The sequence below is a fragment of the Pseudomonas sp. F3-2 genome (assembly GCF_038804275.1).
In the GTDB taxonomy this organism is placed as follows: Bacteria; Pseudomonadota; Gammaproteobacteria; order Pseudomonadales; family Pseudomonadaceae; genus Aquipseudomonas.
In genome coordinates, this window is the sequence record NZ_CP152388.1 from 57,672 (window position 1) to 114,507 (window position 56,836).

A 56,836-nucleotide genomic window follows, 5' to 3' on the forward strand; every position below is an offset into this window, starting at 1 on the left:
AAATTCGAAGAGGACGGCGTGCTCAATGCCGAGACCGGCCGCGCCTTCCGCGAAGCGATCCTGGCCCGTGGCGGTTCACAGGCGCCGATGGTGCTGTTCGTCGACTTCCGCGGACGCGAGCCTTCGATTGACGCACTCTTGCGCCATTCCGGCTTGAGTGAGGAAGCGGCAGCATGACCGATACACCGCCAGTGATTACCAAAAAGCGCTTCATCGCCGGGGCTGTCTGCCCGGCGTGCAGCGAGCCTGACAAGTTGATGATGTGGAACGAAGACGATGTGCCTCATCGTGAATGCGTGCACTGCGGGTATTCGGACACGCTCAACGCTCAGGGGCAGTCGATTCCCAAGGAGCTGGGCACGCGCGTCAATAAGGCGCCGGTCAAACCGGCAGACCCCAAGGTGCAGGGCGTGCAGTTCTTCCCTAATCCGAAGCTGAAAAAGCCGATTGATCCGAGCTGAAGCGACGCCAGTAAACGCAAACGGGATACCGACAGGTATCCCGTTTTCGTCTGGGTTTCAGTTATTTCGCGCCGTTGATGTAGCCGAAAGAAATTTTACCTTCGATTTGCTTGGTGTAATTCGTGACTTTGACGTCTGCATTCGAGTAAGAGCTGTTAAACCCGGGGATGATCACGGGAGTGGTGATGTCGCGCAGAACCTGCACATTGGTTCTGCCCTCGTTGAAATCGCCACTCGGGTCGCCAGTGAGCGTAAACGATGTTCCAGCCTTGGCTTTGATGATTTTCGCCGACCGGATCTCGTCATTCGAACAACCGTATGGATTGCTCTGCATTTTTACTGTGTGGCTGGTGTTAAACGGAAGGACGCAGTCCAGGTTTTGCCCGGCATTGTTGCCTTCGTAAAACGCTATTGAGGCATCTGAGAAATCCTGAGGCGTATGGCCAATGACGACGCGCGACACCTTGCCGTTGAGACCGTTGTTGCGGATGTAGACAGCCTTGAAGTGGATGTTGCTGGCGTCCGACTCGAAGTCCGGGACGACCACGCGCTCTCGCAATCCGATGTCGCGTTGCACGTCGATGGTGATGTGATCGTCTTGGGTGCTGCCGTTGCCGTTATCAAATAGCTGGATGCGGGTACCTTTGGCCACGCCCGACAAGGAAATCGACCGTGCCTCATCATTTTCACAGCCATTGGCATCAAGGTTTACCACGCCGGCACGAACGGGTATCACGCAGACCAGGTCTTGAGATCTGGCCGCGCTCGGGCCTTCATGCAAATAAATCCCGCCATTGCTGAGCGCCTGGGTATAGCGATTGACTTCGCCACTCCGGTAATTATTGATACCGACATAGTTGGGTGTGACACCGCAGTTGTCTTCACGACGCTTGAGGTAGGTGAGGTTGTTGTCATAACTGGCCGAGTCGAAGATCGTGGAAGTGCCGGGGTGGAATTGATTCATCAGGAACAAAGGCTCCCATTGCTTACCTGTTGAGGCCGCCACCTTCGGCGTGTTCAACGGCAGCGCGTCCCAGCGTGTCGGACAGGACCAGTCATGGGCGCTTTCGATACTGCTGGCGATGTTGCCCAACGTGTCCCACCTGTTCTGAACAATCCAGTCCTGGTCGAACAGCACGGTGATTTTTTTGCCGTCGACCCAGTAATCGCCAGCAATCTGGCGATTGTCGGCCAACATAATGAGGCGATTATTCGTGGCTGCCATTTCATTGAGTGTCGGCCAACGTTCAGCCGGAAAGTTGGACGGATCGAAGGAAACGTCTGCCAACTCAGGAAGCGTGTTGAACACTTCTTGAACGTGCTCGCGTTGAACGTATGACTCCAGGAATAACGTCACGATTTCACTTGGATTGGCTTTCAGAAACGGCAGAAACTCATTTTTCAGCTGAGCTGAAAACGGTCCGTAACAGGCTAACGTTTTATGACAAATTCTGACTCGATATGCAGCGCGTGAATCAAAAGCGTCGACGTAAAGATCAAGCATGAAGCCTCTCACGCCATCGTTTAACTGCGTGGGTATCTCCTTGAGGTTCTGATTGATCTTTTCATATGCGTTGTGGGTAGTGACCCAACTGTACTCGTTGAACGGTTTGTCTTTCGGGTCCATAGGTAGTGCTTGTGCAGTGTGCGTGGCAACGGCGAAGACCGCCGCCAGCGGGAAGAATAAATAACGTAGGTTCACTGTCGAAATCCTTTTCGAGCGAGAGAGGGTTCAAATCATGAGTAATAACGGCCGATCATCGGCACGGTTCTAAGTAGTAGTGATGTTTAGCGTTTGCGCCATCTTGTGGCAGGTCAGGACTGTTGCAAAATAAGAATCTTGCCGACACCGCCAGTAATGAATTCGCCGGTCACAACCGCCGCAGAATCGTTTGCACTCCGACCCCATCGGTCTTCTGAAACCAGCCCTTTATTGCGCAGCTGGCAAATGCGCTGGTGCTGCACGCGCCGCTGTCGAGGGCTGCTTTCAGTGCGCCCACGTCAACCCGGTTGATGTAGTCGATGCCGTGTTTCAGGTTATCAGCGTCGCCATAACCGCCGTGTTCCATCTCATCCAGTGCGGCTTGTTTGGTCCAGCCCTGAATCACGATTCGATACATGGCGGCCACCAGCCCGGTTCGATCCAGCCCGTGTTTGCAGTGGATGAGGACTGGTCCGTGCTGCTGCGCCGTCTGTATCGCGCGCAGGCTTTGCAGCATGTCGGCATCGTCGACGTGCACGGTTTGCAGAGGGATCTGCACTTGCCGCACGGAGGGGTCGGTCAGCCATGCGCTGTCACTGTCTTTGATGAAGTTCACCACAATGTGTATGCCCAGCTTTTCGAGCAACGGCTGCGCAGCCACGTCAGGCTGACGGCTGCGGTACAGCGTGGGCGTGATCCGGTAGAGGTTGTAATGCGGGTCGATCGGCTGAGCCCATTGATCGGGACGTGGCGTCGGAAGGGAAGCGGAGTCCGCGGCCGATGCGAGACTGGCCAGCGAGACGCCGAGCAGTAATGCAATGACCTTCGGCAGAACAGGAGAGACGAGCAAGCGTTTTCGCATCGGAGGCACCGTGCAGGGCGGCAGGTTTGGATGCGGCGAGTCTGTGCTGCGCGAGGTCAACATCGTGTAATACACGCGTCAAAGCTTTGTTGGGCCGTTGATCGGCGCTGGGGATTATTTCTGCCATGCACATGGAGGCGAGCGTTGTTTCGGGATACTGTATAAATAGACAGTTATCGAGAGGCTCGCATGTCCATCTCAATGCCCCCACGCGGCCGCGGTACCGCAACGAATCCGCATAACCGCTTTGCGCCAAATCGCTCGGTCGCCGAGGACGACGGTTGGTATCAGGAAGTGCCGGTCACCCAAGGCACGACGGTCACGCATGAAACCGCTAAAAGCATCATTGCGCGCAATTCCTCGCCCGATATTCCCTTCGACCGTTCGATCAATCCGTACAGAGGCTGCGAACATGGCTGCATTTATTGCTACGCCCGACCCAGCCATGCTTATTGGGACATGTCGCCGGGGCTGGACTTCGAGACCAGGCTGATCGCCAAGACGAACGCTGCGGCCTTGCTGGAGCAGCAACTGTCGAAACCGGGCTACAGCGTAGCGCCGATCACCTTGGGCGCGAACACGGATCCCTATCAGCCCATCGAGCGTGAATACAAGATCACTCGAGCCACGCTGGAAGTTCTGCTGCGCTTCCGGCACCCGGTAACCATCATCACAAAAGGCTCGCTGATCCTTCGCGACCTGGATCTGCTGGCGGAGCTGGCGAAGTTGAACCTGGTCTCGGTGTTCATCAGCCTGACATCGCTGGACGACGAGCTGAAACGCATCCTCGAACCGCGCGCCGCTGCGCCCAAGGCCCGCTTGCGGGCGATCCGGGTGCTGCGCGACGCGGGCATTCCGGTCGGCGTGCTGCTCGCGCCGATCATTCCGATGATTAACGACATGGAGCTCGAAAAACTCATGGCCGAGGCCAGACAGGCTGGAGCCCTGAGCGCCAGCTACGTCATGTTGAGGTTACCGCTGGAGGTCGCGCCGCTGTTCGAGGAGTGGCTGCAAGCGCATTATCCTCAGCGGGCTGAACACGTGATGAGTCTGGTCCGGCAGAGCCGTGGCGGTCAGGTCTACGACAGCCGATTTGGCTCGCGCATGCGCGGCGAAGGCGTGTTCGCAGAGTTGCTGGCGCAGCGGTACAGTATCGCGGTAAAGAAGCTGGGACTGAACCGCCGCGAGAGTTTCCGACTCGACTGCGAGGCCTTCTGCCCGCCGGGAGGACAGATGTCATTGCTGTGACCCGGCTGGCGTCTTAACTGTATTGCAGCTGGGCGATAGGCGCCTGGCTCGCATCGATTAAGATTTTCTTAAGCAGAACCCGCGGTCTAGAGCGATGCATTCAGTTTCAATTAAGTTTGGACCGTTAGGGTAACTGCAAGTGACCGGCTGGTCGCGTGCAAAGGGAATTGTCCGTAATGCCAGAAAAAAGTGGGTCATCCCCCGGGAAACACTGGAATATCCACTTCAATCCGACAGTGAGGATCAGACATGAGTAACCAGGATAAACCGCAGTCGGCTGCCTCGGCAGGCACCTCGACTACAGATTCCGCCGATGCAGCGCTGCAGCACATCGTTGATGGCTTCAAGCACTTCCGCCACGACGTCTTCCCTGAACAGGAAGAGCTCTTCAAGAAACTCGCTACTGCACAGCACCCCAAAGCGATGTTCATCACCTGCGCCGACTCGCGCATCGTGCCCGAACTCATTACTCAAAGCTCGCCGGGCGACCTGTTCGTCACACGTAACGTGGGCAACGTCGTGCCGCCTTACGGCCCCATGAACGGCGGCGTGTCGACCGCCATCGAATATGCCGTGCTGGCGCTGGGCGTGCACCACATCATCATCTGCGGCCACTCCGATTGTGGCGCGATGCGTGCGGTTCTCAATCCAGACACGCTGGAACGCATGCCGACGGTAAAAGCCTGGCTGCGTCATGCCGAGGTCGCCAAGACCGTGGTGCAGGACAACTGCAGTTGCACAGGCGAGCACGAAACCATGCACGTGCTGACCGAAGAGAACGTCATCGCCCAGCTGCGTCACCTGCAGACACACCCTTCTGTCGCGTCGAAAATCGCCAGTGGCCAGTTGTTCATCCATGGCTGGGTATACGACATCGAAACCAGTGAAATCCGGGCCTACGATGCCGAACAAGGAACATTCCTGCCCCTCGATGGCGAACACTCGATCCCGATGGCGACACCTCGAAAGCGCTATTGACGATCACTCGCTGATCACACCCAAGAGCCCGTGAATCCACTTCACAGCTGACGGTTCGAACCTCATTCAAGCTCGTAGCGGCCGCGCTTTGCGCGTGCCGTCGGGCGTTGTCACGTCTGAAGATTTACCGGAGAGTCGTCATGGCTTCTACAGATCTGAAAGCTTTGTTGCCACGGGAGCTGCTGGCTTCCGTGGTGGTGTTTCTGGTGGCGCTGCCACTGTGCATGGGTATTGCGATTGCGTCGGGCATGCCGCCAGCCAAAGGCTTGATCACCGGGATCATCGGTGGTCTGGTGGTGGGCTGGCTCGCCGGCTCGCCCTTGCAGGTCAGTGGTCCGGCCGCGGGTCTTGCGGTGCTGGTGTTCGAACTCGTTCGCGAGCACGGCATGGCAATGTTGGGCCCCATCCTCGTGCTGGCGGGCGTGCTGCAACTGCTCGCGGGTCGGCTGAAGCTCGGATGCTGGTTTCGCGTCACCGCGCCCGCTGTGGTGTACGGAATGCTGGCGGGTATCGGCGTGTTGATCGTGCTGTCCCAGGCCCATGTGATGTTCGACAGTGGCCCGAAACCTTCGGGGCTGGATAACCTGATCGCCTTCCCGCAGACGCTGTTCGGCGCCATTGGGCCGGGAAGCGGCATGCAGGCTGGTTTGCTGGGCCTGGGCACGATTGCCGTGATGTGGCTGTGGGAAAAGCGCCGGCCCCACGCGCTGCGTTTCGTGCCGGGCGCGTTGCTGGGCGTCGGGATCGCGACGGCGGTCAGCCTTGCGATGAGCTTGCAGGTCAAGCGCGTGGAAGTGCCCGCTAACCTTGCCGAAGCGATCGACTGGCTGCGTCCTGCCGATCTGCTGAACCTGGCGGATCCGGCAATTCTGATTGCAGCGATTGCAGTGGCATTCATCGCCAGCGCCGAAACGCTCTTGTCGGCGGCTGCTGTGGACCGCATGCACGACGGCCAGCGTTCGGACTTCGACAAAGAACTGAGCGCGCAAGGCGTTGGCAACATGCTGTGCGGTCTGGTGGGCGCTTTGCCAATGACGGGCGTCATTGTGCGCAGCTCCGCGAACGTCCAGGCCGGTGCGAAAACCCGTCTGTCTGCGATGTTCCACGGCTTGTGGTTGCTGGCCTTCGTACTGCTGTTGTCCAGCGTGCTGCAAAGCATTCCCGTCGCGAGCCTCGCCGGTGTGCTGGTCTTCACCGGTGTGAAGCTGGTAGACCTCAAAGCGTTGCGCGGTCTGGGGCGCTACGGGCGTATGCCGATGTTCATCTACGGTGCGACGGCGGCCGCCATCATCTTCACGGACCTGCTGACCGGCGTGTTGATCGGTTTCGGTCTGACGCTGGTGAAGCTGGCGTTGAATGCATCGCGCCTGAAGATCAATCTGGTGGACCTCCCGGCCGAGGGCGAGATGGAACTGCGTCTGACCGGTGCGGCCACGTTCCTCAAAGTCCCTGCTCTGACGCAGGCGCTGGCGTCAGTGCCTGCGGGCACTACGTTGCACGTGCCGCTGGGCAATCTCAGCTACATCGATCATTCGTGTCTGGAGCTGCTCGAGGAATGGGGGCGCGCCAATGCGGCTCAGGGGTCGCGACTGCTGCTTGAGCAGCGCCTGCTCAAGCGACGAGTAGAAGGGCGGATTCGCACGTCGATTGGTGGCGCGGCGCTGCATTGATGTCAGGGTGATCCGGGTCTTCCCCTCTTCTATGGGAGCGAGGCAGCAACCTCGCTTCCATGGGGGACCATTCGGCAGCATCAACTTTGCGCTGCGACTGACTCATCAATCCTTGGCGCATTCCATTTCAAGGCCAACGCCCAATTGGCGCGACAGACTCGGCCAGCGTTTCCAGGCCGCTTCGGTGTCCGGGCTGACGAGGCGTTCGCGATAGGCTTCGACCGACTCCAGCGAAAAGCTGTCTTCATCGAGCATTTCATCGATGGCGTGGTGCACCACTTCGTCCAGTTGATTGGCAAATGCCTCCCCGATCAATTGGTGAGCAATGACGCTGGCTACGGTAGTGTTAACCGGGATCAGAGGTTGTCCGAAGTGCACGATGTAAAGGTCGTTGACCTCTTCCACCAGACGATGCGCCAGATAGGCTTCATCCAGCAGGCCGTCCAGGCCTTCGTGACCGGCCATGATAGCTGGCGGCGCGCTGAAGAATTGTTCGGCGATCTTCAGCACCGGTTTGATCTGGTTCTCGATGCCGGCCTGCAGCGCAACTTCATGGGCAGCGTCGAGCAGGTCGGGCACTTGTTCGATGTAGGCGACGACAAAGCGCGCCAGTACGCCTCGGGCGTCGACGTCAGGAAGATGAATGGCAGGGTGCAGATGAGGAAGTTGCATTTCCAGCTGGCGCAATAACTGACCGGTTTGGGTCTCGTGTTCCTGTGCTCGTGTGATCTGCTCGCGCAATGCGGCGGTGTTCATGAATACTCCATGGGGCAAAAAACCAGGCCGTCATTATAGGGAAGTCATACGTTAGCTTGCTTATCAAACACGCTAAGACGTAATTGTCATAACAGTTTCACAGTTATGTGCATTGGCTATTAAAACGTCGGTTTCGGCGCTTTTGGCGTGATTTCCCCCAGTAAACCCGCACACGTATAGCTTGAATTCGCGAATTCTCCACCCCGTGCGCCCGATTGCGCCGTGTCTATACTCGGGTCAGTGAATGGCTTTCCGAGTGAACTCGGAACTGTGAAGCTGGCCTGGCCCCGGTCCCCTTGCAACTTGTCGACCGCTCCCTCGCCTGCATGTGACTGCTGGCAACGATAAGAAGAACAAGAGGGGAAATCGCAATGGTGCGACATCCACACGTCTGGATGGGGCTCCTGTTGTGGTCGGTATTCGGCCAGGCACACGCTGCCTGGACCACGAATATGGCGCCTGGAGCGACTGAGGTGAGCCATAAGGTCTTCGACCTGCACATGACCATTTTCTGGATATGTGTGGTGATCGGCATCGTCGTGTTTGGCGCGATGTTCTGGTCGATGATCGTTCATCGCCGCTCCACCGGCCAAGTGGCCGCCAAGTTTCACGAGAGCACCAGGATCGAGATTCTCTGGACCATCGTGCCGCTGCTGATTCTTGTGGTCATGGCGATCCCTGCCACCAAAACCCTCATTCAGATGTACGACAACACTGAGTCCGGACTGGATATCCAGATCACCGGTTATCAGTGGAAATGGCATTACAAATATCTGGGTCAGGACGTTGAGTTTTTCAGCAACCTGGCAACGCCTGCCGATCAGATCCACAACCAGGAAGCGAAAGGCGAGCACTACCTGCTTGAGGTCGACCAGCCCTTGGTGGTGCCCGTGGGCGTGAAAATCCGGTTTCTGGTCACCGCTGCCGACGTTATCCATTCCTGGTGGGTGCCGGCGTTCGCGGTCAAGCGCGATGCCATTCCCGGCTTCGTCAACGAGGCCTGGACCCGCATTGAAAAGCCCGGCATCTATCGCGGCCAGTGCTCGGAACTGTGCGGCAAGGATCACGGTTTCATGCCGATCGTGGTGGAGGCCAAGAGCCAGGCCGACTACGACACCTGGCTGGCCGGCCGCAAGGAAGAAGTCGCGAAGCTCAAAGAGCTGACCAGCAAGGACTGGACCCTGGCGGACCTCATGGCTCAGGGCGACAAGGTCTATCACACCACTTGCGTGGCCTGTCATCAGGCGCAAGGGCAAGGGCTGCCGCCGATGTTCCCGGCGCTCAAAGGCTCCAAAACTGCCCTCGGTCCTAAGGAAGAACACCTCAAGACCGTTTTCAACGGCCGCCCGGGCACAGCAATGGCGGCATTCGGCAAGCAGCTCTCGGAAGTGGACATCGCCGCAGTTGTGACCTACGAGCGCAATGCGTGGGGTAACAACACGGGCGATGTGGTCACGCCTAAAGACGTGCTGGCGCTCAAACAGGCGGCCGCGAAATGAACAGGCTCACCGAAATCATTGTAGGAGCGCGCTTGCCCGCGATGGCGTGGTGTCAGGCGACACATCTATCGCAGATACACCGCAATCGCGGGCAAGCGCGCTCCTACAGCACGTTCGCTATAGCCAGGTGCGAGGGCTTCGCAGGAGACAGGACATGAGTGCAGTAATTGACGACCATGGCCACGAAGGCCATGTCCACGGTCCGGCAAAGGGGCTGATGCGTTGGGTGCTGACCACCAACCATAAGGACATCGGCACACTTTACTTGTGGTTCAGCTTCTCGATGTTCCTGCTCGGCGGGTCATTCGCGATGGTGATTCGTGCCGAGCTGTTTCAGCCCGGATTACAGATCGTCGAACCTGCATTCTTTAATCAGATGACCACGATGCATGGGCTGGTGATGGTCTTCGGGGCGGTCATGCCCGCCTTCGTCGGGCTTGCCAACTGGATGATTCCGTTGATGGTCGGCGCGCCGGACATGGCGCTGCCACGCATGAACAATTTCAGTTTCTGGCTGCTGCCGGCGGCGTTCCTGTTGCTGGTTTCCACGCTCTTCACGCCGGGCGGCGGACCGAACTTTGGCTGGACGTTCTATGCGCCGCTTTCAACCACTTACGCACCGCAAAGCGTGACGTATTTCATCCTCGCCATCCACTTGATGGGCATCAGCTCGATCATGGGCGCGATCAACGTCATTGCCACCATTCTCAACCTGCGCGCGCCAGGCATGACCCTGATGAAAATGCCGCTGTTCGTCTGGACCTGGCTGATCACGGCGTTTCTGCTCATCGCGGTGATGCCGGTGCTGGCCGGCTGCGTGACGATGATGCTGATGGACATCCATTTCCACACCAGCTTTTTCAACGCAGCGGGCGGTGGTGATCCAGTGCTGTTCCAGCACGTATTCTGGTTTTTCGGCCATCCCGAGGTGTACATCATGATCCTGCCCGCGTTCGGCGCGGTCAGTTCGATCATTCCGGCGTTCTCGCGCAAGCCGCTGTTCGGTTACACCTCGATGGTCTACGCCACGGCGAGCATCGCCTTCCTGTCGTTCATCGTCTGGGCGCACCATATGTTTGTGGTGGGCATTCCGTTGGTGGGCGAGCTGTTCTTCATGTACGCCACCATGCTCATTGCCGTACCGACCGGGGTGAAGGTGTTCAACTGGGTCAGCACCATGTGGCAGGGCGAGCTGACGTTCGAGACGCCCATGCTGTTTGCCGTGGCGTTCGTGATCCTGTTCACCATCGGCGGCTTCTCCGGGCTGATGCTGGCCATTGCGCCGGCGGATTTTCAATACCAGGACACTTACTTCGTGGTGGCTCACTTCCACTACGTTCTGGTGCCCGGCGCGATCTTCGGCATCTTCGCTTCGGCCTACTACTGGCTGCCGAAATGGACGGGCCACATGTACGACGAAACCCTAGGCAAGCTGCATTTCTGGTTGTCGTTCGTCGGCATGAACATGGCTTTCTTCCCGATGCATTTTGTCGGGTTGGCCGGGATGCCGCGTCGGGTGCCGGACTACAACCTGCAATTTGCCGACTTCAACATGGTGTCCTCGATCGGTGCATTTACCTTTGGCGCCACGCAGATTTTCTTCCTGTTCATCGTGATCAAGACCATTCGCGGTGGTCCGCCTGCCCCGGCCAAACCCTGGGACGGTGCCGACGGCCTGGAGTGGACCGTGCCGTCGCCGGCGCCCTATCACACCTTCGTCACGCCACCGGAAGTGAAATGACATGAGCCATGCCTTGCAGCCGAACAAGCGACTGGTGATCCGCCTGCTGCTGCTGGCGGTCGCGATGTTCGCGTTCGGTTTCGCGCTGGTGCCGCTGTATGACGTGATGTGCAAGACACTGGGTATCAATGGCAAGACTGGCGAACGCTACACCCAGGCGCAGCAGATCGATGAGAGCCGACAGGTGCGCGTGCAGTTTGTGTCGACCAATTCCGCCGACATGGTCTGGGGGTTCTTCCCCAAGGCCGAGGAGATGAACGTGCATCCCGGTGCGGTCAGCGAAATGCTGTTCGTGGCCCAGAACCCCAGCGACAGGCCGATGACCGCGCAGGCAGTGCCGAGCATTTCGCCCAGCACCGCCGCCGTGTATTTCCACAAGACCGAATGTTTCTGCTTCACCCAGCAGATGCTGCAGCCGGGCGAGAGGATCGAAATGCCGGTGCGTTTCATTGTCGATCGCGATCTGCCCGCGGACGTGAAGCATCTGACGCTCGCTTACACGCTGTTCGATATCACCGCTCGCATGCCGCCCGTTCTTAAAACGGCGGCGGGCAATGGCGGCTAGGCCTCAGGCCAGGAGAGACAGACGATGGCAACCCACGAGCATTATTACGTCCCCGCGCAGAGCAAATGGCCGATCATCGCCACCATCGGCATGTTCACCACGATGTATGGGCTGGGCACCTGGTTCATCGACATGAAGGCCGCACGTGACTCCCACGGCCCTGTCATTTTCGCAATCGGCGGGCTGATCGTGGCATACATGATGTTCGGCTGGTTCAGCACCGTCATCAAAGAGAGTCGGTCCGGGCTTTATAGCGCTCAGATGGATCGCTCGTTCCGCTGGGGAATGGGGTGGTTCATTTTCTCGGAAGTGATGTTCTTCGTGGCCTTCTTCGGCGCGCTGTTTTATGTGCGTGTGATTGCAGGCCCCGCGTTGGGCGGTGAAGGGGCAAAAGGCATCGCACACATGCTCTGGCCGAACTTCCAGTACGCCTGGCCGCTGCTGCATACACCCGACCCGGCGATGTTCGCGCCGCCCAAGGAAGTCATCGATCCCTGGCATCTGCCGCTGATCAATACCGTTCTGCTGGTCAGCTCCAGTGTGACCGTGACCATCGCCCATCACGCGCTCAAAAAAGGCCATCGTGGCGCGCTGAGGCTGTGGCTGGCGGCAACCATCCTGTTGGGCGTGGCGTTTCTTGCGCTGCAAGCGATGGAATATCACGAAGCCTACACAGAACTCGGCCTGACGCTGGGTTCAGGCATCTACGGCGCAACGTTCTTCATGCTCACCGGCTTCCACGGCGCACACGTCACCATTGGCACGATCATTCTGTTCGTGATGTTGATGCGCATTCTGCGCGGGCATTTCGATGCCGAGCACCAGTTCGGATTCGAGGCCGCCAGTTGGTATTGGCATTTTGTCGACGTGGTGTGGGTGGGGTTATTCGTTTTCGTCTACGTGCTGTGAATGCCGGGTGACTGAGCCGACACGAAAGCCGCAGGCGTGAACGCGCCTCACCACGGCGTGTGATAGACCAGTTGCCCGCTGAAATACCCGTAGGCAATCAGCGCCAGCGTGATCGCTGCGCAGCACACGCGCACAGTCAGGGCTTTCACCAGGCGGGTCGATGAAGCGTCGTCCTTGACCAGAAAGAACAGGCCGCTGAACAGACTGACCACTGTGGCAACGAGCATCAGAACAATCGCGGCTTTGAGCATGGTGCGACTCCAGGAGCAAACGCTATGCAACGGAGTATAGGTGCAGCTCACCCATGGAAACCGGAGGCGTCATGAAACGCTTTCGCCCTGGGGTGTTGCCGACGCTGGTCGTTTTTGCGCTGTTGCCGCTGCTGGTCTGGCTGGGTTTCTGGCAGTTGGGCCGAGGTGAAGAGAAACGCCAGATGCTCGCCAGCTACGCCGAGCGCCGGGCGTCACCTCCGGTTGCTGTCGATCTGCTGCCCGGGGTGGCGGATCCGGCGTATCGGCGTGTGCAGCTTCGCGGCACATTCGATGCCGAACATACCGTCTTGCTGGACAACAGCACGCGCGATGGCAAGGCCGGGGTAGAGCTGATTCAGCCGTTCCATGATCAGGCGAGTGGGCTTTGGCTGATGGTCAATCGAGGGTGGTTGCCCTGGCCGGATCGGCGGCTGCCCGCGCAGTTCGACACGCCGGCTCAGCGTTACATCCTCGACGCGTGGGTGTATGTGGCGCCGGGAGCGACCTTCCAGCTGCATCCGGACGCCAGGAGCGAGCGCTGGCCAAAGCTGATCACCGCCCTTGATCCTGCGGTGGTCTGGTCTGAGTTGCATCGGGACGGCTATGCCCATGAGCTGCGTCTCGAAGCGGGACCTGTGGCCTATCGCACCGATTGGCCTGTGGTCGCCATGGGTCCGGAAAAACATGTGGGCTACGCCGTGCAATGGTTCGCGATGGCCACGGCTTTGTTCGGTCTTTATCTCTATCTGGGCTTCAACCAGACGGCAACAGCCAGACACAAAAAGAACAAGGAGACGCCGCATGGGGACCACCATGAATCCAGCCAGCACGTCTGACGCTGGCTCAGCAATCAGACGTCGCCGGGGTCGATTGCAGTTGATCCTCGTGCTGCTCGTGGCGGTCGGGCCGATGGTGCTCGCCACCTGCATGTACACGTTCAAGTTCTGGGTTCCGGAGAGCCGCAGTTTTCATGGCGAACTCATCGGCAATGGCGAAAGCCGCGTCGAGCTCGGCGTACAGTCGGACGAGAAGCGCTGGCAGATGCTGGTGACTGCGCCGCAACAGTGCGACGCCGATTGCCAGCAGTTGGTGTACCTAGCGCGGCAAATCCAGATCGGCCTGGGCCGAGACGCGTCGCGTGCCAGCCATGCGTTGAGCGCGGCGCAACCGCTTACGGCGCAGTTTGAGGCAACGCTGGCGCGCGAATACCCGCAGCTCCAGCGCTACCCGCTGGATGTGAAGCGGTATCGGCGAATGGCACCGGGTGTCGAGCTGCCGCAACTGTGGATCGTCGATCCCCATGGCAATCTGGTGCTGCGCTATGGCGCGCAAGTCAAAGGCAAGGATGTGCTCATCGACCTTCGTCAACTGCTGAAACTGTCGAACATCGGCTAAGGAGCAGGCGCCATGACCCGGCCAGGATTTCGTCTCGCACTGCTCGCCACGGTAGTCGCGCTGGTGGTCGTGCTGCTCGGTGCCTACACCCGGCTCACCCATGCAGGTCTGGGTTGCCCCGATTGGCCGGGGTGTTACGGCTTCATCAGCGTGCCCAGCACCGAAGCTCAGTTGGCCCATGCAGAAGTCAGATTTCCCGACACACCGGTGGAGGCCGCCAAGGGCCACAACGAGATGGTGCATCGCTACTTCGCCGGAGGGCTCACGCTGCTGATCATGATGCTGGGCGTTCAGGCCTGGCATCGACGTCACATCGCCGGGCAGCCCGTGGGATTGCCGCTGTTACTCCTCGCATTGGTGGTCACTCAGGCCGCCTTCGGCATGTGGACGGTGACGCTCAAGCTGTGGCCGCAAGTGGTGACGGCGCATCTGCTGGGCGGCATGTCGACGCTGAGCCTGTTGTTCTTGCTCACCCTGCGGCTGAGCGGGCGCTTTGCACCGATGGCGCTGACTACCACGCCCGAGGGCCAGCGTCTGCGGCGCATGGCCGTGGCAGGTCTGGTGCTGGTGGGATTGCAGATCGCGCTGGGTGGCTGGGTCAGCTCCAATTATGCGGCGATGGCGTGCGTCGATCTGCCCACCTGTCAGGGCCGCTGGTGGCCGGATACTGATTTCGCGAACGGCTTTCACCTGACCCAACACATCGGTCCCAACTATCTGGGCGGCAAGCTCGACAGCGATGCGCGCACCGCCATACACCTGACCCACCGAATTGGCGCGTTGCTGGTGACGTTCTCGTTGTCGGCGCTGGCCTTCGCGCTTTACCGACTGGGGCTCAGAAGCATGGCGGCGCTTTTGGTGTCTGCCCTGGGCCTGCAGATTGCGCTGGGCATCGGCAGTGTCGTGCTGCATCTGCCGCTTGCGTTGGCCGTCGCCCATAACGCCGGAGGTGCCGCCTTGATCCTGACCCTGACGCTGATCGGTTACCGCGTCAGGCCGCTGGTTGCCCCCGCCCCCCGCCAGGCATCGAACTGGTGGCAACAGGCGCATGTGCTTTTGCACCTCGGCCCGCATCGCTGATTCAGTGTGCGGGTGTGAGCGCTTAGGTGCGGATCACTTTCGGCGACGGGCCCTGCTGATGTACCGTGGCCGCTGTTGCGCGCAACGATCGCTATTCCGGTCGGCTCCGATTCACCGCCGCTGAGGGATGCTCGTCGCGCTGCTCGTGATCATTACTTGATGCCGAATCCATGACCCGAACCCAGAAAACCGTCTTCATCCTTGTTGCCATCGTCGCTGTAGTGCTGGGCCTGACCGTCAATCGTGTGTTGTCCGGTAAAGACCAGGGCGATCAGACCGCGCTCATCGATGCGGGCATCATTCTGTTGCCCCAAAGCCGGGAGGTCCCGGATCTGCAGATGACGAATCAGGACGGCCAGCCGGTGTCACTCGGCTCCCTCAAGGATAAATGGACCCTGCTGTTCTTTGGCTATACCTTCTGCCCGGACATCTGCCCGACCACGCTTGCGCAGTTGCGGCAGATAAAAAGCGAATTGCCTGAAGAGGCGGCTGCCAAACTGCGTGTGGTGCTGGTCAGCGTCGACCCCAATCGTGACACGCCTCAACAACTGAAGACGTACCTGGGCTACTTCGACAAACAGTTCGTTGGCCTGACCACACCGGTTGAAAACATTCAGAAGCTCGCCAATGCGGTGAGCATTCCGTTCATTCCCGCCGACACCAGCAAACCCAACTACACGGTCGATCACAGCGGCAACCTAGCTCTCCTCGGGCCGGACGGCACGCAACGCGGCTTCATCCGTGCACCGCTCAACAACCAAAAACTGGTGGCTCAATTGCCGGTCCTGCTCAAGAAGCAATAAAGCCAACGATAGGGCGGATCGTGATGTGTTGAGGCTTGCTCACGAAGGCGGCACCCTCAGACATCGATGTCGCCTGTCAGAATGCCTTCGCGGGCAAGCGCGCTCCTACATGGATCGCGGCGTGGCTTAGAGACGCGTCAGTTTCAGCGTCGGAGGGGAGATCGGCCTTGCGGAAGGATCCGGCGCGAACCTCTGACCTGTGGGAGTGAGCTTGCTCACGAATGCGGCATCTCGGTGACATTGATGTCGACTGTCAGAATGCCTTCGCGAGCAAGCTCACTCCTACTCAGATCGCGCACTGGCCGAGGTTGAAGTCGGCTGTTTGCGACGAAAGATCGGTCCGATCAGAACGCCGGCACCACGGCGCCTTTGTACTTGGTCTCGATGAACTGCTTGGTCTCCGGGCTGTGCAACGCAGCGACCAGTTTCTGGATGGCAGGCGAATCCTTGTTGTCTTCGCGGGTCACCAGGATGTTTGCGTAGGGCGACTCCTGACCTTCAATGATCAGCGCGTCCTTGGTCGGATCGAGCTTGGCGGTCAGCGCGTAATTGGTGTTGATCAGCGCCAGGTCAACCTGGGTCAATACGCGTGGCAGCGTGGCAGCTTCCAACTCGCGGAATTTCAGTGCCTTTGGGTTCTGCAGCACATCGCTAGGTTTGGCGGTGCTGCTGGACGGATCCTTCAGAGTGATCAGACCGGCTTTGACCAGCAGCAGAAATGCACGCCCTTCGTTGGTCGCATCGTTCGGCAGCGCGACAGTTGCGCCGTCAGGCAGGTCGGCCAGGTTCTTGATCTTGTCCGAGTACGCCCCGAACGGTTCCACGTGAACCTTTGCGACGCTCACCAGGTGCGTGCCCTTGCCTTTGTTGAACTCATCCAGATACGGCTGGTGCTGGAAAAAGTTGGCGTCCATGCGCTTCTGATCGACCTGTACGTTGGGTTGAACGTAGTCGTTGAAGACCTTCACATTCAGCGTCACGCCCTCTTTGGCCAGGGTCGGCTTCACGAACTCGAGGATTTCGGCGTGAGGCACAGCGCTTGCCGCGACGGTCAGAGTTTCATCGGCGTGGGCGGAAAATGCAGCCACTGCAGCGAAGATGGCCAACAGCTTTTTCATGTGTTTCTACTCCTGAAATGCCCGCTCTTGGGCGAACACCTGCCGGTCAGCGACCGGCTCATTCAATTAACGATGCGAGAAGTGCGCGACCAGTCTGTCGCCCACGGTTTGCAGGATCTGCACTAGCACCAGCAGCAATACGACCGTCACGAACATCACATCGTTCTGGAAGCGCTGGTAACCGTAGCGAATCGCCAGGTCACCCAGACCGCCCGCACCCACTGCGCCGGCCATTGCCGTGAACGACACCAGCGCGATGGCGGTGACAGTGATCGCCGCCAGAATGCCCGGCCGCGCTTCCGGCAGCAGCGCCTTGAGAATGATCTGCCGCGTGGTCGCGCCCATCGCCTGAACGGCCTCGATGATGCCGCGATCCACCTCGCGCAGCGCAGTTTCCACCAGACGGGCAAAGAACGGCGTGGCGCCGGCGATCAGCGGAGGCAGCGTGCCGAGGATCCCCAACGAAGTGCCGGTGATGATTTCGGTCAGCGGCATCATCACGATCAGCAGAATGATGAAAGGCAGCGCCCGGAGCATGTTCACGATCAGGCCTACAGTGGCGTAGACCGGTTTGTTCTCAAGCAGCTGACGTGGCGATGTCAGGAACATCAGCACGCCCAGTGGCAGGCCCAACAGCACGGTGAACGCCAGCGAGACGCCGAGCATGATCAAAGTGTCGCCAATCGCGACCCATATTTCATACCAGTCGACGTTGGAAAACAGGGTGGTGAGGGTATCCATCAGCGCAGGACCTCCATATGAACGTCAGCTGCGGTAAAGCGCGCGAACGCGGCCTCCATGTCGCCACCTGTGATGGCCAAAGTCAGTTGCCCGTAAGGCGTGTCTTTGATGCGGTCGATGCGTCCGGCCAGAATGCTGTAGTCCACACCGGTTTCTCGCGCGACCGTGCCCAGCAGCGGCGCGTAGGTCGCATCGCCCTGGAAGGTCAGACGCACGATGCGACCTTCGACATGGGCGAAGTCGCTGCTCTGCTCGTTTTCATCGACCTGTTCGTCTTCCTGTACGAAACGTCGCGTGGTCGGGTGTTTGGGATGCAGGAACACGTCGGCCACTGCGCCCTGCTCCACGATCACCCCCGCGTCCATCACCGCGACCTGATCGCACACCCGACGAATCACGTCCATCTCGTGGGTGATCAGCACGATGGTGAGCTTCAGCTCGCGATTGATCTCCGCCAGCAATTGCAGCACCGATGCCGTGGTTTGTGGGTCGAGGGCGCTGGTGGCCTCGTCGCACAACAGAATCTTCGGTTTGGTCGCCAGTGCACGGGCGATGCCGACGCGCTGTTTCTGACCGCCAGACAGCTGTGACGGGTATTTCTTCGCGTGGTCGGACAGACCGACACGTGCCAGCAACTCCGCCACTCGCTGGTCGATCTGCGCGCGGGACATATCCCCGGCCAGAGTCAGCGGCATGGCAACGTTGTCGGCGACGGTTTTGGACGACAGCAGGTTGAAGTGCTGAAAGATCATCCCGACCTGCCTGCGGAAACCGCGCAAGCCGTCGGCGTCCAGAGCGGTGACATCGACGTCATCGACCAGAATCTTGCCGCCGCTCGGCGCTTCGAGGCGATTGATCAGACGCAGCATCGTGCTCTTGCCTGCGCCGGAGTGGCCGATCAGACCAAACACCTGGCCGTTCTCGACCCGCAGGCTGGTGGGGTGCAGTGCGGGAATTTCCCTGTCGCCGACGCGATAGGTTTTATGGACGTTTTGAAACTCGATCACTTAGCGAACCTTGTGGGGGCGCGGTAGAAATTCAGCGTGCGAGAAAGCTCGAAAACGCTGCTGGGCGATGCCATTTCGGCCTCGGCTGGGTAAACCGGGCGCGCATTTTAGCCTGTCGGGCCGGGGTTGGGCCCATCATTCTTAGCATTTATTTCGCGCGCGACCTGCTCAACGGTCATAACGCAGAATTCAAGCAACGGTAGACCAAAGGTCGAAAAAAACACGGAACGGCCGTTTTCATCCTCAGTCACTACATAAGCGCCGAAATTTCCCTGAGGGCTGTAAGGGAAATTCCTGCTTACTGAGCTCGCACCGCCTTTCGCCCACGGAAGAACGAGAAAAGAGCCGCCTGAACCGAGGAGTTTTTGTCCGATGGCTACAAATAAACCCACACCCGTCAGCGCAACACCGAAAAGCGAACTTGCCGGCACCGACACTTTGGATCGGGGCAACACCAACACCAAGCTCGACAGTCTGGAGCAGTTCCGCTCCGACGCTACTGGTCAGGCTCTGCGCACCAATCAGGGTGTCAAAGTCTCCGATAACCAGAACACACTCAAGGTTGGCAGCCGTGGCCCTTCGCTGCTCGAAGATTTCATCATGCGCGAGAAGATCACGCATTTTGACCACGAGCGTATTCCTGAGCGGATCGTTCACGCACGCGGCACCGCGGCCCATGGTTACTTCCAGAGCTATGAGAACCATTCCGCCCTCAGCAAGGCAGAATTCCTACGCGACCCGGGGAAAAAGACACCGGTGTTCGTGCGTTTTTCCACCGTTCAAGGCCCGCGTGGCTCAGGCGATACTGTCCGCGATGTGCGTGGTTTTGCGGTGAAGTTCTACACCGAAGAAGGCAACTACGATCTGGTTGGCAACAACATGCCGGTGTTCTTCATCCAGGATGCCATCAAGTTTCCGGATTTCGTGCACGCCGTAAAACCTGAGCCGCACAACGAGATTCCTACCGGCGGATCGGCCCACGACACGTTCTGGGACTTCGTTTCGCTGGTTCCGGAATCTGCGCACATGGTGCTGTGGACCATGTCGGACCGCGCCATTCCAAAAAGCCTGCGCAGCATGCAGGGCTTTGGTATCCACACGTTCCGCATGATCAATACCGAGGGCAAGTCCTCGTTCGTCAAATTCCACTGGAAGCCTAAATACGGCACCTGTTCGCTGCTGTGGGACGAAGCCCAGAAGCTGGCTGGTAAAGACACCGATTACCACCGCCGCGATCTGTGGGAATCCATCGAGATGGGCGACTACCCGGAATGGGAGCTGGGCGTTCAGATCGTCGCTGAAGAAGACGAGCACAAGTTCGACTTCGATTTGCTCGATCCCACCAAGATCATCCCGGAGGAAATGGTGCCGGTCACGCCGTTGGGCAAGATGGTGCTCAATCGCAACCCTGACAACTATTTTGCCGAGACCGAGCAGGTCGCGTTCTGCCCAGGCCACGTAGTGCCAGGCATCGACTTCTCCAACGATCCGCTGCTGCAAGGTCGGCTGTTTTCCTACACCGACACGCAAATCAGCCGACTGGGCGGACCGAACTTCCACGAAATCCCGATCAACCGCCCGGTTTCGCCGAATCACAACGGCCAGCGCGATGCGCAGCACCGCACGACCATCGACAAGGGTCGCGCGTCCTACGAGCCGAACTCCATCGACGGCGGCTGGCCGAAAGAAACCCCGGCTGGCCCAGAGGATGGCGGCTTCGAGACGTATCAGGAGCGCGTCGAAGCGCACAAGGTGCGTGAGCGCAGCCCTTCCTTCGCGGACCATTTCTCGCAAGCCACGCTGTTTTTCAACAGCATGAGCGAGCATGAGAAAGAGCACATCATCGCGGCCTACAGTTTTGAGCTGGGCAAGGTCGATCGTGAGCACATCCGTGCGCGACAAGTGAACGAGATTCTCGCCAATATCGATCTGACCTTGGCACAGCGCGTCGCTGCAAACCTGGGTCTGCCGGCACCGACGGCGCCGACCGTCACGCCGCAGAAATCCGGCAAGCCGACGGTGGACAAGTCTCCGTTGCTGAGCCAGGTCAATTTGCTGCCAGGCGATATCGCCTCGCGCAAAGTGGCGATTCTGGTGGCTGATGGTGTAGACGACAAAGCCGTCGCGGCCATGAAGGCAGCCCTTGAAGCCGAAGCGGCGCACGCCAAGGTGCTTGGGCCGACCTCTGCGCCGGTGAAAACCGCTGGCGGTGGGACGCTGGCAGTGGACGCTTCTGCTGAAGGCTTGCCATCGATTGCTTTCGACGCGGTCTTCATTCCCGGCGGCGCAGCATCGGTGAAAGCCCTGATGGGCGACGGCGTGGCGTTGCACTACGTGCTTGAGGCCTACAAGCATCTCAAGGCAATCGCTTACGCGGGCGACGCGAAAGAGTTGATCGACTTGCTGCGTCTTGAGGCCGATGCCGGCCTGCTCGCGGTGTCGGACAGCAAGTCGTTCGCGACTTTCTTCGACGCCATCAAGCAGCACCGGGTCTGGGCGCGGGAGCCTAAAGCCAAGGCGATTCCGGCTTGATAGCAGCATCGCACGCCTCACCTTGTCTGGATGAGTGCTGAGATGTAGAACCGCGCTTGTCTGCGAATGACGATACATCCGACACATTTGAGTCGGATGTACCTGTCCAAGACCGGGCAAGCGCGCCTCGTTGCAGCGTTGTAGTTATCGAAAAAAAAGGCGTTGCCTGTGAGGGCAACGCCTTTTGTTTGATCAAAAAATAATCAGAGCGGGGCAGGTTTCAGAATCATCTGAGCTGGCTCAGTCTTCTCGATTTCACGCTGAATCTGCAATTCGAAGTCTGGATTGATCTTCGTCACGCGCTTGGTCAGCAACGTGGCCAGCCAAGGATAATCGTCCGTTCGCGGTACCTGCACGATCACTTCGCAGTTGAACGAGGCCACGTCGGCGGCGATATCGTTCAGCTGACGACGGAGTTGTCTGGAGTCGCGGATGTTCAACTCGATGGTGGTGCTTTCCACGGTCGGATCGATGACCTTGGCGGTGCGCCTGGCTTCAGCCGCTTTCAATTCGGCTTCGGCTTTGTCCAGCTCGGCTTTACGGGCGTGGGCGATGGCGCCGTTCACACCGCTGGTCAAAGCAGGTGCCTTGGGCATCAGTGCGCGAGCGCGACTCAGCGCCGTTGCCGCGGCGTTGACGTCACCTTTCTGCAGGACGATCTGGCTGCGGCTCAGGTAGGCCTCGGCGAGTTGACGCTGATACTGCTCAAGGCGCGGATCATCGGGGGATTTGGCTTGCAGTGCGGCCAGCTGATCTTCAGCGGTCGCCAGCTCGCTGCTTGCGATGTTCTGTTCCAGCTGCTGATACGCATCCGGCGCCGCAGCGGGAGCGGGAGGCTCGACAGGCTTGCTCTGGCAGGCGACCAACAGGACGGAAAATGCAGCAAGCAGCAGATAACGGGATGCGAACGGCTTCATTCCTGCGATTCTCTATTTGCGCAAAAAACGAGCAAGTCTACACATAAGTGCCTTGCATCGAAAATAACTGATCACTATCAGGGGGCGATGTGAACGGTCATTGCACATTGCCGCCATGCATTTATTGCCGAATATGACTGTGACTGCTGCACAAGGTTCTACCGCTTGGGCAGAACGAAGCTGAGCAAAAACAGCGCCGCTGCAGACACCACAATAGACGGGCCCGCCGGCGTGTCCTTGAACCAGGACAACGCCAGTCCGCCGCAGACTGCGATCACCCCGATGATGCTGGCACCCAGTGCCATTTGCTCGGGAGAACGGGCGTGACGTTGTGCCGCAGCCGCTGGAATGATCAGCAGCGAGGTAATCAGCAAAACCCCCACGATTTTCATTGCGACGGCGATTACCACGGCAATCAGCAGCATCAACGCCATGCGTAAGGTCGCGACTGGCAAGCCTTCGACGGTTGCAAGCTCCTCATGGACAGTGATCGCCAGCAGCGGACGCCACAGCGCGCAGATCAGGATCAGCACCGCCGCGCTGCCGCCGAGAATCCATGACAGGTCGGTTGGGCTGATCGCCAGCAGATCACCAAACAGATAGCCCATCAGATCGATCCGGACATCGCGCATGAAGCTCAGGACCACAAGCCCCAGCGACAGGGTGCTTGGCGCAAGAATTCCGAGCAGGGTGTCCGACGCCAGTGGCTGACGCTGTTGCAGCGTGACCAGCACGATGGCCAGGAGCAAACAGCCGACCGTGACGGCGATGGCCGGGCTGATATCCAGCAGAAAGCCCAGTGCCACACCCAGCAATGCAGCGTGAGACAGCGTGTCGCCAAAGTAGGCCATCCGCCGCCAGACCACAAAGGAGCCCAACGGGCCAGCCACTACCGCCAGAGCAAGGCCTGCGAGCAAGGCATAGAGTAGAAAATCAGCCATGCTTGCAGCTATCTCCGTGACTGTGGTCGTGAGGGTGGGAATGATCGTGGTCATGCGCCGCTGCGGGTTGGCAGACCTCGCCGTGCAGGTCGTGGGCATGATCGTGATGATGGTGATAAATCGCCAGGCTCGGTGCGTTCTGACCGAACAGCTCGACGAACGCCGGATCATTGCTGACCTGCTCCGGATGGCCGGAACAACAGACGTGCCGATTCAGGCAGACCACTTGGTCGGTGGTGCTCATCACCAGATGCAGATCATGGGAGACCATCAGCACACCGCACCGGTGGCGATCCCGAAGCTGGGTAATAAGTGTATACAGCTCCGCTTGCCCGGCCACGTCGACGCCTTGCACCGGTTCATCGAGTACCAGCAATTCAGGTTCACGCAGCAGCGCTCGCGCGAGCAGTACGCGCTGCATCTCGCCTCCGGAAATACCCTGGAGCGGGCTGTCGATGACTTTTTCAGCCCCGACTTCCGCCAGTGCCGACAATGCGGTCTCCCGGTCCACGCCTGGCACCAGCCGCAGGAAACGCAGCACCGACAGCGGCAACGTCGCGTCGATGTGCAGCTTTTGCGGCATATAACCGATGCGCAATTTTGGCTTGCGCCAGACCTCGCCGGTGTCAGGTTTGAGCAAGCCGAGCACCGCGCGCACCAGTGTGGTCTTGCCTGCGCCGTTGGGCCCGATCAGCGTCACGATTTCGCCGGGGCTGACGCTCAGCTGAATGTTTTCCAGCACGCTCTGGCCGGCACGCGTGACGCTGACGTCCTTCAAGCGGATCAGTGCGTCGCTCATCAAGCAGCCTTGCAGCCAGCACACACTCCGACGACTTCGACCGTCTGGGTTTCCACCGCAAAGCCGACTTCATTGGCCGCTGCCACGATGGATGCGCTGATGGCGGCGTGTTGCAACTCGATGGCGGCGTGGCACTCGCGACAGATCAGGAACTGGCCCTGATGAGCATGCGTAGGGTGATTGCAGCCGGCGAATGCGTTGAGCGACGCGATGCGATGCACCAACCCGTTCTCCAGCAGGAAGTCCAGCGCACGGTAAACCGTGGGCGGCGCGGCGCGACGACCGTCTTCTTCACTGAGCACCGCGAGGATGTCGTAGGCGCCGAGCGGCTTGTGGCTTTGCCATACCAGCTCCAGAACGCGACGACGCAGTGCGGTCAAACGCAGGCCTTTACCGGCGCAGAGCGCATCGGCTTCAGCAAGCGCGCTGTGCACGCAGTGAGAGTGATCGTGAGGGCGACTGGCCAGCGGTGTTTTAGACATGGGCGGCGACGGCTATTGTGAGAGACGTTATTATGTTACCCGTTCCTGCCCCAATGAGTGGTCATCGTGTCCCGACTTTTTTTACTTTTTGTCGTATTCATCACCGGTTTTTCCTCCATCGCTACAGCCCAGGCCGACGTTCGTGTGCTGACCAGCATCAAGCCGCTACAGCTGATTGCAGCGGCCGTGCAGGATGGCATCGCCGTGCCCGAAGTGCTGCTGCCACCGGGGGCGTCGCCGCATAATTACGCGCTGCGTCCATCCGACGTACGGCGCGTGCAGGAGGTCGATCTGCTTTACTGGATCGGCCCCGACATGGAGACGTTTCTCCCCCGCGTGCTCGCTAACCGGACCAAAGCGTCTGTGGCCGTTCAGTCCTTGCCGGGCATGCATCTGCGTCACTTCACAGCCAGCGATGAGCACCACGATGATGGCGACGAAGACGAGCACGATCACGACCACCGCCCCGGCAGCGTAGATGCGCATTTGTGGCTTTCATCGGCAAACGCCCGGGTGATCGCGGCCAAAATGGCGGCGGATCTGAGCCAGGCGGATCCGGCCAACGCTGCGCGCTATGACAGCAATCTTAAGGCGTTCGACGCGCGGATGGATGCTGTGGACGCGAAGATCAAGCAACGCGTGGCGGGCATCGCCGACAAGAAATTCTTCGTCTTTCATGAGGCGTTCGACTACTTCGAAGAAGCCTATGGCATCAAGCACGCCGGTGTCTTTGCGGTCAGCAGCGAGGTGCAGCCGGGCGCCCAGCATGTCGCTGCGATGCGCGCGCGCCTGAGCGAGTTCGGCAAGACCTGTGTATTCAGCGAGCCACCCTTGCGTCCGCGTCTGGCCGACACGCTGAGTGCCGGTCTGCCGGTCAAACTGGCGGAGCTGGACGCGCTGGGTGGGTACACACCAGCCACTGCGCAGGGCTATGAGCAATTGCTGGGCAAACTCGCGGATGATCTGGCGGGGTGTCTGGAGGGTCTGTAACGTTTGGGCTGACGCCATTGCAGGCCAGCGCGCCTCTGGCTTGCACGCGCTTTTGTGGGCTGAGCAAATCTCCAGGCGCGCTTCCCTGCGATGGCCTTTTGTAGATTACAACGCAAACGGCAGCGGAATGTGGGTCTCCTGGCGCTGCTCCAGTCGCACGCGGAATTCGGACGGGTCGTGGATCAACACGTCCTGGCCGGCGAAGGTCTCGGCAGCAATCAGGCGTGAGAGCCAGAATCGCACGCACCCGACACGAAGCATGGTCGACCACAGCTCGGCTTCCGCTGCGGTGAACGGCCTCAGCGCGGCATACGCGCCGAGCAAGGCGCGTGCGCGCGGGGCGTCAATGCTGCCGTCCGTAAACGAACACCAGTCATTCACGGCAATCGCCACGTCGTAGAGCATCGGACCTGAGCATGCGTTGTAGAAGTCGATCACGCCGGTCAGGTGTGTGCCTTCGAACAAGGTATTGTCGCGGAACAGGTCAGCGTGAAGATTGGCCCGCGGCAGCGCCATGATCTTCCCCTTCAGGCGGCGGATTTCCTCCACAGCCGTGGTGAGCAGCGCGCCTTGCGCCTCATCAAGATGCGAAATGAAATTGCTGCCCTCTTCCAGCATCCAGTCCAGACCGCGATCCGTCTTGCGCTCGATGATTCTTTCGCGGGTCGCCAGGTGCATGTGCGCCAACAATTCACCGATCTGCACGCAATGCTGGGTATTGGGCTCGGTCGGGTGCTTGCCCGCCAGGCGCGGTTGCAGTAGTGCCGGCTTGCCTTTGAGCTCGCGCAGGGCCTGACCATCGGTGGTGCGCAGCGCGTAAGGCACGGGCAGGTTGGCGTCGTGCAGCACATCCAGCAGCTCGATGAAAAACGGCATCTCCTGAACGGGGCCGCGCTCGACCAGCGTCAGCACGAACTCCCCACGCTCAAGGCTCACGAAAAAATTGGTGTTTTCACTTCCGGCGGCAATGCCCTGGAAATCACGCAGTACGCCAAGCCCGTACGGGGCGAGAAAAGCTTCCAGCTCGGGCCGAGCCAGGGGAGTAAAAACGGACATAGAAGACTGCCAGCAAGAGAGTGAATGTAAGGCGTTACCAGCTGAATAGTACCCACTGAGGGATCAGCATGTCCGGTTGATCCGAACGAATGAATTGCCCGCCTGTGCCATCAGCGCGCACCAGATAATACGGCTTGCCATGTTTGGGCGTGATTTTAACCGCATACACGAAGCCGTTGGCTTTGTACTCCTGAATGAAATTCTCGCCGTCCTTGCTGATGGTGACGTCGGGCTCCGCCGAAGGCGCTTCGTCGTCGACAGCCATGGCCAGCGCGGGGCAGGCGGCCAACAACAAGACCAGTGACAGGCGATTTGGCGCGCGCATGATAACCTTGTCCCTTTGTCGTCAACGGTCTTCGCATTCTAGCGCCGACCCCGCCGAAAAGGTTGATCCTGCACATGAGTCTCGCGCCCCTCGTCCTGGTGGACGGTTCTTCTTATCTGTACCGCGCCTTCCACGCGCTGCCGCCGCTCACTACGTCCAAGGGCCTGCCCACCGGTGCGGTCAAGGGCGTGCTCAACATGCTCAAGAGCCTGCGCAAGCAATATCCCGAAAGCCCCTTTGCCGTGGTTTTCGATGCGAAGGGTGGGACGTTTCGCGATGAAATGTTCGCCGAGTACAAAGCCAATCGGCCGAGCATGCCCGATGACATGCGCGTGCAAATCGATTTCCTGCACAACTGCGTCAAAGGCCTGGGGTATCCGCTGCTTTGCGTCGAAGGCGTTGAAGCCGACGATGTGATCGGCACGCTTGCGCGCAGCAGTGCAGCCGCCGATCGCCCGGTCGTCATCTCCACGGGTGACAAAGACATGGCTCAACTGGTGGATGGCCACATCACGCTGGTCAACACCATGACCGGCAGCGTTCTCGACGTGGCCGGCGTTAAGGAAAAATTTGGGGTCGGTCCGGAGCACATCATCGATTATCTCGCACTGATGGGCGACAAAGTCGACAATATCCCCGGCGTTCCCGGTGTAGGCGAAAAGACCGCGGCCGGATTGCTGGTCGGTATTAACGGCGGTCTCAAAGAACTCTATGAGAACCTCGATAAGGTGCCGACACTGGCCATTCGTGGCGCGAAATCCCTGCCAGCCAAGCTTGAAGAGCACAGGGAAATGGCATTTCTTTCCTACCAGTTGGCGACGATTAAAGTGGACGTTCCACTGGATATCGAGCTGGACGCTCTGCATTGCGGCGAGCCTGACCGCGAGGCGTTGCTGGCGTTGTACACCGAGCTTGAGTTCAAGAGCTGGATCAACGATCTGCAACGCGAAGCCAAGCAGGACGGCGCCGAGATTCCAACCGCGGCCGCCGAGCCCGCGCCGGTCATTGAAGCCAAGTATGAATTGATCCTTGAGCAGACGCAGTTCGACGCTTGGCTGAAGAAACTTGAAGCGGCCAAGCTGTTTGCATTCGTGGTGCAAAGCAACGGTATCGACGCCCAGCGGGCGCAAGTGGTGGGCTTGTCGTTTGCGATAAAAACCCACGAGGCCTGCTACATCCCGCTGACCCATTCCTACATGGGCGTGCCGCAACAGCTGGATCGCGACGCAGTGCTCAAGGCCGTGAAGCCGATGCTGGAGGATGCCGGCAAGGTCAAGGTCGGTCAGCACGCAAAGTTCGCGATCAACCTGCTCGCCAATTGCGCGATCGACGGCGATCAGCAGCAGGGAATCCAGGTGCAGGGCGTCAATTTCGACACGATGCTGGAGTCGTATGTCCTGGACTCCACCGCTACGCGGCATGATCGCGACAGTCTGGTGGCCAAGTATCTGGATCACACCCCAGTGAATTTCCAGGAAATCGCGGGCAAAGGCGCCAAGCAGCTTTCGTTCGATCAGATCGCGCTTGAGCAGGCAGGCATGTACGCCGCTGAAGAAGTCGATCTGACCCTGCGCCTGCACGAAACGCTTCAGGAAAAACTGGGCAAGACACCCTCCCTTGCGCCGGTGCTCAACGACATTGAAATGCCGCTGATGCCTGTGCTGGCGCGCATCGAGCGCCAGGGCGCGTTCGTGGATGCCAAGCTTCTGGGCATCCAGAGTGTGGAGCTGGGCAACAAAATGACCGAGCTCGAGCGCGAGGCGTTTGCGATTGCCGGCGAGGAGTTCAATCTCGGTTCGCCGAAGCAGCTGGGCGTGATCCTCTACGAAAAGCTCGGCATGCCGATCATCAGCAAAACAGCCACCGGCCAGCCCTCCACGGCCGAAGCCGTACTGGCGGAGCTGGCCGAACAGGACTTCCCGCTGCCTAAAGTGCTGATGCAGTACCGCTCGATGAGCAAGCTCAAGAGCACTTACACCGACCGCCTGCCGGAGCAGATCAATCCACGCACTGGTCGGATTCACACGTCGTATCACCAAGCGGTCGCGGTCACCGGGCGCTTGTCCTCCAGCGATCCGAACCTGCAGAACATCCCGATCCGGACCGCCGAAGGTCGCCGTATCCGTCAGGCCTTCGTCGCCCCACAGGGCTACAAGTTGCTGGCGGCGGACTACTCGCAGATCGAACTGCGGATCATGGCGCACCTGGCCAAGGACGAAGGGCTGCTGCACGCGTTCCGCAACGATCTGGACGTGCACCGGGCGACAGCTGGCGAGGTGTTCGGTGTCGAGTTGGCGGACGTCACCCATGACATGCGCCGCAGCGCCAAGGCGATCAACTTTGGTCTGATTTATGGCATGAGCGCATTCGGTCTTGCTAAGCAGATCGGTGTCGACCGCAAGCAGTCGCAAGCCTACGTCGACCGCTACTTCGCGCGGTATCCGGGCGTGCTGGAGTACATGGAGCGCACCCGCACGCAGGCGGCGGAACAAGGCTTCGTGGAGACCATTTTCGGTCGCCGTCTCTACCTGCCGGACATCAACGCGAAGAACCAGGCTCTGCGCAAAGGCGCTGAACGCATGGCGATCAACGCGCCGATGCAAGGCACTGCCGCCGATATCATCAAGCGCGCCATGGTGGCGGTGAACGGCTGGCTGGATTCGTCAGGCCTGGACGCGCGCGTCATCCTGCAGGTTCACGACGAACTGGTGCTCGAGGTGCGCGAGGACCTGGTGGAGCAGATCAGCAAGGACATCCGCGTGCACATGAGCGGTGCAGCCGAGCTGGACGTTCCGCTGTTGGTGGAAGTGGGTGTGGGGAACAACTGGGACGAGGCGCATTGATCATTAAATGATCGAAGAATGCGGCTTTGTGAGCGAGCTTGTTTGACAACAGGTCTTCAGACGTCACGCACACGTGTCGTCTGGGGCTTCACGAGTGAGCGCGCTGCCGCGAGTCTCCGGTTGAGCGCTCTGGAACGGGCCGCAACAGACAAGTCCTGCCTGCCGCCAACATTAAATTTCCTCAGGTTTTGAACTTCCGCGGACAAAACCCGGTCAGAGTTTGCGAATGGCTGACGTAGCCATTCATGCTCCTATGTTGTGTTAAGTGTTGGCAGATATCCGGACCCCTTCCCTAGAGGTCTGGACTTAGACCCCGAACTTCCCCTCCCCATATGAAGTCCGGGGTTTTTTTTGCCTGCGATTCAAGCCGCAGGCGCTTTGTCTTCCAGTTCCATCCAGTCAGCGAGCACGGTATACGCCTCTTCCAGGCCCAGGCGCTTGGGTGCCGAGAACAGCTGGATGGTGACCGTGTCGCCCCACCCCTTTCGAATTTCGGACTGCACTTTGAGCAGCGTATTCTTCGCGGCGCCGAAGGTCAGCTTGTCCGCTTTGGTCAGCAGAATGTGCATCGGCATACCACTGGCGATGGCCCAGTCGAGCATCAGCAGGTCGAAATCGGTCATCGGATGGCGAATGTCCATCATCAGAATCAGACCCTTCAGACTTTCGCGGCTGCCCAGATACGCCTCAAGGTGACGCTGCCAGTGCTGCTTGAGCGGGATGGGCACTTTCGCGTAGCCATAACCTGGCAGATCCACCAGCCGACGATCATCGTCCAGGCTGAAGAAGTTCAGCAGCTGGGTACGGCCCGGCGTCTTGGAAGTGCGCGCCAGACTGGCATGGGTCAGCGTGTTCAGCGCGCTTGATTTACCGGCGTTGGAGCGACCGGCGAAAGCCACTTCAAAGCCCTCGTCGTCCGGGCATTGATCGACTTTGGCGGCGCTGAGCATGAACTTGGCTTGTTGGCACAAACCGAGGATCGGGTTTTTCAGTTGCATGGGATATCCGGTGGGAGCGTTGCGGCAGAGGCGCGGCAACGGGGTGTCGTTTCCGTTTGATGGACGCAAGTATATAATGCCGCAGATTTTGTGTGTGCTTTGTCCACTTGCAGGATGAAGTTCGTAGAAGTCGGACTAACCTTACACGAACAATAAAGCGCATTGGATCAACCGATGAACAAACTACTGGTTAGCCTGCTTCTGACCTTTGGCATTGCTGGCGCGACGCTCGCCGCCGATGCGGTGGTAGGCGACCCGGCCGCAGGCCAGGCAAAAACGGCGGTCTGCGGGGCTTGTCATGGGCCCGATGGCAACAGCATGGCTCCTAACTTTCCCAAACTGGCAGGCCAAGGCCCGCGTTATCTGCTCAAGCAACTGCACGAAATCAAGGATGGCAAGCGTGTCGTCCTCGAAATGACCGGCTTGCTCAACAACTTCAATGATCAGGATCTGGCCGATATCGCTGCCTGGTTCGCCAGCCAGAAAGGCAGCGTGGGCGCCGCTGACCCGAACTTGGTGGCGCGCGGCGAGGCGTTGTTCCGGGGCGGCAAGCTGGATCTGGGCATGCCGGCATGCACCGGGTGCCATTCACCCAACGGCGCAGGTAACGCCGCCGCAGGTTTTCCGCACCTTGGTGGGCAGCACGCAGATTACGTGAAGAAACAGCTGACGGCGTTTCGCGAAGGCGAGCGTACCAATGACGGCGACACCATGGTCATGCGCACGATTGCCTCCAAGTTGAGCAACAAGGATATCGAAGCGCTGTCGGCGTATATTCAAGGGCTGCACTGATCGGGCACAACGCGCGTTCGGGGCGCTTTGGCCAGTGAAATGTTTGTTAATGTTTCCCCGCATCGACGGGCTAAAAAGGGTAGCGAACGGCTGCCCTTTTTTGTGCCTACAGGCGTTACACTTGCGAACTCGTATCACCTCGCCCGGTCGAACTGCGGCCATCGAGGTGACTTTTCATGCCCAGGAGTTAAGCATGCGTAATCTGATTCTCAGCGCCGCTCTGGTTTTCACCAGCCTGTTCGGTCTGACCGCTCAAGCGGCGGAGCCGATCGAAGCCGGCAAACAATATGTCGAGCTGAGCAGCGCCGTCCCTGTTTCCGAACCCGGCAAGATCGAAGTCGTCGAAATGTTCTGGTACGGCTGCCCACATTGCTACGCGTTCGAGCCGACCATCAATCCTTGGGTTGAAAAACTCCCTGCCGACGTTCACTTCCTGCGCATTCCTGCAATGTTCGGCGGTCCTTGGGATGCTCACGGCCAGCTGTTCATCACGCTGGACACCATGGGCGTCGAGAAGAAAGTCCACGCCGCCGTGTTCGATGCCATCCAGAAAGGCGGCAAGCGCCTGACCGACCCGAACGACATGGCCGAATTCGTGGCCACTCAGGGCGTCGACAAGACCAAGTTCCTCGAGACCTTCAACTCGTTCGCAGTGAAGGGCAAGATCGCCCAGTACAAAGAGCTGGCCAAGAAGTATGAGATCAGCGGCGTACCGACCATGATCGTCAACGGCAAGTATCGTTTCGACCTCGCCTCTGCGGGCGGTGCAGAACAAGCGCTGGAAGTGGCTGATCAGCTGATCGCCAAAGAGCGCGCCACGCTGACTGCCAAGTAAGCCCTGCATCATGGGGCGCTGGGGTACTGAACGTGTCGTTGCCCGGCATACGCCCAAGGTCAACGAGCGTCATCTGCAGAAAACAGGGTTGCCGGCCGATGGCCGGCTGCGTTTGCTCAGTTTCAACATTCAGGTGGGCATCAGTACCGAGCGCTACCGGCACTACCTGACCCGCGGCTGGCAGCATTTGCTGCCGCACAACGGCCGTGCCGGTAACCTGCAAAAGATCGGCGACCTGCTCAACGACTATGATCTGGTCGCTCTGCAGGAAGCCGATGGCGGAAGCCTGAGGTCGGGCTACGTCAATCAAGTCGAACACCTCGCTCAGCTCGGGTCCTTTCCGTACTGGCATCAGCAACTCAACCGAAACCTGGGACGTCTTGCTCAACACAGCAACGGCGTGCTCAGCCGCTTGCGTCCCTGGGACATCGAAGATCACCCGCTGCCCGGGCCTGCCGGTCGTGGCGCCATCCTCGTACGCTTCGGCGAGGGACCGGACGCGTTGGTCGTGGTGGTCATGCACCTCGCGCTGGGCGCTCGGACGCGCACTCGCCAGCTGGCTTACATACGTGAGCTGATCGGCGGTTATCGTCATCAGGTGCTCATGGGTGACATGAACACCCACGCCACCGATCTGCTGGAGCTCTCGCCTTTGCGCGATCTGGGCCTGCTTGCGCCGCAGATCGAGGCAACCTTCCCCAGCTGGCGCCCGCAGCGCTGTCTGGACCACATTCTTCTGAGCCCGACCCTGACGCTTGAGAAAGTGCAGGTGCTGGCCCAGCCCATTTCCGATCATCTGCCGGTCGCGGTGGAGATTCGCTTGCCGGCCTCATTAATCGGTGACTCGCTGCCGATAACAAGCACATCTCCTCTCGGACCTTCGGAATGAGCGACGAAACCCAACGCTGGAAAGAAAAGTACCTGAAAAGCATCGAGCAGCAAGACAAGCTCGAGCGGCGTTGGAACGCGCGCCTCGACCTGCTGCGTCGCGGTCTGGTGCGTAGCAGCCTGGCGGCTGAAGGTGCCGACAAGGCCGTCGATCAGTGCATGAAGGAAATGCGCGAGATCGTCCGCAAGGACGACATGGATGCTGGACTCGCGGCGTTGATCCCGCGCCTTGAGAAGGCTGTGCTGGACTCTGAGCAGCGGCGCGAGAAGCGCGTCGAGCAAATGGGCACCGCGTTGACCTCGCTGGTCGCTCAGTTGCAATCGCTGCCGCTGCCCAAGGAAGTCAGCAAGCCGCTCAAACGCTTTGCCAAGAACCTGGAAGACCGCGTCACCCAGGCGCGCGAATTACCGCTGCTGCTCAGTGAGTTGAGCGGCCTGCAGGGAAAGGCGCTGTCGCAGCTCGATCATCCCGAGGAAGCCGCCCGTCCCGGTTTCCTGCAACGTCTGTTCGGCAGCCACGCCCATGGCGAGGGTGAGGAGCCCGCGCCGGTTGTGCAGCCTGCCGTCGAGCCGGCAAAACCCATTGCCCGTGAAGTGGATGACGAGCCTGCGCCCACATCGGAGGCCACGGCGCAGCAAGAGGCGCAGTGGATCAACGAGGCCCCCGTTTCCAGCGAACGCCCGACCGCTCCCGAAAAACCGGCGTCTCTTTCTGAGCCCCCGGCCTTGGAGCCAGTGCCCGTACCTCAGTCGTTGGCCCCGGCCGTCGAGCGCAACGAGCACATTGACGCGGTCGAACCGGCACCCGACGAGCCTGCCAACGTTTTGCCAACTGACGCTGAGGTCAGTGAGGCGCAAGCGAAGGTCGTTGAACACGCCATTGAGCCTGATGCCGAGCCCGTCGCTGATGCCGAACCGGCTGCGGAGCGTCCATCGACCGTCGCGGATGACGAGGCCGTCGTAGACGACGAAGCGTCGGTTGCCGAGCAGTCCGTGGCGGATGAGGCCAACGAAGCGTTGGTCGAAGAGCCGGATGACGAAGAAGACGAGGAGGACAGAGAGGTCGAGGACGAGGACGGTCCGTATGCACTGCCCTCCTCACCTGAGCCCAGTTACAGCTCGGTTGCAGCGCACATCGAAGACACGCTGCTGGGGCTGCTCAACGATCTGACGCTGCCTGAACATCATCGCCCGCAGGCTGAAGCCATGCGTGTGCGGCTCGAACATGGGCTGAACTGGTACGAATTACTGCCGATTCTCGATGATCTCGCTGTGTTGATGCTGGCGATTACTGACAGCGGGCAGCACGAGTTCGAGGCGTATCTCAAGCAACTCAACGAGCGCCTTGAGTCCTTTCAGAGCAACCTGCGCGCCGCGAGTGAAGACCATGCCGACCAGCAGTCGGCATCACGGCAACTGGACGATCAGTTACGCGAGCATGTCGGCGGGCTGCAAAGCAGCGTTCAGGAAGCGGCAGATCTGAAGACGCTTAAAAACGTTCTCGAAAGCCGCCTCGAAGGTCTGATCAGCACCATGGATCAGCATCAACAGCAGCGCGATCAGCGCGAACAGGAAGTTGCCTCGCGCCTGCAGTCTTTGGCCAGCCGCGTGGCGACGATGGAGCAGGAGGCTCAAGGGTTTCGCGTGCATCTTGAGGAGCAGCGACAGAAAGCGTTGATCGATACGCTGACCGGCCTGCCGAACCGTGCGGCATGGAACGAGCGCCTGGAGCATGAAATCGATCAGTTGCAGAAAAAGCGCGCCAGTCTGCTGCTGGGCATTCTGGACCTCGATCACTTCAAGCGCATCAACGATGGCTACGGGCATCTGGCCGGCGACAAAGTCTTGAAGATCATTGCCGGGCAATTGAAAAAGCGTCTTCGACCTTCTGATTTCATCGCACGTTTTGGCGGTGAAGAATTCGTCTTTCTGCTGCCCCACACGCAGATGGAGGAAGGGCTTGCACTGCTTGAACGGCTGCGCGCTGCCATTGAACAATGCCCATTCCACTTCAAGGGCGAGCCGGTCACCATCACCGTCTCGATGGGGATTACCACTTTCAGGCTTGGCGAGCGCAGCGACGTGGTGCTCAAGCGTGCAGATCAGGCGTTGTATCGGGCCAAGGACGAGGGGCGGAATCGAATCGAGCAAGGTTGAGCCTCGCGTCAGTTCATCGAAATACTCAGCCAATTTTGAGCGCATCGGCAGCGCTACGTTACACTGTTGCATTATTTGCCGGTGTGTTCTGCCTTTTATGAAGTCTCTGATTGCCCTTTCCTTGCTCCTGCTGCTCACCGCGTGCGCCAGTGGCCCGAAGCTGGACACCAGCCATCCCTCTGCCAATTACGACAGCCGCGCGCAATTCGTGGTGGTGCATTACACCTCCGCGTCGCTCGAGCGATCGCTGGCGCTGCTGACTCATGGCGAAGTCAGTGCGCATTATTTGATCGGAGACGGTCCGGCGACGACCTACAAGCTCGTAGACGAAAGCCAGCGGGCATGGCATGCCGGCGAAAGCGAGTGGGACGGTCGCACTTGGCTGAACTCGAGCAGCATCGGCATCGAGATCGTGAATCCGGGCTATCGCGACACACCTACCGGGCGTCTGTGGTACCCGTACAGTGAAGCGCAGATTAAAGCGCTGATCGTGCTGCTCAAGGACATCGTCAAACGCAATCGCATAGAACCCCGGCACGTGATCGGTCACAGCGACATCGCGCCCTTTCGCAAGCTTGATCCCGGCCCGTTGTTTCCATGGAAACGTCTGGCGCAGGAAGGGCTGGGCATCTGGCCCGACGAGCAGCAGGTCGCTCAGCGGCAAACTCAGATGATGGGTGTGATGCCGAACATTTCCTGGTTTCAGCAACAATTGGCGTTATTAGGCTATCCGACCCCGCAAACCGGGGAGCTGGACATCGCTACACGCCACGTTATAGCGGCCTTCCAGATGCATTACCGTCCGCAGAAATTTGACGGCGAACCGGATCTTCAAAGTGCAGCTATCCTTCAGGTTCTGAACCTCAGGCACTAAGTTAGCCATCCTCTCATTTTTTTTCGGGCTATTTGCGCGCTTGTTGCTATACATCAGTAGTATTCATTTGGATGACGGCCGATGTTTACGGCGACGCCGCAACTGCGCACTTTTCTCTATCGCCCGGCGCTTCTGGCGCTTCTCGCGGCGTTGCTGAGCGCGGTCGTCCTGCTTTCAGCCAGTTTCGGTCTCGCCATGCATCAGGCGCGACAAGAAGAAAGTGCCCAAATGAATGCCCAGGGCGAGCGATTCCTGGTGAGACTGGAGCAGTTATTTGGCCAGTTGCGCGCAGGGCTTGATCAGCTTGAAGCCCAGCCGCTGCGCGGGTGCAGCCCTGAAATGGTTGAGCAACTGCGCCAGGTGAACTCCCGCTACCGCTTCATCTATGAAGTCGCGTTTGTCGACGACACCCAGTTCTGTTCGAGCTGGACACGCCAGAGCATGATCGGCAAGCCAAGGGCGCCGGATATTCGCGGGCCGACTTACGATTACTGGCTCAACACTTCCACCCAACCCGATGACAATCTCGCCTCGCTGATGCTGGGGCGTGGTGACTTCAGGGTGTCGACCTCTCGCGGGCATTTGACCGATGTTGTGGATTTGCCCGCTGGCGGCAGTCTGGTCGTGGTATTGGGCCAAGGGACCAAGGCGATTCCGGTGCTGGGGCCGACTCAACCCTGGCCGCCGACGCCCGACTGGACGCCGACCAAGGTCGAGACGCTGATAACGACCCACGACAAACTGGTGTACCGGATGCCCACGCAGAGCCCGGAATATCAGCTGGTGCTGATCACGCCGCGCAGCGGCCTGCAGCAGAAGGTCACGGGGGCGTGGTGGCTGCTGGTGCCCGCCAGCCTGCTGGTGTCTTTGTGCATCGGGATTCTGGTCTTGCAACTGGTCAGGCAGCGTCAGTCGCTCGGCGGTGAGCTGCACGGCGCGTTGAGGCGTGGCGAATTAAAGGTTTTGTATCAGCCTATTTTCGACCTCAACACCCGCTTGTGCGTGGGCGCTGAGGCATTGGTGCGGTGGCGACGACCAGACGGCACGCTCACCAGCCCGGATCTGTTTATCCCGCTGGCGGAAAATACCGGGCAGATCCGTCAGATCACCGATTTCGTGCTGCAACAACTGCTTGAGCAGCTCGGGCAGCTGCTTCGCGCCAATCCGCATCTTTATATTTCGGTGAATTTGGCGGCTTGCGACGTGATGGCGCCGCGTATCGGTCGGGTCACGGCCAAACTGCTGGCGCTGCACCGGGTCGCGCCGCGACAGATCGCTTTCGAGGTCACTGAGCGCGGGCTGGTGGATGTGGTGGTGGCGCGCAATCATCTGCAGGCGCTGCGCGACCGAGGGCATCAGGTATTGATCGATGACTTCGGCACGGGCTATTGCAGCCTGGCGTACCTGCAGACGCTGCCGGTGGACTGCCTGAAGATCGACAAAGCGTTCATCGACGCGCTGGGCCATGATGCCGCCAGTAGCGGCGTCGCCCCGCACATCATTCGCATGGCCCATGCGCTGCAGTTGCGGGTGATCGCTGAAGGTATCGAGTTTGAGTCCCAGGCGCTGCTGCTCAAGAGCGAAGGCGTGATTTACGGGCAGGGCTGGCTCTTTGCCCGACCGCTGAGTGCGGCCAAATTCACCGAGCTTGTCACTGGCGGGCGACGCAGCAGTGGCCGCAGGACAGATGATGTAGCGTGAAACCGGGTTGCGCCGGAAGCGTCGCTTAAAGCGGCAGCGCCATATAGAACTGCGTGCCCTGCCCCGGACGGGAGTACACGCCCATGCGTCCGCCATGCAGTTGCACGATCTCTTTGCACAACGCCAGCCCCAGCCCCGCGCCGCCTTTTTTGCGGCCGACCTGCACGAAGGGCTCGAAGATCCGGGCCTGCTGGCCGTAGGCGATGCCTTCGCCGTTGTCTTCGACGCTGATGATCAGGCGCTCTCCGTGACGTCGAGCTTGCAGGCGGATCAGACCTGATTGCGGCGTATGGCGCAGCGCATTATCCAGCAGATTGTCCAGCACGCGGTCCAGTTGGGCCTTGTCGGCCTGCAACCTGGGCAGCGGTTCCTGCATTTCCATCAGCACCAGAACATTCTGCTCCGCAGCCGGCTCCGCGAAGCGCTGGCGAGCGGCGCCGAGCAATTCCCCGATGTCGCAGGGTTCCAGCGTGAGCTTTTGCAGGCCATTCTGATAGCGGGAAAAATTGAGGAGGTCGTTGATCAGCTGCATCAAGCGCTGCATTTCTTCGTTTACGGTCTCTAGCAGGTCCTTTTCGCGCGAGTCGGGTGGGAAGTGCACGCGTTCCTGCAGCAGGCCGAACGCCATGTGCATCCCCGTCACCGGCGTTCGCAACTCATGGGACGCGCGCAGGACGAATTCACTGCGCACACGCTCGAATGCGCGTTGCTCCGTGACGTCATGCAGCACCATCACAGCGCCCAGAATATGGCCTTTAGTGTGACTGACCGGCGTCAGGCTGTAGGTCAGCAGGCGGGTTTCTCCGTCAACCTCGATGGAAAGGTCCTCGGGCGCCCGTTCTAGCGTTCCGCCACGCAGCACCAGATACAGCTGCTCGTCCAGCTCGGGTCGCTGCAGAGCTTCGCCGAGGCCTTGGCCCAGTCGACCCTCTTCCCAACCCAGCTGGCGCTGGGCAACAGGATTCAAATGCTCCAGGCGGCCCTGCCGATCAATCATCAGCAGGCCGTCGTCGATGCTGTCCAGCACTGCCTGAAGCCTTTGCTGCCCTGCGAGCAACTGATCGATGTTGGTGACCTGATGCTGGCGAAGCGATTCGGCCATCATGCCGAAACGACGGGTCAGCTGGTTCATTTCCGACGCAGAAGAAATTGGCAGCGTGACGTCGAAGTTCCCTTCGCCGATCTTGTCCGCCGCCCGAGCCAGCGCCTCGATAGGCCCACCGAAGCGGCGGGCAATGCCATGAGCGGTGATGAAGCCGATCGCCAGCACGGCCAGACCGACCAGACCCAGCAGCGACGCCACCCACAACGCTTTTGATCGTGAGGCGCTTTCGGCGTCGTTGATATTGGCAAGCGCCTGACGATGCGCATCGAGCAGACCGTTTCGCAGCGTATTGAAGGCGTTGGTGACTTCGGTGTCATCGGTCAGGGAGTTGGCCGGCTGCCTGGAGTCCTGCAACGCCCTGAGGAAACGCTCGTAGTCCCCGCGCGCTTTTTCAAAGCCGCTGTGCGTGTTGGTCTGCTGGTCATGATCGATGCCCTGATCGAGCAGTTCCTGGAACTGCTGCTGATTCTGTTGCAGCGCCTTGGGATCAGGATCGTCCTTGAGCAACATCACCAGTTGATCGCCCAGGTTCTGTCGCAACTTGAGACCGATATCCAGCGTGATGAAGTTGTGTCTGATCAGCGATTCCTGCGACTTGGCCATCTGCATGACGCTGACCAGGCCCAGCAGCAGGCCCAGCAACGCAACCGTGATGAGTGCCGAGATGCTGAGGAACAGCCGTGTACGCAACTTCATTGCGAACATTATCGATCGCCTGTCACAGGTTGTACTGCTTGCGCTTGCGGTACAGCGTCGAGGCATCGATACCCAACGTGCGCGCAGCCTGATCGAGCGTGTCACTGGTGGCCAGCACGGCGCCGATGTGCGCCTTCTCAAGCTCATCCAGGCTCAACGCCGCCCCCACGCGTGGCGCGTTGTTGGTCGGCTGTTCGGCCATGCCCAGGTGGCTGATTTCGACCTTTTCCTGGGGACAGATGATGCTGGCGCGTTCGATCACGTTACGCAATTCGCGGATATTGCCCGGCCAACGGTAATTGAGCAGCGCGCTGCGGGCTTCTTCGCTGAAACCGCGGGCAGGACGACCGTATTCCTTGACGAAGCGGGCCAGGAAACGGTCGGCCAGCGTCAGAATGTCTTCAGCCCGCTCGCGCAGCGGCGGCAGGTGCAACGTGATGACGTTCAGGCGATAGAGCAGGTCTTCACGGAAGCGGCCTTCCCGAACCATGTCTTCGAGTTTCAGGTTGGTGGCGGCCAGAATGCGCACGTCGGCACGGCGCGTTACCGGGTCGCCCACGCGTTCGTACTCTTTATCCTGAATGAAGCGCAGCAGCTTTGGCTGAAGGGTCAACGGGAAGTCGCCGATTTCATCGAGGAACAATGTGCCGCCATCTGCCTGATTGACCCGCCCGAGCGTGCTTTCGCTGGCGCCGGTGAACGCCCCGCGGCTGTGGCCGAACAACTCGCTTTCCATCAGCTCGGCTGTCAGCGACGGGCAGTTGATGGTCACACAGGCTTTTTTGGCGCGCTTGCTCCAGCCATGAATGGCTCGCGCCAGTTCGCCCTTACCGGTGCCGGACTCGCCGAGAATAAGAATGTTGGCGTCCGTATTGGCGACCTGACGCGCCGTTTCCAGAATGGCCATCATCGACGGGCTGTGAGAATCCAGTCCGTCCTTGGGTTTGCGCACTTCGCCTTCCAGCGCTTCGAGTCGTGCCGACAGTTGACGCACTTCCAGCTGTTTGGCCGTGGCCAAACGCAGTTGATCCGGGCTGCAAGGCTTGACGAGATAGTCGGCTGCCCCCGCCTGAATGGCATCCACAGCGGTGTCGACCGCCGAGTGGGCGGTCACGATGACCACGCGCATCCATGGCGCTTGAATGCGCATCTGCGCCAATACATCCAGGCCGTTGTCCTCGCCCAGACGCAAATCCAGAAAACAGACATCGAACACCTGACGCTGCAAAAGCGCCTCGGCCTGCGTCGCACTGTTGGCAGTGGCGACGCTGTAGCCTTCATCTTCCAGGCAATAGCGGAAGGTGCGAAGGATGGCGGATTCATCATCCACAAGCAGAATACGGCCCTGATTCTCAGCGGCTGCTTCCATTTTTCCTACGCTCCTAAATGAATGATCTTGGTTAGTCCCGGAAAAATCGGGCAAGTTGCATGGTTCATTCTGATTGATTCTGTGGGATGCATGGTAGCGATCTGAGGAAAAAACCAATAACCCATTGATCTGCGACGTTTCTGCGCATTCATATGGCTCGCATGAGGGTTGCGTGCGGGTGGCGGGGTGGGCTCAGAACAGAACATCTGGGCGAATGGAAAGTCTCTCCAGAGATACCTTTTGCAACTGTCTGGAGATTTGCCATGCATCCGTTGAAGAAAATCACCCTGGCCATTGCCGCTGTTGGCTCGCTTGCAGGGGCGCCTGTCATTGCCCACGCGGCCACGGGTGATTTGCAAACGCAATTGGCTGAAGCGCGTCAGGAAGGCTCGATCTGGACGGCCTTCGCGCTCAATCGCCATTTGAGTCCCTTCAAGATCAGCGTGGAGGTCGAGCAAGGCACTGCGACGCTTAAAGGCAAGGTCGAGAATCAGGTCGACAAGGACCTTGCCACGCAGATCGCCAGCGATACCCAAGGCATTAATAAGGTCGACAATCAGCTGGAGATCGATCCGCAAGTGGCCGCAGAGCCAGGCGCCAAGGCGAACATGGCGCAGCGTTTCGACGATGCCACGCTGACCGCGACGATCAAATCGAAGCTGCTGTGGAACAGCGTCACAGAGGGGCTGAACATTGAGGTCAGTGCAGCGCAAGGCGTAGTAACGCTCAAAGGTCAGGCCAAGGATGCCGAGGCCAAGCAATTGGCCGGAAGCCTGGCGAGCAACACCGATGGTGTGACCGAAGTCAACAACTTGATCAGCTTGAGCGCGCGGGATACGCAGGCGATCAAGGAGCAGAACGAGGCGCAGGCCAGTAGCGTGCATGAAGAATTCAGCGACGCCTGGATCACCAGTAAGGTCAAATCCAGCCTTATTTATAGCCGCAACCTCGACGGCCTGAATATCAAGGTGGAGACCAAGAGTGGCGTCGTCAGCCTGGATGGGGTGGTTGCCAATTATGCGGAGAAAGAACTGGCCGTGGAGATCGCCCGCAACATCCGCGGCGTCAAAGGTGTCGACGCTGACACGTTGCGAGTCATGACCCGTAGCGCGGGCTGATTCTCGTCTCAATGCAGCAGGGCTTGCCGCTCGGCAAGCCCTGCAGAGATTAGCGACCGAATACCCATCAGCTTCCCCTCTGGACCGATGTTCTCGGTCAACGTCCGCGACAGTTTGTCCCATGTCTTCGTGCAGAACGCACGATGCCAAATGTTCAATCGTGCAGCTTGCTGTTTCAGGGCGGCATCGACTGGTTCATAACTAATTGATTTGTAAGGGTTTAATCGATCAAAAAAAGCTGGCACACGGCGTGCAATATCACTGGTAACAACGGCCTGTGTCGACGGCCAACAAGATTGCCAGGAGTCAGCTGAATGAACACTCAACATCTCGCCAAACTGCGTATCTCCCCGCTGCAGGTGCAGCAAGGTCTGTTTGCCAGTCTGGCGCTGATGATCACCCTCATCGTGGTGCAGCAGTTCACTCACTGGAACCAACAGCAGGAAATGACTCAAGTGCCTCACCATTACACCCACAGCGCGCCATTCGCCAAGGCGAGCGCGCTGAAGGCGTCTGACGTAGCCCTGAGTCTGCAGACAGTTGATGACGCGGAGGCGGTTAACGACCAGGCGCCACGTCAACAGAGTTGGGTCTTCTGATCACAGCGATCGCGGTCCCGATCTACCTTGAGGGTCAACGTCGACACCTCGCCGTAGCAAGAAATTAAAACAGTAAGGAGAATCACCATGTTGAGCTGGGCTATCACATTTCTGATCATCGCCATTGTTGCAGCGGTTCTGGGCTTCGGTGGTATCGCGGGCACTGCCACCGGTATTGCCAAGATTCTCTTTATCGTGTTCCTGGTTATGTTTGTAGTGTCGTTCTTCTTTGGTCGTCGCGGTCGGGGATAACGATGATCGCGAAGCGCTTCTCTGCTCTGGCACTGGCGCTCCTTGCGGGCGCCAGTACGCTGGCTTCCGCGGCCAATGATGGACAGTCCCGGGTCAACGAGCTGCTCAGCTCTGATCCCGAGTACCGCCAGACATGGTCGTCGGTCGTGAAGAAGGAAGAGCGGTTGCCGGATTGGGTGATCAATCTCTCCGGCACGTCCGACCAAATGAATGCGGTGACCGAGGATGGTGACAAATACCTGGCAGGGCCTCTTTGCGAAACCCAGGACACGTGCATCAACAAACGCCTCATTGTCGCGTTCAGCATGGATAAGGCTCATGCCTACGCCATGCTGGTCGAAGTCCCGGCGGGCTTGCCGGCGGATAAGTCCCCGACTCGCCACGCTGATTACCGGTTCCTCGGCGACCCCGACGAAGGCATGCAAGGTCTTCTGAAAGAACAGCTGAAGAAAGATCCGAACTGGTACTGACTCAGATGATGGAAGACCGAATGTGATTGGGTCTTCCTGAAAGCCGCGCAACCCGAGGAAGGTCTGCGCGTGACCAAGGGGCCGGGGCGTTCTGACCAATGGAGTGGCTGGAGCGAACCAGGTGTACAGGGAGTACTCCCATTCGTGGGCCGGGTCAGGCAAGCCGCAACGCAAGTCCATCGTCCGATTGAGCGTGAGCCGTTATCCGACAGTGGACTTGCGAGGCGCAAATTTTAGCGTTCTGATCTCATGCCTCAGCCGTTTTAGCGACAGATACCCCTACCTGTAATTCTTCCTACATCGTGTTTACACCCTTCCTACGACCGTATATCGAGAAAAAATCGTCGATGGCGGTACTTTGGCCGTTCATGACCAATCTGTCACTTGCGTGCCCTCTTCTTCCACAAACATCGCTACAGGCGACGTTATAGCCACTTCCGAGCATTTAAACGCCAGCTGGAAGGTCAGCTTCGAGTGGGCCTTTCGCCTAAGTCATTGATTTTCCTCATGCCGATTCGGCATGAGGTAGTCATTTACGGCATTAGACGATGAAGCCTTCCATGGGAATAGTTGCGCCCTTTTTCGCCTGCTAAGAGCTCGGATGCTCGCTTGCGGTCACCTTCTGGACATTTCCAAGGGCACCTGCGCTTGAACGCGTACAACAGACGTGCAGCGCTGGTTGAGAAGTGTCACAGCTACTACAACAAGGGTAATGACATGAAGAAGGCAAAACTGAGCCTCGCCTGGCAGATCCTCATCGGCTTGGTCCTGGGCATCGCGCTTGGCGCGGTACTGAACCACTTCAGCGCCGAGAAGGCCTGGTGGATCAGCAACATTTTGCAACCGGCGGGCGACATCTTCATTCGTCTGATCAAAATGATCGTCATCCCTATCGTGATTTCTTCGCTGGTCGTTGGAATCGCTGGCGTTGGCGACGCCAAGAAGCTGGGCCGCATCGGCCTCAAGACCATTCTTTATTTTGAAGTCGTCACCACGATCGCAATTGTGGTCGGTTTGCTGCTTGCCAACGTCTTCCATCCCGGCACCGGTATCGACATGAGCACGCTGGGGACGGTGGATATCTCGCAGTATGAGAAGACCACGGCCGAAGTGCAGCATGATCATGCGTTCATCGCGACCATCCTCAATCTGATCCCTTCGAACATCTTCGCTGCCGTCGCACGTGGCGACATGCTGCCGATCATCTTCTTCTCAGTGTTCTTCGGCCTGGGGCTTTCGAGCCTAAATGCCGAAGTGCGAGAGCCTTTGGTGAAGGTATTCCAGGGTGTATCGGAAACGATGTTCAAGGTCACTCACATGATCATGAACTACGCGCCCATCGGTGTGTTCGCACTGATTGCCGTGACCGTGGCCAACTTCGGTTTTGCCTCACTGCTGCCGCTGGCCAAGCTGGTGATTCTGGTTTACGTCGCCATCGCCTTCTTCGCGTTCGTGGTGCTGGGCCTGATCGCGCGCCTGTTTGGCTTCTCGGTGATCAAGCTGATGCGCATCTTCAAAGACGAATTGGTGCTGGCTTACTCCACTGCCAGTTCCGAAACCGTGTTGCCTCGCGTGATCGAGAAGATGGAAGCCTACGGTGCACCGAAGGCCATCAGCAGCTTTGTGGTGCCGACCGGTTACTCGTTCAACCTGGATGGCTCGACGCTGTATCAGAGCATCGCAGCGCTGTTCATCGCGCAGCTTTACGGGATTGACCTGTCGATCGGTCAACAGCTGATGCTGGTGCTGACGCTGATGGTGACCTCCAAAGGCATCGCGGGCGTTCCGGGTGTGTCGTTCGTGGTGTTGCTGGCGACGCTGGGCAGCGTCGGTATCCCGCTCGAAGGCCTGGCTTTCATCGCGGGTGTCGACCGCATTATGGACATGGCGCGTACGGCCTTGAATGTGATCGGCAACGCGCTGGCGGTACTGGTCATCGCGCGCTGGGAAGGCATGTACGACGACGCCAAGGGCGAACGTTACTGGAACTCCCTGCCGCACTGGCGCAGCAAGGAATCCCTGCCTGCCGGTCAGTCGACAGTCGATTGATTGCTGAGCAGAGCTGACCAACAGACCCCGCCCGCAAGCGGGGTTTGTTGTTTTGAGTTTCAGCTGGCCGCTCCCACGGGGTTTGCTCTCGCCGCAGATCGCGGGCGGAGCCGCATGACGTCGTAAGCGCGTGGCGCCTCAAGTCCGCGCGTCGTGTCTGGTAAATGTGGGATAGGGTTTGTTGTTTGCGCCCTCGCCGCTATCATCCCCGCATCTTCCGAGGGGACTTACCGATGCTCAACGGCCTATGGCTTGGCTTTTTCGTGGTTGCGGCGATTTCCGCGCTGGCGCAATGGTTGATTGGCGGCAACGCAGGGATCTTCGCGGCGATGGTTGAAAGCATCTTCGCCATGGCCAAGCTTTCGGTTGAGGTGATGGTGCTGCTGTTCGGCACGCTGACGTTGTGGCTCGGCTTTCTGAACATCGCTGAAAAGGCCGGAATCGTCGACTGGCTGGGCAAGGTGCTCGCGCCACTGTTCCATCGTCTGATGCCTGAAGTCCCGCGCGGCCATCCTGCTCTGGGCCTGATCACCCTCAATTTCGCCGCCAACGCACTGGGCCTTGATAACGCTGCCACGCCAATCGGCCTCAAGGCCATGCGCTCGCTGCAGGAGCTCAATCCCAGCCAGACCGTTGCAAGCAATGCGCAAATTCTGTTTCTGGTCCTGAATGCCTCATCACTGACGCTGTTGCCGGTGACCATCTTCATGTACCGGGCGCAGCAAGGAGCAGTCGATCCGACCATGGTGTTCCTGCCGATTCTGCTGGCGACCAGCGCGTCGACGTTGGTGGGCCTGCTTTCGGTTGCGGTCATGCAGCGCCTGCGTTTGTGGGATCCGGTGGTGCTGGCCTATCTGGTGCCCGGAGCGCTGTTGCTTGGCGGCTTCATGGCGGTGCTGGCCGGGTTGTCCGCTACGGCGCTTTCCAGCCTTTCGTCCATATTGGGCAACCTCACGCTGTTCGGCATCATCATGGTGTTTCTGGTGATCGGCGCGCTGCGCAAGGTCAAGGTCTACGAAACATTCGTTGAAGGCGCGAAGGAAGGCTTCGATGTGGCGAAAAACTTGCTGCCGTATCTGGTGGCAATGCTGTGCGCGGTGGGCGTCTTGCGCGCATCCGGAGCGCTTGACCTGATTCTGGAAGGGATTCGCCACGGGATTCAGTGGATGGGCCTGGACACGCGCTTCGTCGATGCCCTTCCGACCGCGCTGGTCAAACCGTTCTCAGGCAGCGCAGCGCGTGCCATGTTGATCGAAACCATGAAGACCCAAGGTGTCGACAGCTTCCCGGCGCTGGTGGCCGCGACCATTCAGGGCAGTACCGAAACCACGTTCTATGTGCTCGCCGTGTACTTCGGCGCAGTGGGTATCCAGCGCGCCCGCCATGCCGTCGGCTGCGCACTGCTTGCGGAACTGGCAGGCGTCATCGCTGCCATTCTGGTGTGCTACTGGTTCTTCGGCTCGGCCGTGTAGTGCCGCTGACCCTGCTCCACAGTCCATTGCAGAACCTGGGCCGCCAGCGAGTCGCTGGCTTGGCCGAATCCCGCCACAACGGCCGCAACCTGCTTGTCGCCCACGGGTTGATGCACCTCGAAACGGCGGCTGGCTACGATGCGCTGACGCTCGTCGGACAGCCGCGCATCCAGTCGAATCACCACTCCGATGGCCTGCCCGCGGTACTCGCTCTGAAAGGCCTGTAACTCGCCGCCCAGCTCGAAATCCGCCTGCAAGTTGCTGTCATCGGTGCTGATCGACAGCACCCGGCCGTCGCGATAAAACGCGTCGGTCAGGCGATTGCGCAGCAACACGGGCGCCGGGTCGCTCCATCGCGCGCCCTTGTAACTGCTGATCACGTCACCCTGCGGGATCACCGCAATACGGGCGCTGTCCAGAGTCTCGCTGGATTTGGGGCGCACGACCCGCAGAGACCAGGGCGCAGGCGTCTGCGCTTTGCTGGTGGCTGACGCAGTCGGCAGCCGGTAGACGTCAGACGGCTCCTGCTTGGGCAAAATGGAGCACGCTGCCGTCGACAACAGGGCAGTCACCAGCAGCAGTCGGGTAATTGAGTGACCGGCAAGCCTCATGGCTCAAACTCCTTGTTCTTGTCGCTGCCGAGCAGATACCCGCTGGGGTTGGCATTCAGGCTGCGTGAGATGGTTTTGAGTGACGACAGGGTTTCGCGCAGTTCGCGGATCGCCGGACCCAGTTCACCCAGGCCCTGCAGACCGCCATTGACCGAGTCCTGGTTGTCTTTGAGCAATGCGTTGATGGTCAGGCTGCTCTGCTCCAGCGACTTCATCGCCTGCTGCGCACTGGCGATGGCTTGCTTGCCGTCACTGGTCAGCAGTTGGTTGGCGTTGCGCATCAAGGTCGATGTCTGCTCCAGCGTGGTGCCTGCCTGCTTGCTCAAAACCGTCATCTGCTTGAGCGCCTGTCGGATATCGTCACGCTGATCTGAGATGACTCCGGTGGTCTGTTCCAGATGCTGCAAGGTTTTGGTCAGCGTCTTCACATTGTCCGAAGAAAACATCTCGTTGGTGTTGTGCAGCAGCGTGTTGATGCCGGTCAGCAGGTCGTTGCTGTCGTTGAGCAAACGTGAAATCGGCGATGGCGACGCGATGATCACCGGCAGGTTGCCGTCTTCGCCCTTCAGAGGCTCGCTCTGTGGCGTGCCGCCGCTGAGCTGAATGATCGAGGTGCCGGTGATGCCAGCGAGCGCGAGTTTGGCAAACGTGTCGCGCTTGATCGGTGTCTCGCCGGCGACGCGAATCTGCGCCAGTACGCGGCGCGGGTCTTGAGGGTCCAGACGCAGGTTGACCACGTCACCCACTTTGATGCCGCTGTATTGGACGGGACTGCCTCGCGACAGGCCTGTCACGGCTTCGTTGAACACGACCTGATAATCCTTGAACGCTGTGTCCACGCTGGACTTGGCCAGCCACAGGCCGAACAGCAGCGCGGCGGCGACCACGATCACTGTGAACAGGCCGATCAAGACGTGATGGGCGCGGGTTTCCATCATGAGACCTCGTGTGGGTGAGTGGCCGCTGCATAGGCCGAGCGGCCGCGCGGGCCATGAAAATATTCGTGAATCCAGTCGTCCTTGTACGCCGACACCTTGTCGATGCTGTCGGCCACCAACACCCGTTTCTGCGCCAGGACCGCGACCCGGTCGGTAATGGTGTACAGCGTGTCCAGATCGTGGGTGACCATGAACACGCTCAAGCCCAATGCGTCTCGCAGCGTGAGAATCAGTTGATCGAAAGCCCCGGCGCCGATGGGGTCCAGCCCGGCGGTCGGCTCGTCCAGAAACAGGATGTCCGGATCCAGCGCCAGCGCGCGGGCCAATGCCGCCCGTTTGATCATCCCGCCCGACAGCGACGCCGGGTATTTGTGCGCGGCCGACAGCGGCAGTCCGGCCAGCGCCATCTTGATCCCGGCCAGATGCTCGGCTTCTTCGCGGTTCAGGCCGGCGTGCTCGATCAACGGCAGGGCAACGTTTTCAGTGATGGTCAACGAGGAGAACAACGCGCCCTTCTGAAACAGTACGCCGAAACGTCGTTCAACTTGAGAGCGTTGTTTGTCCGGCAGATTCAGCAAATCCTGACCCAACACGCGGACATTACCTGCAGCGGGGCGCTGCAATCCGACAATGCTGCGCAACAGCACCGATTTGCCGCTGCCCGAGCCGCCGACGACGGCCAGGATCTCCCCGCGATACAGATCAAGGTCGAGATGCTCGTGCACCACTTGCGGCCCGAACCGATTGCTCAGGCCGCGCACCTGGATGACCGTTTCGCTGGGTTGTACGCACCGTCTGGTCACCAGCCGATCTCCATGAAGAACATTGCGGCCAGTGCATCCAGCACGATGACCACGAAAATCGATTGCACCACGCTCGATGTGGTGTGAGCGCCCACGGACTCGGCACTGCCTTCGACCTTGAAGCCCTCAAGACACCCGATCGCGGCGATGAAGAATGCAAAGATCGGCGCTTTGACGATACCCACCAGAAAGTGTTGGACGCCGATGTCGGCCTGCATCAACGACAGGAACATGGCCGGAGAAATGCCCAGCGAGAGCGCGCAGACCACGCCGCCGCCAACGATGCCGCAGATCATCGCAAGAAACGTCAGCATCGGCAGTGAGATGAGCAGCGCCAGGACGCGAGGCAGCACCAGCATCTCAGTAGGACTCATTCCCAGCGTTTGAAGGGCATCGAGCTCTTCATTGGCTTTCATCGAGCCGATCTGCGCAGTGAACGCGCTGGCCGTGCGGCCTGCCAATAGAATCGCCGTGAGCAGCACGGCAAATTCGCGCAAAAACGAGAAGCCGATCAGGTCGACGGTGAAAATTGTCGCGCCGAATGCCTTCAGCACGGTGGCGCCCAGGAACGCCACGACAGCGCCCACCATGAAGGTCAGCAGTGCCACGATGGGTGCTGCGTCCAGGCCAATCTGTTCGATATGGGCGATGACCGAGGTGGTCCGCCAGCGCCGTGGGCGTAGCAGTGTCGTGACCATGGTTTGCAGGATCAGGCCGATGAAACCCAGCAACTGCAGGGTGTCCTTCAGAATGACATCGACCGCGCAGCCGATCCGGGCCAGCAGTTGGGTGCCAACGGCCACTTCTGGATCTTTCAGCGGCTGACAGTAATCACTCAGCGCGCTCTGAATGGTCTGCATGAGCGCGCGACTGGACTCCGGCAAATTGGGCGCCTGAACTGCCAGCAGGCGCAGACGTTGCACTCCCAGCAGCTCGACCAGCAACGACGCGCCGGCGGTATCCAGCGCGCCCAGCTGGCTCATGTCTACCTGCGTACTGGGTCCGAAGCCTGAGCTGAGCGCGTCTGTCTGATGCTTGAGCGCTCGATAATGGGCAAGCGTCCAGTCTCCGGCGATCCGCAGCTGCGTGGGATCGGTCGAAGTATCCAGTAAGACGCTTCCCGAAACCTCGGAAGCGCTGGTAGCAAGGTGTGTCAGTGGCGTCATGGGAGCGAGCTTAGTTGGTTTTGGCCGGATCGGGCGAGCTCTCTGCTGGCGATTTGTCATCGGTTTTCGGCGTGTCGGAATCCGCCGGGCCAGCGTCGTCTGCCCCCGGTTTCAGGCCCGCTGGCGTGATCTTCTTGCGAGTGACTGCAGGCTGGTCTGTGTCGGTGACTTCAAAGCGCAACACCCCGATCATCTGGCCATCCTCGGTCAGCACACGCACCTGCCACTTGCCCAGTACATCAGGAGGAAAGTTCTGTTTGTGGGTCCAGGCCCGATAGCCTTCCTTACGTCCGCCATGAATGTCTAGAGCAATTCGATCGACCTCTTCGCCGTTATGCCGCCAGACATGGTAAATGCGCTCGTCCAGGCCGCGCGGCGCGTTGATCGAGGTGTAAGCGTACAGGCCGGAGCTGCGCAGTTGATTGACGCCGATCTCCTGAATGCTCTCGCCCGGCGTCCTGTTCTGGTTGTCGAACCGGGTGCTCACGGCGACTTCGGTCAGCCACAGCGTGGCCGGCGGCACCCACGAGCGCAACAACCAGCCTGCTCCGCCGATGGCCAGCGTCATCAGCACCAGCCCGATTGCGCGTTTCCAGTTGTTGATCGGGAAACTCGAAGCCAGGCTCGGAAAAGACAGCAGCATCGCCGTGATCAGCGAAAGCTTGTAGCTTTCAGCGGTGGTCAGGTGAAGGATGACCGGCAGCGCCGTGAGCAAGGCGGCGAACAGCGTCAGGGTGTGCAATGCCATGAACAGCCAGCGGCGTGGCGCCAGCCATTTGTAGTACAGCGGGTCGGTAATCGACACCAGCCCCGCAGCCGCCAGGATGCCGGTGAACACCAGTTGGCCGCTGTTCCACGTGGTGGTGACGAAGAAGAACGGCAGAACGAAGAACAGGCTTTCCTGATGAATCATCTGCGTGGCGTAGCGCAGTAAAGGCTGCGGGATCTCGCGTTTGAAGATCCGGGCGATCAATGCGACAGCGCTGTTTTCCACCATCAGCCACAGCCAGCTGACCAACATGATGACCGCGATCCACGTCGCAAGCTTGGCCTGACGGTCCACCAGAATGAAGCTGCCGATCCCCGAGCAGAAGCCGAAGAATGCAATCACCCCCGGGTAGCGCTTGATGAACTCCAGTACGCGCTGTACGTGAGAGTTCTGCATGATGGCGTTCAAGTCCGGCATTTCGGTGTTCACTTTGGCGGTAGGAAAAATCCTTGGCAGGATACCAATGATCACAGTTCACACGTGCACGGAAACCGCTTATGCCGATCGCATCGGCGCGCGATTCCCCTCTGTGTGGCACATAGCGGCAGTCATCTCTGCTAGCCTGGAGTGGCAGACCAACCCGACATGCATTTCGGCTGCCGCTGCGCGTCAGATCGCGGGCAAGAGCGCTTCTACATTGACTGACTGACCTGGACTCGGCGCACTCCTATCAGATCGGGCGTCTTTTGTAGACCCGCCAACGCCAGAAAATCACGAGCGCGACCAGCGCCAGCAACGCTATCCCGATTTCATACAATTGGTCGTAGCTGATCAACGGCTCTTCAATGCGCAAGTATCCAGGCTGGCTCAGCAGCTGGCGCATCGCACGGTTTGCCAGATCCAGACTGACACCGCGGGTACGTTTGGCCGGGTCTTCGAAACGGCCGTCGTCGTAGTCGTTCAGCGCGCCCCAGTAGTAGTCCGCCAGCGCACTGTTGCCCTGCACCGCCCAAGCCTGCTTGGCGATGGACGCCTGTTGCAGACGGGCGAAGGTCGCCGGGTCCATGCCTTCTTTGCGTAACCGCTCCAGCATCGAACGCACGGCCGCCACCGCAGAGGCGACGTCGTCCCGCGACAGATCGGCATTCAGGCTGAGAAATCCGGTATCCCCGAACGCCTCACGATCGGTCCAAGGGCCATACGAATAGCCCTTGTCCAGACGCAACTCGCTGTACAGCGCCCAGTCCAGATAGGACTTCACCAGATCCCAGGTTTCATCGTGCTGCTCGCCCAGATCCGGCTCGGTGAAGAACAGATGCAGCTTGGCCCCGTCACCCAGCGCGCCGCGCACCAGCGTGCGTTCGGGTTCGGCCTTTTCGGACATCGTCAGCAGCGGAGGATGTTCGCTGGGGTCAACGGCATTCAGCTGGCCGAACGTGCGCTCCAGATAGGCTGGCAGCAATTTGTCCAGATCACCCACGATGATTAGCGTCATGTTGTTGGACGCGTACCAGTTGTCGTGGATGTTTTCGATCTGTTCGACGGTGAGGTGATCCAGCTCAGGCCGCTCCGGGCATTTGAGGCCCAATTCGACGGCCAGTTGATTGCTGGCGCCGTGGCCCAGGTCACGTTTGTCCAGCCAACGTTGCAGATGCGAGTAATGGCCACCGTCCTCGCGTTCGACGATCCGCTTGGCGGTGTCCACGTTGGCCTGATTCACCTGTGTATGGGTCAGCACGTTCAACAGCAGGTCCAGCACCTTGCGCTGATTCTGCGCAGGCGCTTCGATCACGAATGTGGTGTCAGTGTTGCTGGTGAACGCGTTCCACTCCCCGCCCAGCGCCTGCATCTGCTGCTCGAGCCCGCCCTCGCCACTGCTATCGATACCGCTGAACAACACATGCTCAAGCAGGTGCGGCAGTTCTTTGTCTTCACATTTGAAATCATCGAAGCCGACGCCTACGACAAGGCGGATGGACACGTGGCCCTTTTCAGCGGGCTTGAGCAATAACTGCAAACCGTTGGGCAATACGTAGCCTTCCACCTGAAAGCGGTCGATGGCCATAGAGGTCAGGGATGTCAGACACAAACAAATGAACAGCAGGCAACGCATAAAAACGGGCTTCCTTGCGGGCCGGTATGTGTAACAGACTTCGGGCTGGCCCCTGCGTTCACCTCGATTACTCGGGCTGGCTCTCACTGGAGAGTGCGCCGGTGTCACTTGTTTCCAGCACGGCGTAAGCGCTGCTGCAGAACAGCGAGTTGAGCCGCTTCATGTCGGCGATCAGCTCAAGGTGCAATGAACTGGTCTCGATACTCTGCACGATTTTACGTTGCAGTCTGCTGACATGAGCGTGCGCCAGACGCCGTTCCTGTGCCCGGAAACGACGTTTCTCCCGCAATAGCTGGCGAGCGCTTTCCGGATCTCCGCTGAGAAAGACCGACAGGCCCAGGCGCAGGTTGGCGATCAGTTGCTCATGCAGCCCGGAGAGTTCTTCCAGACCCACGTCGGAAAACGACCTGCGCTGGGCGGTTTTCTGCTGCTGAACCTTGCGCAGCATGCGTTCGATCAGACCGCTGGCGAGTTCGAGGTTGATTGAAAGCTCGATGATTTCTGCCCAGCGGCGGTTGTCCTGATCGCTCAGATCCTCGCGCGGCATCTGTGCCAGATACAACTTGATCGCGTTGTAGAGCACTTCGATATCGTCGTTCAGCCGGCGCACTTCTTGCGTCACGGCCGTCTGATTGCCTCGCAACACTTCCTGCATGGCGTTGAGCATGCTGTCGAGCAGATCGCCCATGCGCAACGTCTCGCGTACGGCATTGGCCAACGCCAGGCTGGGTGTGGACAGTGCCGTGAGGTCCAGATGGCGTGGCTTGGTCTGACCGTTGACCTCAGCCTGTTGCGGCAGAATCGAAGCGCACAGGCGACCCATCGGTCCCACCGTCGGCAGCATGATCAGGCAGCGCAGCGAGTTGTAGATCACGTGGAAGCTGATCACCAGACTCGACGGGCTGACGTTCAGCGAGTCCATCCAGTGCACGAGCGGCGTCAGGACCGGAACGATCAGCAACAGCCCGATCAGCTTGTACAACAAGCTGCCCAGCGCCACTTGGCGCCCGGCGACGTTCTGCATGCTGGTGCTGAGAAAGGCCAGCAGCCCGCTGCCGATGTTGGCGCCAATGACCAGGCCGATCGCCACTGGCAGGCTGATGATTTCGGCGCCGGCCAGTGTTGCCGTCAGCAAAACGGCAGCCAGGCTGGAGTATGAAATCAGCGCGAACATCGCGCCGACCAGGGCATCGAGCAGCAGATCACCTGTGAGTGAAGCGAACAGTACCTTCACGCCGGCGGCCTGAGTGATCGGCGCCGCAGCGGTCACGATCAACTGCAAGGCGAGGATGATCAGGCCCAGACCGATGCCGACGCGACCCAGTTGGCCGATGCGAGTCTGCTTGCGCGAAAGAAAGAAAATCACGCCAAGGAAAATCAGCAGCGGCGAGAGCCACGACAGGTCGAACGTCAGTATTCGAGACATGACGGCCGTACCGACATCGGCGCCGAGCATGATGGCCAACGCCGGCGTGAGCCCCATCAGGCCCTGACCCACGAACGAGGTCACCAGCATGGCAGTGGCGTTGCTGCTCTGAACCAGAGCTGTCACAAGAATCCCGGCGATGAACGCCAACGGACGTTTCGACATGTTCTGGCTGAGCACGCGTCTCAATTGTGAGCCGTAGACGCGCAGGATGCCGGTACGAACGATGTGCGTGCCCCAGATCAACAGCGCGACGGCGGAAAGCAAATCGAGCAGGGTCAGCATACGGAAAGCCCCCTGTTGTTGCCCAACGGGCAGAAGATTAAAAGTGCAGCGTGTAGCGAGCGAAGGCGCCTGAGCAGCTAGATGTTCATCGCGCTCGACTAAAGCTTTAGTCGGCCTGAGGCCTTATTGCCAGCATGGCACAGACGATTATTTCTTGAAACAAATCTGTAACAAATCAAGCGTTTCGAATCGCCCAGCTCCGGCGATGGCAAGACTGTGGGCGCAAGCTTGCTCCTCTCCAGGCCATGCCGCTGAATAAAAAACGGGGCATCCAATGCCCCGTTCTGTCACCGCTACACGCACTGGGTGTTATTGACCCGGAACGTCCTTGCGAAGTTTCACAGGGTCTTTCATGGCCTTTTTCTTTGCCATGGCCATGCGCATCTTGATGTTGATGGCCTCCACTGCCAGCGAGAACGCCATGGCGAAGTAAACGTAGCCCTTTGGCACGTGCACATCGAACGACTCGGCGATCAGCACCGTACCCACCACGATCAGGAACGAGAGCGCGAGCATCTTGAGCGACGGGTGTTTGTCGATGAAGTCGCTGATAACGCCCGAGCACAGCATCATGATCAGCACCGCGACGATGATCGCTGCGACCATGACAGGGACATGGGAGACCATGCCGACTGCGGTGATGACGGAGTCCAGCGAGAAGACGATATCGATGATCGCAATCTGGATGATGGTGTACAGGAACAGACCGCCCTTGCCTTTCGGCTCGTCGAGTTCCTCTTCTTCACCTTCCATGCCGTGGTAGATCTCTTGAGAGCTCTTCCACAACAGAAACAGACCGCCGAAGAACAGGATCAGGTCGCGGCCGGAAATACCCTGGCCGAAGACTTCGAACAGGTCATCGGTCAGGCGCATCACCCACGTGATGGACAGCAATAGCAGGATGCGCGTGATCATCGCCAGGGCCAGGCCGAAAATACGCGTGCGAGGCTGCATGGCCTTCGGCATGCGGCTGACCAAGATCGAGATCATGATGATGTTATCGATGCCCAGAACGATTTCCAGGGCAGTCAGCGTGAAGAAAGCAACCCAGATCTCAGGGTTGGTCAGCCATTCCATTACGTTTTCCTTTGGGCTTGTATGACCCTCGCCAACCTGTGTCGGCGAGGGCGTTCATTTGCATTTATAGACTGCTGTAGGCAGGGAAAATCCCCATCAGCAGTGCACCGATCATGATGCACACGCACACCAGCACCGCCCACTTGAGGGTGAAGCGCTGATGATCACCGAACTCGATGCCGGCAAGCGCCACCAACAGATAGGTCGACGGCACCAGTGGGCTCAGCAAGTGGACGGGCTGACCGACGATCGAGGCACGCGCCATTTCCACCGGACTGATGCCGTAATGCGCCGCGGCCTCCGAAAGCACCGGCAGGACGCCATAGTAAAACGCATCGTTGGACATGAAAAAGGTGAACGGCATGCTGACGATCGCCGTAATGACGGCCAGATACGGCCCCATCGACTCGGGAATCACCGCCAGCAAGCTTTTCGACATGGCGTCGACCATGCCGGTGCCCGACAGGATACCCGTGAAGATACCGGCTGCGAAAATCAGCCCGACCACTGCCAGCACGCTGCCCGCGTGAGCGGCAACGCGATCTTTCTGCGCCTGCAGGCAGGGATAGTTGACGATCATCGCGATACTGAACGCGATCATGAACAGCACCGGCAGCGGCAGCAGGCCCATGATCAACGCCACCATCAGTGCCAGAGTCAGC

General features: G+C 59.4%; 53 protein-coding genes (2 of these 53 only partly in view). 28 read left to right on the forward strand and 25 right to left on the reverse strand.

Annotation, left to right across the window (positions count from 1 at the left end; all coding sequences use genetic code 11):
- On the forward strand, positions 1-177 hold the 3' portion of the coding sequence (prlC, locus tag AAGQ88_RS00280) for an oligopeptidase A (protein ID WP_342654118.1). It extends 1,911 nt beyond the left edge of the window; the window shows 177 of its 2,088 coding nt (coding positions 1,912-2,088); its start codon lies beyond the left edge, outside the window; it ends in the stop codon at positions 175-177.
- Complete coding sequence (locus tag AAGQ88_RS00285) at positions 174-461, forward strand: YheV family putative zinc ribbon protein (RefSeq protein ID WP_093466617.1); 288 nt, start codon at positions 174-176, stop codon at positions 459-461. The genes prlC and AAGQ88_RS00285 overlap by 4 nt, the downstream gene beginning before the upstream one ends.
- A 61-nt stretch (positions 462-522) precedes the next feature.
- Here the strand turns inward: AAGQ88_RS00285 and AAGQ88_RS00290 are convergent, their stop codons facing one another.
- Positions 523-2,163 carry a hypothetical protein gene (locus AAGQ88_RS00290; RefSeq protein ID WP_342654119.1) on the reverse strand — a complete coding sequence of 547 codons (1,641 nt, stop codon included), beginning with the start codon at positions 2,161-2,163 and terminating at the stop codon, positions 523-525.
- Positions 2,164-2,332: 169 nt separating this feature from the next.
- Positions 2,333-3,088 carry a dual specificity protein phosphatase family protein gene (locus AAGQ88_RS00295; RefSeq protein WP_342654120.1) on the reverse strand — a complete coding sequence of 252 codons (756 nt, stop codon included), beginning with the start codon at positions 3,086-3,088 and terminating at the stop codon, positions 2,333-2,335.
- Between the two features lie 126 nt (positions 3,089-3,214).
- Between AAGQ88_RS00295 and AAGQ88_RS00300 the strand changes: the two genes are divergently transcribed.
- The 3 genes from AAGQ88_RS00300 (at position 3,215) to AAGQ88_RS00310 (ending at position 6,921) form a co-directional block, all read left to right on the forward strand.
- Positions 3,215-4,273, forward strand: coding sequence for a PA0069 family radical SAM protein (locus AAGQ88_RS00300; protein ID WP_342654121.1), 1,059 nt, complete (start codon positions 3,215-3,217; stop codon positions 4,271-4,273).
- Between the two features lie 249 nt (positions 4,274-4,522).
- Positions 4,523-5,251 (forward strand): carbonic anhydrase, encoded by a 729-nt coding sequence (locus AAGQ88_RS00305; RefSeq protein WP_342654122.1) that lies wholly within the window; start codon positions 4,523-4,525, stop codon positions 5,249-5,251.
- Positions 5,252-5,391: 140 nt separating this feature from the next.
- Positions 5,392-6,921: a SulP family inorganic anion transporter gene (locus AAGQ88_RS00310; RefSeq protein ID WP_342654123.1), complete on the forward strand. Its 1,530-nt coding sequence runs from the start codon at positions 5,392-5,394 to the stop codon at positions 6,919-6,921.
- Positions 6,922-7,026: 105 nt separating this feature from the next.
- Here AAGQ88_RS00310 and AAGQ88_RS00315 read toward each other — a convergent pair whose 3' ends face one another.
- Positions 7,027-7,677: a hypothetical protein gene (locus AAGQ88_RS00315; protein WP_342654124.1), complete on the reverse strand. Its 651-nt coding sequence runs from the start codon at positions 7,675-7,677 to the stop codon at positions 7,027-7,029.
- A 371-nt stretch (positions 7,678-8,048) separates the two neighbouring features.
- On the opposite strand from AAGQ88_RS00315, the gene coxB reads away from it, so the two are divergent.
- The 4 genes from coxB (at position 8,049) to AAGQ88_RS00335 (ending at position 12,391) form a co-directional block, all read left to right on the forward strand.
- Positions 8,049-9,176, forward strand: a complete 1,128-nt coding sequence (coxB, locus tag AAGQ88_RS00320) for a cytochrome c oxidase subunit II (protein ID WP_342654125.1) — start codon at positions 8,049-8,051, stop codon at positions 9,174-9,176.
- 154 nt (positions 9,177-9,330) lie between these two features.
- Entirely contained in the window at positions 9,331-10,917 is a 1,587-nt protein-coding gene (gene ctaD / locus AAGQ88_RS00325) for a cytochrome c oxidase subunit I (RefSeq protein ID WP_285422751.1), read from the forward strand.
- A gap of 1 nt (position 10,918) precedes the next feature.
- On the forward strand, positions 10,919-11,482 hold the full coding sequence (locus AAGQ88_RS00330) for a cytochrome c oxidase assembly protein (protein WP_342654126.1): 564 nt from the start codon (positions 10,919-10,921) through the stop codon (positions 11,480-11,482).
- 24 nt (positions 11,483-11,506) lie between these two features.
- Entirely contained in the window at positions 11,507-12,391 is an 885-nt protein-coding gene (locus AAGQ88_RS00335) for a cytochrome c oxidase subunit 3 (RefSeq protein WP_342654127.1), read from the forward strand.
- 47 nt (positions 12,392-12,438) lie between these two features.
- Here AAGQ88_RS00335 and AAGQ88_RS00340 read toward each other — a convergent pair whose 3' ends face one another.
- A complete protein-coding gene (locus tag AAGQ88_RS00340) occupies positions 12,439-12,642 on the reverse strand; it encodes a twin transmembrane helix small protein (RefSeq protein WP_342654128.1) in 204 nt (67 codons plus the stop codon).
- A gap of 71 nt (positions 12,643-12,713) precedes the next feature.
- Between AAGQ88_RS00340 and AAGQ88_RS00345 the strand changes: the two genes are divergently transcribed.
- The 4 genes from AAGQ88_RS00345 (at position 12,714) to AAGQ88_RS00360 (ending at position 15,920) form a co-directional block, all read left to right on the forward strand.
- On the forward strand, positions 12,714-13,478 hold the full coding sequence (locus AAGQ88_RS00345) for an SURF1 family protein (protein ID WP_342654129.1): 765 nt from the start codon (positions 12,714-12,716) through the stop codon (positions 13,476-13,478).
- On the forward strand, positions 13,444-14,037 hold the full coding sequence (locus AAGQ88_RS00350) for a hypothetical protein (RefSeq protein WP_342654130.1): 594 nt from the start codon (positions 13,444-13,446) through the stop codon (positions 14,035-14,037). Before AAGQ88_RS00345 ends, AAGQ88_RS00350 begins: the two co-directional genes overlap by 35 nt.
- A gap of 12 nt (positions 14,038-14,049) precedes the next feature.
- Positions 14,050-15,117, forward strand: coding sequence for a COX15/CtaA family protein (locus tag AAGQ88_RS00355; RefSeq protein WP_342654131.1), 1,068 nt, complete (start codon positions 14,050-14,052; stop codon positions 15,115-15,117).
- A gap of 170 nt (positions 15,118-15,287) precedes the next feature.
- A complete protein-coding gene (locus tag AAGQ88_RS00360; RefSeq protein ID WP_342654132.1) occupies positions 15,288-15,920 on the forward strand; it encodes an SCO family protein in 633 nt (210 codons plus the stop codon).
- Positions 15,921-16,264: 344 nt separating this feature from the next.
- Here the strand turns inward: AAGQ88_RS00360 and AAGQ88_RS00365 are convergent, their stop codons facing one another.
- The 3 genes from AAGQ88_RS00365 to AAGQ88_RS00375 all read right to left on the reverse strand — a co-directional run bounded on the left by AAGQ88_RS00365 (position 16,265) and on the right by AAGQ88_RS00375 (position 18,786).
- On the reverse strand, positions 16,265-17,038 hold the full coding sequence (locus AAGQ88_RS00365) for a MetQ/NlpA family ABC transporter substrate-binding protein (RefSeq protein WP_342654133.1): 774 nt from the start codon (positions 17,036-17,038) through the stop codon (positions 16,265-16,267).
- Positions 17,039-17,104: 66 nt separating this feature from the next.
- Entirely contained in the window at positions 17,105-17,779 is a 675-nt protein-coding gene (locus AAGQ88_RS00370; RefSeq protein ID WP_285422743.1) for a methionine ABC transporter permease, read from the reverse strand.
- On the reverse strand, positions 17,779-18,786 hold the full coding sequence (locus tag AAGQ88_RS00375; protein WP_285422742.1) for a methionine ABC transporter ATP-binding protein: 1,008 nt from the start codon (positions 18,784-18,786) through the stop codon (positions 17,779-17,781). The genes AAGQ88_RS00370 and AAGQ88_RS00375 overlap by 1 nt, the downstream gene beginning before the upstream one ends.
- Before the next feature lie 372 nt (positions 18,787-19,158).
- Between AAGQ88_RS00375 and katE the strand changes: the two genes are divergently transcribed.
- A complete protein-coding gene (gene katE, locus AAGQ88_RS00380; RefSeq protein ID WP_342654134.1) occupies positions 19,159-21,318 on the forward strand; it encodes a catalase HPII in 2,160 nt (719 codons plus the stop codon).
- 203 nt (positions 21,319-21,521) lie between these two features.
- Here katE and AAGQ88_RS00385 read toward each other — a convergent pair whose 3' ends face one another.
- The 4 genes from AAGQ88_RS00385 to zur all read right to left on the reverse strand — a co-directional run bounded on the left by AAGQ88_RS00385 (position 21,522) and on the right by zur (position 24,457).
- Complete coding sequence (locus AAGQ88_RS00385) at positions 21,522-22,235, reverse strand: PA5502 family lipoprotein (RefSeq protein ID WP_342654135.1); 714 nt, start codon at positions 22,233-22,235, stop codon at positions 21,522-21,524.
- A 158-nt stretch (positions 22,236-22,393) separates the two neighbouring features.
- Complete coding sequence (znuB, locus tag AAGQ88_RS00390; protein WP_342654136.1) at positions 22,394-23,176, reverse strand: zinc ABC transporter permease subunit ZnuB; 783 nt, start codon at positions 23,174-23,176, stop codon at positions 22,394-22,396.
- The gene (gene znuC, locus AAGQ88_RS00395; protein ID WP_342654137.1) at positions 23,169-23,975 is read right to left on the reverse strand and encodes a zinc ABC transporter ATP-binding protein ZnuC; all 807 of its coding nucleotides are present in this window, start codon (positions 23,973-23,975) and stop codon (positions 23,169-23,171) included. Before znuC ends, znuB begins: the two co-directional genes overlap by 8 nt.
- Positions 23,975-24,457 carry a zinc uptake transcriptional repressor Zur gene (zur, locus tag AAGQ88_RS00400; protein WP_093466656.1) on the reverse strand — a complete coding sequence of 161 codons (483 nt, stop codon included), beginning with the start codon at positions 24,455-24,457 and terminating at the stop codon, positions 23,975-23,977. Before zur ends, znuC begins: the two co-directional genes overlap by 1 nt.
- Positions 24,458-24,514: 57 nt before the next feature.
- Between zur and znuA the strand changes: the two genes are divergently transcribed.
- Positions 24,515-25,447, forward strand: a complete 933-nt coding sequence (gene znuA, locus AAGQ88_RS00405) for a zinc ABC transporter substrate-binding protein ZnuA (protein ID WP_342654138.1) — start codon at positions 24,515-24,517, stop codon at positions 25,445-25,447.
- Between the two features lie 105 nt (positions 25,448-25,552).
- On the opposite strand, the gene AAGQ88_RS00410 is transcribed toward znuA, so the two are convergent.
- Positions 25,553-26,503, reverse strand: a complete 951-nt coding sequence (locus AAGQ88_RS00410; RefSeq protein WP_342654139.1) for a homoserine kinase — start codon at positions 26,501-26,503, stop codon at positions 25,553-25,555.
- A gap of 34 nt (positions 26,504-26,537) precedes the next feature.
- The gene (locus AAGQ88_RS00415) at positions 26,538-26,828 is read right to left on the reverse strand and encodes a DUF2782 domain-containing protein (protein ID WP_342654140.1); all 291 of its coding nucleotides are present in this window, start codon (positions 26,826-26,828) and stop codon (positions 26,538-26,540) included.
- Positions 26,829-26,902: 74 nt separating this feature from the next.
- On the opposite strand from AAGQ88_RS00415, the gene polA reads away from it, so the two are divergent.
- Positions 26,903-29,671: a DNA polymerase I gene (gene polA / locus AAGQ88_RS00420; protein ID WP_342654141.1), complete on the forward strand. Its 2,769-nt coding sequence runs from the start codon at positions 26,903-26,905 to the stop codon at positions 29,669-29,671.
- A 362-nt stretch (positions 29,672-30,033) separates the two neighbouring features.
- Here polA and yihA read toward each other — a convergent pair whose 3' ends face one another.
- Positions 30,034-30,669 (reverse strand): ribosome biogenesis GTP-binding protein YihA/YsxC, encoded by a 636-nt coding sequence (gene yihA, locus AAGQ88_RS00425; RefSeq protein ID WP_285422734.1) that lies wholly within the window; start codon positions 30,667-30,669, stop codon positions 30,034-30,036.
- Between the two features lie 174 nt (positions 30,670-30,843).
- Here yihA and AAGQ88_RS00430 point away from each other — a divergent pair, with 174 nt between their 5' ends.
- The 6 genes from AAGQ88_RS00430 to AAGQ88_RS00455 all read left to right on the forward strand — a co-directional run bounded on the left by AAGQ88_RS00430 (position 30,844) and on the right by AAGQ88_RS00455 (position 37,916).
- The gene (locus AAGQ88_RS00430; protein WP_285422733.1) at positions 30,844-31,461 is read left to right on the forward strand and encodes a c-type cytochrome; all 618 of its coding nucleotides are present in this window, start codon (positions 30,844-30,846) and stop codon (positions 31,459-31,461) included.
- Positions 31,462-31,654: 193 nt separating this feature from the next.
- Entirely contained in the window at positions 31,655-32,296 is a 642-nt protein-coding gene (locus tag AAGQ88_RS00435; RefSeq protein WP_342654142.1) for a thiol:disulfide interchange protein DsbA/DsbL, read from the forward strand.
- 10 nt (positions 32,297-32,306) lie between these two features.
- Entirely contained in the window at positions 32,307-33,185 is an 879-nt protein-coding gene (locus AAGQ88_RS00440) for an endonuclease/exonuclease/phosphatase family protein (RefSeq protein ID WP_093466672.1), read from the forward strand.
- Positions 33,182-35,341, forward strand: a complete 2,160-nt coding sequence (locus AAGQ88_RS00445; protein WP_342654143.1) for a diguanylate cyclase — start codon at positions 33,182-33,184, stop codon at positions 35,339-35,341. The genes AAGQ88_RS00440 and AAGQ88_RS00445 overlap by 4 nt, the downstream gene beginning before the upstream one ends.
- A 97-nt stretch (positions 35,342-35,438) precedes the next feature.
- Positions 35,439-36,215, forward strand: coding sequence for an N-acetylmuramoyl-L-alanine amidase (locus AAGQ88_RS00450; RefSeq protein ID WP_285422730.1), 777 nt, complete (start codon positions 35,439-35,441; stop codon positions 36,213-36,215).
- Positions 36,216-36,296: 81 nt separating this feature from the next.
- Positions 36,297-37,916, forward strand: coding sequence for an EAL domain-containing protein (locus AAGQ88_RS00455; RefSeq protein ID WP_342654144.1), 1,620 nt, complete (start codon positions 36,297-36,299; stop codon positions 37,914-37,916).
- Positions 37,917-37,941: 25 nt separating this feature from the next.
- On the opposite strand, the gene AAGQ88_RS00460 is transcribed toward AAGQ88_RS00455, so the two are convergent.
- Positions 37,942-39,729 carry a KinB sensor domain-containing domain gene (locus AAGQ88_RS00460; protein ID WP_342655900.1) on the reverse strand — a complete coding sequence of 596 codons (1,788 nt, stop codon included), beginning with the start codon at positions 39,727-39,729 and terminating at the stop codon, positions 37,942-37,944.
- Positions 39,730-39,739: 10 nt separating this feature from the next.
- Positions 39,740-41,086, reverse strand: coding sequence for a sigma-54-dependent response regulator transcription factor AlgB (gene algB, locus AAGQ88_RS00465; protein ID WP_093466680.1), 1,347 nt, complete (start codon positions 41,084-41,086; stop codon positions 39,740-39,742).
- A 263-nt stretch (positions 41,087-41,349) separates the two neighbouring features.
- Between algB and AAGQ88_RS00470 the strand changes: the two genes are divergently transcribed.
- The 6 genes from AAGQ88_RS00470 to AAGQ88_RS00495 all read left to right on the forward strand — a co-directional run bounded on the left by AAGQ88_RS00470 (position 41,350) and on the right by AAGQ88_RS00495 (position 47,046).
- Positions 41,350-42,204, forward strand: a complete 855-nt coding sequence (locus AAGQ88_RS00470) for a BON domain-containing protein (protein WP_342654145.1) — start codon at positions 41,350-41,352, stop codon at positions 42,202-42,204.
- A gap of 314 nt (positions 42,205-42,518) precedes the next feature.
- The gene (locus AAGQ88_RS00475; protein WP_342654146.1) at positions 42,519-42,803 is read left to right on the forward strand and encodes a hypothetical protein; all 285 of its coding nucleotides are present in this window, start codon (positions 42,519-42,521) and stop codon (positions 42,801-42,803) included.
- Between the two features lie 87 nt (positions 42,804-42,890).
- Positions 42,891-43,055: a DUF1328 domain-containing protein gene (locus AAGQ88_RS00480; RefSeq protein WP_025257796.1), complete on the forward strand. Its 165-nt coding sequence runs from the start codon at positions 42,891-42,893 to the stop codon at positions 43,053-43,055.
- 2 nt (positions 43,056-43,057) lie between these two features.
- Entirely contained in the window at positions 43,058-43,525 is a 468-nt protein-coding gene (locus AAGQ88_RS00485; protein WP_342654147.1) for an inhibitor of vertebrate lysozyme family protein, read from the forward strand.
- A 717-nt stretch (positions 43,526-44,242) separates the two neighbouring features.
- Positions 44,243-45,574 carry a glutamate/aspartate:proton symporter GltP gene (gene gltP, locus AAGQ88_RS00490; protein WP_342654148.1) on the forward strand — a complete coding sequence of 444 codons (1,332 nt, stop codon included), beginning with the start codon at positions 44,243-44,245 and terminating at the stop codon, positions 45,572-45,574.
- Between the two features lie 233 nt (positions 45,575-45,807).
- Entirely contained in the window at positions 45,808-47,046 is a 1,239-nt protein-coding gene (locus AAGQ88_RS00495) for a nucleoside recognition domain-containing protein (protein WP_342654149.1), read from the forward strand.
- Here the strand turns inward: AAGQ88_RS00495 and AAGQ88_RS00500 are convergent.
- The 9 genes from AAGQ88_RS00500 to AAGQ88_RS00540 form a co-directional block, all read right to left on the reverse strand.
- On the reverse strand, positions 47,019-47,657 hold the full coding sequence (locus tag AAGQ88_RS00500) for an ABC-type transport auxiliary lipoprotein family protein (RefSeq protein WP_342654150.1): 639 nt from the start codon (positions 47,655-47,657) through the stop codon (positions 47,019-47,021). The genes AAGQ88_RS00495 and AAGQ88_RS00500 overlap by 28 nt on opposite strands.
- Positions 47,654-48,592, reverse strand: coding sequence for an MlaD family protein (locus AAGQ88_RS00505; RefSeq protein ID WP_285422937.1), 939 nt, complete (start codon positions 48,590-48,592; stop codon positions 47,654-47,656). The genes AAGQ88_RS00500 and AAGQ88_RS00505 overlap by 4 nt, the downstream gene beginning before the upstream one ends.
- On the reverse strand, positions 48,592-49,398 hold the full coding sequence (locus AAGQ88_RS00510) for an ATP-binding cassette domain-containing protein (protein ID WP_093466694.1): 807 nt from the start codon (positions 49,396-49,398) through the stop codon (positions 48,592-48,594). Before AAGQ88_RS00510 ends, AAGQ88_RS00505 begins: the two co-directional genes overlap by 1 nt.
- The gene (locus tag AAGQ88_RS00515) at positions 49,395-50,564 is read right to left on the reverse strand and encodes an MlaE family lipid ABC transporter permease subunit (protein ID WP_342654151.1); all 1,170 of its coding nucleotides are present in this window, start codon (positions 50,562-50,564) and stop codon (positions 49,395-49,397) included. The genes AAGQ88_RS00510 and AAGQ88_RS00515 overlap by 4 nt, the downstream gene beginning before the upstream one ends.
- 10 nt (positions 50,565-50,574) lie before the next feature.
- Entirely contained in the window at positions 50,575-51,729 is a 1,155-nt protein-coding gene (locus AAGQ88_RS00520) for a DUF5924 family protein (protein WP_285422936.1), read from the reverse strand.
- A gap of 274 nt (positions 51,730-52,003) precedes the next feature.
- Positions 52,004-53,386: a pitrilysin family protein gene (locus AAGQ88_RS00525; RefSeq protein WP_342654152.1), complete on the reverse strand. Its 1,383-nt coding sequence runs from the start codon at positions 53,384-53,386 to the stop codon at positions 52,004-52,006.
- Positions 53,387-53,453: 67 nt separating this feature from the next.
- Positions 53,454-55,097: a Na/Pi cotransporter family protein gene (locus tag AAGQ88_RS00530; RefSeq protein ID WP_285422721.1), complete on the reverse strand. Its 1,644-nt coding sequence runs from the start codon at positions 55,095-55,097 to the stop codon at positions 53,454-53,456.
- A 309-nt stretch (positions 55,098-55,406) separates the two neighbouring features.
- Entirely contained in the window at positions 55,407-56,174 is a 768-nt protein-coding gene (locus tag AAGQ88_RS00535) for a TerC family protein (protein ID WP_093466702.1), read from the reverse strand.
- Between the two features lie 64 nt (positions 56,175-56,238).
- Positions 56,239-56,836, reverse strand: the 3' end of a protein-coding gene (locus tag AAGQ88_RS00540; RefSeq protein WP_285422720.1) for a CitMHS family transporter. 710 nt of this gene lie beyond the right edge of the window; only the last 598 of its 1,308 coding nucleotides appear in the window; the start codon falls outside the window, past its right edge; its stop codon occupies positions 56,239-56,241.

Bases quoted from the DNA above. Each gene is read 5' to 3' on its own strand.
- AAGQ88_RS00440 (WP_093466672.1), top strand. From the start codon at position 32,307: ATGGGGCGCTGGGGTACTGAACGTGTCGTTGCCCGGCATACGCCCAAG.
- AAGQ88_RS00415 (WP_342654140.1), bottom strand. From the start codon at position 26,828: ATGCGCGCGCCAAATCGCCTGTCACTGGTCTTGTTGTTGGCCGCCTGC.
- AAGQ88_RS00355 (WP_342654131.1), top strand. From the start codon at position 14,050: ATGACCCGGCCAGGATTTCGTCTCGCACTGCTCGCCACGGTAGTCGCG.
- AAGQ88_RS00310 (WP_342654123.1), top strand. From the start codon at position 5,392: ATGGCTTCTACAGATCTGAAAGCTTTGTTGCCACGGGAGCTGCTGGCT.
- AAGQ88_RS00455 (WP_342654144.1), top strand. From the start codon at position 36,297: ATGTTTACGGCGACGCCGCAACTGCGCACTTTTCTCTATCGCCCGGCG.
- AAGQ88_RS00485 (WP_342654147.1), top strand. From the start codon at position 43,058: ATGATCGCGAAGCGCTTCTCTGCTCTGGCACTGGCGCTCCTTGCGGGC.
- AAGQ88_RS00340 (WP_342654128.1), bottom strand. From the start codon at position 12,642: ATGCTCAAAGCCGCGATTGTTCTGATGCTCGTTGCCACAGTGGTCAGT.
- AAGQ88_RS00410 (WP_342654139.1), bottom strand. From the start codon at position 26,503: ATGTCCGTTTTTACTCCCCTGGCTCGGCCCGAGCTGGAAGCTTTTCTC.
- znuB (WP_342654136.1), bottom strand. From the start codon at position 23,176: ATGGCTGATTTTCTACTCTATGCCTTGCTCGCAGGCCTTGCTCTGGCG.
- AAGQ88_RS00470 (WP_342654145.1), top strand. From the start codon at position 41,350: ATGCATCCGTTGAAGAAAATCACCCTGGCCATTGCCGCTGTTGGCTCG.
- AAGQ88_RS00295 (WP_342654120.1), bottom strand. From the start codon at position 3,088: ATGTTGACCTCGCGCAGCACAGACTCGCCGCATCCAAACCTGCCGCCC.
- AAGQ88_RS00300 (WP_342654121.1), top strand. From the start codon at position 3,215: ATGTCCATCTCAATGCCCCCACGCGGCCGCGGTACCGCAACGAATCCG.
- zur (WP_093466656.1), bottom strand. From the start codon at position 24,457: ATGTCTAAAACACCGCTGGCCAGTCGCCCTCACGATCACTCTCACTGC.
- AAGQ88_RS00520 (WP_285422936.1), bottom strand. From the start codon at position 51,729: ATGCAGAACTCTCACGTACAGCGCGTACTGGAGTTCATCAAGCGCTAC.
- AAGQ88_RS00505 (WP_285422937.1), bottom strand. From the start codon at position 48,592: ATGGAAACCCGCGCCCATCACGTCTTGATCGGCCTGTTCACAGTGATC.
- ctaD (WP_285422751.1), top strand. From the start codon at position 9,331: ATGAGTGCAGTAATTGACGACCATGGCCACGAAGGCCATGTCCACGGT.
- AAGQ88_RS00530 (WP_285422721.1), bottom strand. From the start codon at position 55,097: ATGCTGACCCTGCTCGATTTGCTTTCCGCCGTCGCGCTGTTGATCTGG.
- AAGQ88_RS00480 (WP_025257796.1), top strand. From the start codon at position 42,891: ATGTTGAGCTGGGCTATCACATTTCTGATCATCGCCATTGTTGCAGCG.
- AAGQ88_RS00450 (WP_285422730.1), top strand. From the start codon at position 35,439: ATGAAGTCTCTGATTGCCCTTTCCTTGCTCCTGCTGCTCACCGCGTGC.
- gltP (WP_342654148.1), top strand. From the start codon at position 44,243: ATGAAGAAGGCAAAACTGAGCCTCGCCTGGCAGATCCTCATCGGCTTG.
- AAGQ88_RS00435 (WP_342654142.1), top strand. From the start codon at position 31,655: ATGCGTAATCTGATTCTCAGCGCCGCTCTGGTTTTCACCAGCCTGTTC.
- AAGQ88_RS00315 (WP_342654124.1), bottom strand. From the start codon at position 7,677: ATGAACACCGCCGCATTGCGCGAGCAGATCACACGAGCACAGGAACAC.
- AAGQ88_RS00370 (WP_285422743.1), bottom strand. From the start codon at position 17,779: ATGGATACCCTCACCACCCTGTTTTCCAACGTCGACTGGTATGAAATA.
- AAGQ88_RS00525 (WP_342654152.1), bottom strand. From the start codon at position 53,386: ATGCGTTGCCTGCTGTTCATTTGTTTGTGTCTGACATCCCTGACCTCT.
- AAGQ88_RS00445 (WP_342654143.1), top strand. From the start codon at position 33,182: ATGAGCGACGAAACCCAACGCTGGAAAGAAAAGTACCTGAAAAGCATC.
- AAGQ88_RS00305 (WP_342654122.1), top strand. From the start codon at position 4,523: ATGAGTAACCAGGATAAACCGCAGTCGGCTGCCTCGGCAGGCACCTCG.
- AAGQ88_RS00285 (WP_093466617.1), top strand. From the start codon at position 174: ATGACCGATACACCGCCAGTGATTACCAAAAAGCGCTTCATCGCCGGG.
- AAGQ88_RS00350 (WP_342654130.1), top strand. From the start codon at position 13,444: ATGGGGACCACCATGAATCCAGCCAGCACGTCTGACGCTGGCTCAGCA.
- AAGQ88_RS00475 (WP_342654146.1), top strand. From the start codon at position 42,519: ATGAACACTCAACATCTCGCCAAACTGCGTATCTCCCCGCTGCAGGTG.
- AAGQ88_RS00330 (WP_342654126.1), top strand. From the start codon at position 10,919: ATGAGCCATGCCTTGCAGCCGAACAAGCGACTGGTGATCCGCCTGCTG.
- algB (WP_093466680.1), bottom strand. From the start codon at position 41,086: ATGGAAGCAGCCGCTGAGAATCAGGGCCGTATTCTGCTTGTGGATGAT.
- coxB (WP_342654125.1), top strand. From the start codon at position 8,049: ATGGTGCGACATCCACACGTCTGGATGGGGCTCCTGTTGTGGTCGGTA.
- AAGQ88_RS00385 (WP_342654135.1), bottom strand. From the start codon at position 22,235: ATGAAGCCGTTCGCATCCCGTTATCTGCTGCTTGCTGCATTTTCCGTC.
- AAGQ88_RS00500 (WP_342654150.1), bottom strand. From the start codon at position 47,657: ATGAGGCTTGCCGGTCACTCAATTACCCGACTGCTGCTGGTGACTGCC.
- znuC (WP_342654137.1), bottom strand. From the start codon at position 23,975: ATGAGCGACGCACTGATCCGCTTGAAGGACGTCAGCGTCACGCGTGCC.
- AAGQ88_RS00430 (WP_285422733.1), top strand. From the start codon at position 30,844: ATGAACAAACTACTGGTTAGCCTGCTTCTGACCTTTGGCATTGCTGGC.
- polA (WP_342654141.1), top strand. From the start codon at position 26,903: ATGAGTCTCGCGCCCCTCGTCCTGGTGGACGGTTCTTCTTATCTGTAC.
- AAGQ88_RS00345 (WP_342654129.1), top strand. From the start codon at position 12,714: ATGAAACGCTTTCGCCCTGGGGTGTTGCCGACGCTGGTCGTTTTTGCG.
- yihA (WP_285422734.1), bottom strand. From the start codon at position 30,669: ATGCAACTGAAAAACCCGATCCTCGGTTTGTGCCAACAAGCCAAGTTC.
- AAGQ88_RS00535 (WP_093466702.1), bottom strand. From the start codon at position 56,174: ATGGAATGGCTGACCAACCCTGAGATCTGGGTTGCTTTCTTCACGCTG.
- katE (WP_342654134.1), top strand. From the start codon at position 19,159: ATGGCTACAAATAAACCCACACCCGTCAGCGCAACACCGAAAAGCGAA.
- AAGQ88_RS00365 (WP_342654133.1), bottom strand. From the start codon at position 17,038: ATGAAAAAGCTGTTGGCCATCTTCGCTGCAGTGGCTGCATTTTCCGCC.
- AAGQ88_RS00515 (WP_342654151.1), bottom strand. From the start codon at position 50,564: ATGACGCCACTGACACACCTTGCTACCAGCGCTTCCGAGGTTTCGGGA.
- AAGQ88_RS00360 (WP_342654132.1), top strand. From the start codon at position 15,288: ATGACCCGAACCCAGAAAACCGTCTTCATCCTTGTTGCCATCGTCGCT.
- AAGQ88_RS00335 (WP_342654127.1), top strand. From the start codon at position 11,507: ATGGCAACCCACGAGCATTATTACGTCCCCGCGCAGAGCAAATGGCCG.
- AAGQ88_RS00495 (WP_342654149.1), top strand. From the start codon at position 45,808: ATGCTCAACGGCCTATGGCTTGGCTTTTTCGTGGTTGCGGCGATTTCC.